At 67.6% G+C, this 57671-nt stretch carries 54 protein-coding genes and 1 tRNA gene (1 of these 55 running past the window's edge); 17 read left to right on the plus strand and 38 right to left on the minus strand.

The features are described 5' to 3' along the window. Window positions 1-131: 131 nt before the first annotated feature. From HF886_RS06360 to HF886_RS06370, 3 genes are all read right to left on the minus strand, one after another. Entirely contained in the window at window positions 132-914 is a 783-nt protein-coding gene (locus tag HF886_RS06360; RefSeq protein ID WP_169621092.1) for an FAD:protein FMN transferase, read from the minus strand. A gap of 72 nt (window positions 915-986) precedes the next feature. Continuing rightward, complete coding sequence (locus HF886_RS06365; protein ID WP_169651845.1) at window positions 987-2609, minus strand: acyl-CoA dehydrogenase family protein; 1623 nt, start codon at window positions 2607-2609, stop codon at window positions 987-989. Then, complete coding sequence (locus HF886_RS06370) at window positions 2606-3202, minus strand: TetR/AcrR family transcriptional regulator (RefSeq protein WP_169651846.1); 597 nt, start codon at window positions 3200-3202, stop codon at window positions 2606-2608. The genes HF886_RS06365 and HF886_RS06370 overlap by 4 nt, the downstream gene beginning before the upstream one ends. Window positions 3203-3276: 74 nt before the next feature. On the opposite strand from HF886_RS06370, the gene HF886_RS06375 reads away from it, so the two are divergent. After that, window positions 3277-4500 carry a hypothetical protein gene (locus HF886_RS06375; protein ID WP_169651847.1) on the plus strand — a complete coding sequence of 408 codons (1224 nt, stop codon included), beginning with the start codon at window positions 3277-3279 and terminating at the stop codon, window positions 4498-4500. Here HF886_RS06375 and HF886_RS06380 read toward each other — a convergent pair. Then, window positions 4491-5264, minus strand: coding sequence for a WYL domain-containing protein (locus tag HF886_RS06380; RefSeq protein WP_169651848.1), 774 nt, complete (start codon window positions 5262-5264; stop codon window positions 4491-4493). The two genes, HF886_RS06375 and HF886_RS06380, sit on opposite strands and share 10 nt — an antisense overlap. A 90-nt stretch (window positions 5265-5354) precedes the next feature. Here HF886_RS06380 and HF886_RS06385 point away from each other — a divergent pair, with 90 nt between their 5' ends. Together HF886_RS06385 and HF886_RS06390 are read left to right on the plus strand one after the other, a co-directional pair. After that, window positions 5355-6224 carry an NAD(P)H-binding protein gene (locus HF886_RS06385; RefSeq protein ID WP_169651849.1) on the plus strand — a complete coding sequence of 290 codons (870 nt, stop codon included), beginning with the start codon at window positions 5355-5357 and terminating at the stop codon, window positions 6222-6224. 54 nt (window positions 6225-6278) lie between these two features. Next, the gene (locus HF886_RS06390; protein WP_169651850.1) at window positions 6279-7814 is read left to right on the plus strand and encodes a carboxylesterase/lipase family protein; all 1536 of its coding nucleotides are present in this window, start codon (window positions 6279-6281) and stop codon (window positions 7812-7814) included. On the opposite strand, the gene HF886_RS06395 is transcribed toward HF886_RS06390, so the two are convergent. From HF886_RS06395 to HF886_RS06405, 3 genes are read right to left on the minus strand one after another with little or no spacing between them, the layout of a single operon-like run. After that, window positions 7798-8124 (minus strand): cupin domain-containing protein, encoded by a 327-nt coding sequence (locus HF886_RS06395; protein WP_169621098.1) that lies wholly within the window; start codon window positions 8122-8124, stop codon window positions 7798-7800. The two genes, HF886_RS06390 and HF886_RS06395, sit on opposite strands and share 17 nt — an antisense overlap. 34 nt (window positions 8125-8158) lie before the next feature. Beyond that, on the minus strand, window positions 8159-8647 hold the full coding sequence (locus HF886_RS06400) for a dihydrofolate reductase (protein WP_169621099.1): 489 nt from the start codon (window positions 8645-8647) through the stop codon (window positions 8159-8161). Next, on the minus strand, window positions 8647-9447 hold the full coding sequence (locus HF886_RS06405; RefSeq protein WP_169621100.1) for a thymidylate synthase: 801 nt from the start codon (window positions 9445-9447) through the stop codon (window positions 8647-8649). Before HF886_RS06405 ends, HF886_RS06400 begins: the two co-directional genes overlap by 1 nt. A gap of 81 nt (window positions 9448-9528) precedes the next feature. On the opposite strand from HF886_RS06405, the gene HF886_RS06410 reads away from it, so the two are divergent. Continuing rightward, window positions 9529-10395: an Fpg/Nei family DNA glycosylase gene (locus HF886_RS06410; protein WP_169621101.1), complete on the plus strand. Its 867-nt coding sequence runs from the start codon at window positions 9529-9531 to the stop codon at window positions 10393-10395. Here HF886_RS06410 and HF886_RS06415 read toward each other — a convergent pair. Continuing rightward, complete coding sequence (locus tag HF886_RS06415; protein ID WP_169621102.1) at window positions 10388-11002, minus strand: TetR/AcrR family transcriptional regulator; 615 nt, start codon at window positions 11000-11002, stop codon at window positions 10388-10390. The genes HF886_RS06410 and HF886_RS06415 overlap by 8 nt on opposite strands. 71 nt (window positions 11003-11073) lie before the next feature. Between HF886_RS06415 and HF886_RS06420 the strand changes: the two genes are divergently transcribed. From HF886_RS06420 to HF886_RS06430, 3 genes are read left to right on the plus strand one after another with little or no spacing between them, the layout of a single operon-like run. Further along, window positions 11074-11484 carry a RidA family protein gene (locus tag HF886_RS06420; RefSeq protein ID WP_169651851.1) on the plus strand — a complete coding sequence of 137 codons (411 nt, stop codon included), beginning with the start codon at window positions 11074-11076 and terminating at the stop codon, window positions 11482-11484. Between the two features lie 54 nt (window positions 11485-11538). Continuing rightward, window positions 11539-12201 carry an alpha/beta family hydrolase gene (locus HF886_RS06425; RefSeq protein ID WP_346765304.1) on the plus strand — a complete coding sequence of 221 codons (663 nt, stop codon included), beginning with the start codon at window positions 11539-11541 and terminating at the stop codon, window positions 12199-12201. Beyond that, window positions 12198-13853: a GAF domain-containing protein gene (locus HF886_RS06430; protein WP_169651852.1), complete on the plus strand. Its 1656-nt coding sequence runs from the start codon at window positions 12198-12200 to the stop codon at window positions 13851-13853. Before HF886_RS06425 ends, HF886_RS06430 begins: the two co-directional genes overlap by 4 nt. 15 nt (window positions 13854-13868) lie before the next feature. On the opposite strand, the gene HF886_RS06435 is transcribed toward HF886_RS06430, so the two are convergent. Then, window positions 13869-14516: a response regulator transcription factor gene (locus tag HF886_RS06435; protein ID WP_169621105.1), complete on the minus strand. Its 648-nt coding sequence runs from the start codon at window positions 14514-14516 to the stop codon at window positions 13869-13871. A 194-nt stretch (window positions 14517-14710) separates the two neighbouring features. On the opposite strand from HF886_RS06435, the gene HF886_RS06440 reads away from it, so the two are divergent. Further along, window positions 14711-15634, plus strand: a complete 924-nt coding sequence (locus HF886_RS06440) for a nitroreductase family protein (RefSeq protein ID WP_346765305.1) — start codon at window positions 14711-14713, stop codon at window positions 15632-15634. Window positions 15635-15712: 78 nt separating this feature from the next. Next, on the plus strand, window positions 15713-15976 hold the full coding sequence (locus HF886_RS06445) for a hypothetical protein (protein ID WP_169651854.1): 264 nt from the start codon (window positions 15713-15715) through the stop codon (window positions 15974-15976). Between the two features lie 37 nt (window positions 15977-16013). Here HF886_RS06445 and HF886_RS06450 read toward each other — a convergent pair whose 3' ends face one another. The 3 genes from HF886_RS06450 to HF886_RS21250 all read right to left on the minus strand — a co-directional run bounded on the left by HF886_RS06450 (window position 16014) and on the right by HF886_RS21250 (window position 18983). Further along, window positions 16014-16916 carry a universal stress protein gene (locus HF886_RS06450; protein ID WP_169621108.1) on the minus strand — a complete coding sequence of 301 codons (903 nt, stop codon included), beginning with the start codon at window positions 16914-16916 and terminating at the stop codon, window positions 16014-16016. A gap of 29 nt (window positions 16917-16945) precedes the next feature. After that, the gene (locus HF886_RS06455) at window positions 16946-17986 is read right to left on the minus strand and encodes an LLM class F420-dependent oxidoreductase (protein WP_169651855.1); all 1041 of its coding nucleotides are present in this window, start codon (window positions 17984-17986) and stop codon (window positions 16946-16948) included. A 70-nt stretch (window positions 17987-18056) separates the two neighbouring features. Continuing rightward, window positions 18057-18983 (minus strand): universal stress protein, encoded by a 927-nt coding sequence (locus HF886_RS21250; RefSeq protein WP_169651856.1) that lies wholly within the window; start codon window positions 18981-18983, stop codon window positions 18057-18059. Between the two features lie 145 nt (window positions 18984-19128). Here HF886_RS21250 and HF886_RS06465 point away from each other — a divergent pair, with 145 nt between their 5' ends. Both HF886_RS06465 and HF886_RS06470 read left to right on the plus strand, forming a co-directional pair. After that, window positions 19129-19587, plus strand: a complete 459-nt coding sequence (locus HF886_RS06465) for an Rrf2 family transcriptional regulator (RefSeq protein ID WP_169621111.1) — start codon at window positions 19129-19131, stop codon at window positions 19585-19587. Window positions 19588-19596: 9 nt separating this feature from the next. Continuing rightward, the gene (locus tag HF886_RS06470; RefSeq protein WP_169651857.1) at window positions 19597-20820 is read left to right on the plus strand and encodes a globin domain-containing protein; all 1224 of its coding nucleotides are present in this window, start codon (window positions 19597-19599) and stop codon (window positions 20818-20820) included. Between the two features lie 19 nt (window positions 20821-20839). Here HF886_RS06470 and mgtA read toward each other — a convergent pair whose 3' ends face one another. Continuing rightward, the gene (gene mgtA, locus HF886_RS06475) at window positions 20840-23548 is read right to left on the minus strand and encodes a magnesium-translocating P-type ATPase (RefSeq protein WP_206038596.1); all 2709 of its coding nucleotides are present in this window, start codon (window positions 23546-23548) and stop codon (window positions 20840-20842) included. A gap of 275 nt (window positions 23549-23823) precedes the next feature. Here mgtA and HF886_RS06480 point away from each other — a divergent pair, with 275 nt between their 5' ends. Together HF886_RS06480 and HF886_RS06485 are read left to right on the plus strand one after the other, a co-directional pair. Then, window positions 23824-24402 (plus strand): SLC13 family permease, encoded by a 579-nt coding sequence (locus HF886_RS06480; RefSeq protein WP_346765306.1) that lies wholly within the window; start codon window positions 23824-23826, stop codon window positions 24400-24402. A gap of 142 nt (window positions 24403-24544) precedes the next feature. Then, window positions 24545-26830 carry a M28 family peptidase gene (locus HF886_RS06485; protein ID WP_169651859.1) on the plus strand — a complete coding sequence of 762 codons (2286 nt, stop codon included), beginning with the start codon at window positions 24545-24547 and terminating at the stop codon, window positions 26828-26830. Window positions 26831-26854: 24 nt separating this feature from the next. On the opposite strand, the gene HF886_RS06490 is transcribed toward HF886_RS06485, so the two are convergent. Beyond that, complete coding sequence (locus tag HF886_RS06490) at window positions 26855-28363, minus strand: glutamate-cysteine ligase family protein (RefSeq protein ID WP_169651860.1); 1509 nt, start codon at window positions 28361-28363, stop codon at window positions 26855-26857. Window positions 28364-28438: 75 nt separating this feature from the next. After that, window positions 28439-29266, minus strand: a complete 828-nt coding sequence (locus tag HF886_RS06495; RefSeq protein WP_346765321.1) for a peptidoglycan DD-metalloendopeptidase family protein — start codon at window positions 29264-29266, stop codon at window positions 28439-28441. A gap of 247 nt (window positions 29267-29513) precedes the next feature. Here HF886_RS06495 and HF886_RS06500 point away from each other — a divergent pair. Then, a tRNA-Arg gene (locus HF886_RS06500) sits at window positions 29514-29586 on the plus strand. A 76-nt stretch (window positions 29587-29662) separates the two neighbouring features. Here HF886_RS06500 and HF886_RS06505 read toward each other — a convergent pair. From HF886_RS06505 to HF886_RS06515, 3 genes are all read right to left on the minus strand, one after another. Further along, on the minus strand, window positions 29663-30502 hold the full coding sequence (locus HF886_RS06505) for a mycofactocin-coupled SDR family oxidoreductase (RefSeq protein ID WP_169621116.1): 840 nt from the start codon (window positions 30500-30502) through the stop codon (window positions 29663-29665). An 81-nt stretch (window positions 30503-30583) separates the two neighbouring features. Further along, window positions 30584-31864, minus strand: coding sequence for a cytochrome P450 (locus HF886_RS06510; RefSeq protein WP_169651862.1), 1281 nt, complete (start codon window positions 31862-31864; stop codon window positions 30584-30586). Window positions 31865-31868: 4 nt separating this feature from the next. Further along, window positions 31869-32111 (minus strand): ferredoxin, encoded by a 243-nt coding sequence (locus tag HF886_RS06515; RefSeq protein WP_169651863.1) that lies wholly within the window; start codon window positions 32109-32111, stop codon window positions 31869-31871. Between the two features lie 141 nt (window positions 32112-32252). Here HF886_RS06515 and HF886_RS06520 point away from each other — a divergent pair, with 141 nt between their 5' ends. Continuing rightward, the gene (locus tag HF886_RS06520) at window positions 32253-32840 is read left to right on the plus strand and encodes a TetR family transcriptional regulator (RefSeq protein ID WP_169651864.1); all 588 of its coding nucleotides are present in this window, start codon (window positions 32253-32255) and stop codon (window positions 32838-32840) included. Between the two features lie 22 nt (window positions 32841-32862). Here the strand turns inward: HF886_RS06520 and HF886_RS06525 are convergent, their stop codons facing one another. The 9 genes from HF886_RS06525 to HF886_RS06565 form a co-directional block, all read right to left on the minus strand. After that, window positions 32863-33606: an MBL fold metallo-hydrolase gene (locus HF886_RS06525; protein WP_169621120.1), complete on the minus strand. Its 744-nt coding sequence runs from the start codon at window positions 33604-33606 to the stop codon at window positions 32863-32865. Window positions 33607-33647: 41 nt separating this feature from the next. Continuing rightward, window positions 33648-35417, minus strand: a complete 1770-nt coding sequence (locus tag HF886_RS06530; protein ID WP_169651865.1) for a thiamine pyrophosphate-requiring protein — start codon at window positions 35415-35417, stop codon at window positions 33648-33650. Between the two features lie 118 nt (window positions 35418-35535). Further along, entirely contained in the window at window positions 35536-35865 is a 330-nt protein-coding gene (locus tag HF886_RS06535) for a YnfA family protein (RefSeq protein WP_169621122.1), read from the minus strand. A gap of 66 nt (window positions 35866-35931) precedes the next feature. After that, on the minus strand, window positions 35932-36192 hold the full coding sequence (locus HF886_RS06540; protein WP_169621123.1) for a LuxR C-terminal-related transcriptional regulator: 261 nt from the start codon (window positions 36190-36192) through the stop codon (window positions 35932-35934). A 134-nt stretch (window positions 36193-36326) separates the two neighbouring features. Continuing rightward, window positions 36327-37394: a hypothetical protein gene (locus HF886_RS06545; protein WP_169621124.1), complete on the minus strand. Its 1068-nt coding sequence runs from the start codon at window positions 37392-37394 to the stop codon at window positions 36327-36329. Further along, window positions 37391-38596, minus strand: a complete 1206-nt coding sequence (locus HF886_RS06550) for an ATP-binding protein (protein ID WP_169651866.1) — start codon at window positions 38594-38596, stop codon at window positions 37391-37393. Before HF886_RS06550 ends, HF886_RS06545 begins: the two co-directional genes overlap by 4 nt. Further along, window positions 38577-39254: a LuxR C-terminal-related transcriptional regulator gene (locus tag HF886_RS06555; RefSeq protein WP_169651867.1), complete on the minus strand. Its 678-nt coding sequence runs from the start codon at window positions 39252-39254 to the stop codon at window positions 38577-38579. Before HF886_RS06555 ends, HF886_RS06550 begins: the two co-directional genes overlap by 20 nt. 45 nt (window positions 39255-39299) lie before the next feature. After that, a complete protein-coding gene (locus HF886_RS06560) occupies window positions 39300-41579 on the minus strand; it encodes an ATP-dependent DNA ligase (RefSeq protein ID WP_169651868.1) in 2280 nt (759 codons plus the stop codon). A 50-nt stretch (window positions 41580-41629) separates the two neighbouring features. Continuing rightward, window positions 41630-42985 carry a cytochrome P450 gene (locus HF886_RS06565; RefSeq protein ID WP_169651869.1) on the minus strand — a complete coding sequence of 452 codons (1356 nt, stop codon included), beginning with the start codon at window positions 42983-42985 and terminating at the stop codon, window positions 41630-41632. 92 nt (window positions 42986-43077) lie between these two features. On the opposite strand from HF886_RS06565, the gene HF886_RS06570 reads away from it, so the two are divergent. After that, a complete protein-coding gene (locus tag HF886_RS06570; protein WP_169651870.1) occupies window positions 43078-43698 on the plus strand; it encodes a TetR/AcrR family transcriptional regulator in 621 nt (206 codons plus the stop codon). Window positions 43699-43796: 98 nt separating this feature from the next. Continuing rightward, complete coding sequence (locus HF886_RS06575) at window positions 43797-45959, plus strand: molybdopterin-dependent oxidoreductase (RefSeq protein ID WP_169651871.1); 2163 nt, start codon at window positions 43797-43799, stop codon at window positions 45957-45959. A 110-nt stretch (window positions 45960-46069) separates the two neighbouring features. On the opposite strand, the gene HF886_RS06580 is transcribed toward HF886_RS06575, so the two are convergent. From HF886_RS06580 to HF886_RS06630, 11 genes are all read right to left on the minus strand, one after another. Further along, window positions 46070-46501: an SRPBCC family protein gene (locus HF886_RS06580; protein WP_169621130.1), complete on the minus strand. Its 432-nt coding sequence runs from the start codon at window positions 46499-46501 to the stop codon at window positions 46070-46072. A gap of 102 nt (window positions 46502-46603) precedes the next feature. Then, the gene (locus HF886_RS06585) at window positions 46604-48238 is read right to left on the minus strand and encodes a cation acetate symporter (protein ID WP_169621131.1); all 1635 of its coding nucleotides are present in this window, start codon (window positions 48236-48238) and stop codon (window positions 46604-46606) included. Continuing rightward, window positions 48235-48597, minus strand: a complete 363-nt coding sequence (locus tag HF886_RS06590) for a DUF485 domain-containing protein (RefSeq protein ID WP_169621132.1) — start codon at window positions 48595-48597, stop codon at window positions 48235-48237. The genes HF886_RS06585 and HF886_RS06590 overlap by 4 nt, the downstream gene beginning before the upstream one ends. Before the next feature lie 125 nt (window positions 48598-48722). Further along, complete coding sequence (locus HF886_RS06595; protein WP_169651872.1) at window positions 48723-50495, minus strand: cation acetate symporter; 1773 nt, start codon at window positions 50493-50495, stop codon at window positions 48723-48725. 6 nt (window positions 50496-50501) lie between these two features. Then, window positions 50502-50891: a hypothetical protein gene (locus HF886_RS06600; RefSeq protein ID WP_169621134.1), complete on the minus strand. Its 390-nt coding sequence runs from the start codon at window positions 50889-50891 to the stop codon at window positions 50502-50504. After that, window positions 50876-51661, minus strand: a complete 786-nt coding sequence (locus HF886_RS06605; RefSeq protein WP_169651873.1) for a LytTR family DNA-binding domain-containing protein — start codon at window positions 51659-51661, stop codon at window positions 50876-50878. Before HF886_RS06605 ends, HF886_RS06600 begins: the two co-directional genes overlap by 16 nt. Window positions 51662-51692: 31 nt before the next feature. Further along, window positions 51693-52916: a histidine kinase gene (locus HF886_RS06610; RefSeq protein WP_169621136.1), complete on the minus strand. Its 1224-nt coding sequence runs from the start codon at window positions 52914-52916 to the stop codon at window positions 51693-51695. Window positions 52917-53006: 90 nt separating this feature from the next. Further along, complete coding sequence (locus HF886_RS06615; protein WP_169621137.1) at window positions 53007-54662, minus strand: Na+/H+ antiporter; 1656 nt, start codon at window positions 54660-54662, stop codon at window positions 53007-53009. A gap of 53 nt (window positions 54663-54715) precedes the next feature. Next, a complete protein-coding gene (locus HF886_RS06620) occupies window positions 54716-54904 on the minus strand; it encodes an antitoxin (RefSeq protein ID WP_169621138.1) in 189 nt (62 codons plus the stop codon). An 87-nt stretch (window positions 54905-54991) separates the two neighbouring features. Beyond that, the gene (locus HF886_RS06625) at window positions 54992-55330 is read right to left on the minus strand and encodes an antitoxin (RefSeq protein WP_169651874.1); all 339 of its coding nucleotides are present in this window, start codon (window positions 55328-55330) and stop codon (window positions 54992-54994) included. Between the two features lie 41 nt (window positions 55331-55371). Next, a protein-coding gene (locus tag HF886_RS06630) for an HAD-IC family P-type ATPase (RefSeq protein WP_169621140.1) crosses the window boundary here: on the minus strand, window positions 55372-57671 show its 3' portion. Its footprint extends 184 nt past the window's final position; only the last 2300 of its 2484 coding nucleotides appear in the window; its start codon lies beyond the right edge, outside the window — the gene reads right to left on this strand; the stop codon is at window positions 55372-55374.

Here is a 57671-nt window from a genome sequence, read left to right on the forward strand (position 1 = left end):
GTCGGTGTTGGCGCCGGTGTTGGGGGGTGTGGGTGAGCCGGAGTCGGGTGATGCGTCTACGGACAACCTGATCCGCACGTACCGCCGAATGCGCGACTCGGACTGACATCTCTCCCCGACGCCCGAAACCGTTACGCAGCGCGAGAATCCGGCCACGCGGCCGTGGTGTGTACCCGCCCCCGGCGGTCGACGAGCCGCGCCGCAAGTTCGTACTGCTCGAGCCACGCGATCGCACCGACCTCGCAGTGCAGAGCCGTCTGCGCCGCGGCGTCGGCCCAGACCGCATCGGGCGCGACCACCGTGACGACGCGCCACCGGTCGTCGGCCCGGTCCCCTGCCCTACGCGAGGCGATCGCGGTGCCTGCGGGCAAGTCGATGTCGTTCCGGCCGGGCAACGCCACCTGCCATCCGCCGTCCGGGCGCGCGCCCGCGGTGGCCGCCGTGTCGCCGATACGCACCAGCACGCCGCAGTCGAGCCCCTCCGCGGCGAGTGCCGCCCCGTAGTCGGCGGTATCGGCGCGCGCCGTCTCCTCGAGGTCGAGACCCGCGCCCCACGGCGCGTGAACGGTGTCGCCCTCGATCCGGACGTCGAGGTAGCTGGGCACCGGGTGGACCGGGGGAATCGACTCGGTGTCGAGGCGGTTGTCGACCGGCGTGACGGCACCGTCGGTCATCCGGGCAGCCCGCAGGGCAGACTCGAGCAGCGTGGACAGGCGCGGGCTCACCCGCACGGGGACGCCTTGCCCGAGATTGACGGCGTGCAGTTCTGCATCACCGCGCCGGAGATCACACGCTGCCTCGGACACGTCGATCGTCGAGCGCACGATCTCCTCGGCCTGCCCCAGCGCACGGGGTTCGGTCACCGCGAGCACGACGTGCCGCCCGAACCCCCGCCACCGGCTCGTGTCGATCATGGCGGTCTCCCCTCGTGTGCGGGATTCACCGACCCTTTCCAGTATGCCCGGGGCTCTCCGCGGCAGCCCGTCTCAGATGCGGGTCAAGATCGCCTCGGTGTCCACCCCGATGGGCAACGTACCCATGGCGATCCCCCAGTCGTCGTCGAGCCTGCTCGCGCAGAACGCGTCGGCAACGGCGTGGTGGCCGTGCCGCACGAGCTGGGCGCCCTGCAGAACGAGCGCCATCAGTTCCACGATCCGCCGGGCGCGGTATTCGATGTTCTCCAGGTCTGCGAGTTCCTTGCCCACGCGGGTGATGGCGTGGTCCAACCGCGAATCCGCGCCCTGCGCACGCTGCACCTCGGTGAAGAAGGCCTCGACGGTGTCGGGTTGCTTGACCATGGCGCGCAGCGCATCGAGAGCAGCGACGTTCCCGGAACCCTCCCAGATCGACATCAGCGGTGCTTCGCGGTAGAGCCTCGGCATCCCGGACTCTTCGGCGTAGCCGTTGCCACCGAGGCATTCGAGCGCTTCCGCGGCGTGGGCGGGCGCCCGCTTGCACACCCAGTATTTGGTGACCGCCAGTGCGATCCGCCGCAGCGCCGCTTCCTGCGGGTCGCCCTGCGCGCGGTCGGTCGCGCCGGCGAGCCGCATCATCATGGTGGTCGACGCCTCGGACTCGACGACGAGATCGGCGAGAACGTTGCGCATGAGTGGTTGGTCGACGAGGAGCGCACCGAATGCCGCGCGGTGCCGTGCGTGGTGGACCGCGCGGAGTGTTGCCATCCGCATCCCCGTCGCGGACCCGATCACGCAGTCGAGCCGAGTCATGTTGACCATGTCGATGATCGTGGAGACACCGCGTCCCTCGGGTCCGACGATCCATCCCACGGCGCCCTCGTACTCGATCTCCGACGACGCGTTGGATTTGTTCCCCAGTTTGTCCTTCAGCCGCTGGATCCGGATGCGGTTGCGGGCGCCGTCGGGCAGGACGCGCGGCAGGAGGAAACACGTGGGCCCGGCGCCGGTGTTCGCGAGGGTCAGGAACACGTCGGACATCGCCGCGGACGTGAACCATTTGTGCCCGACGATCGTGTACGTGCCGTCGGCGTTCGGTGTCGCGGTGGTGGTGTTGGCGCGGACGTCGGAGCCGCCCTGCTTCTCGGTCATCGACATCCCGGCGATGAGACCGCGTTTGCTCGCCGGTGTCCGCAGACCGAAGTCGTAGTGCGGCGCCGCCAATAGCGGTTCGTATTCCGCCGCGAGTGCCGGATTGTGGCGGAGCGCCGGAATCGCCGCGTACGTCATCGAAATGGGGCACATGTGGCCGGCGTCGGCCTGACCCCACACGTAGAACTTGGCGGCCCGGGCCACGTGCGCTCCTGGGCGCGGGTCGCGCCACGGCGCACCGTGCAGTCCGTGTTCGACCGCGACCGTCATCAGGTCGTGCCAATGCGGGTGGAACTCGACCTCGTCGATGCGGTTGCCGTACCGGTCGTGGGTGCGCAGGACGGGCGGATATTCGTTGGCGAGCCTGCCCCACTCCTGTGCCCGGGCCCCTCCCGCGAGCGCCCCGAGTTCGTGTACCTCGTCCTCTGCCCAGCTTCCGCCTTCGCGGTGCAGTCCTTCGATCAATGCGCGATCGTCCGCAGCGCTGTAGGGCACGAGGTCGGGCGCCTGGTTGGACACGATGTGCGTCGCGGGAAATGTCATGAGGGCGCTCCTAACGCGCGAAGGGACAATGCCACGAGGGCAGGCACCGTGTCTGCCGACGCCGCACCGGCCCGCAAGGGTCCGGTGAGTACTTCCCCGACCGCTCCGACGAGAGCGGCGGCAGCGAGATCCGGGTCCTGGTCTGCGAATTCGCCGGTGGTGATGCCGTACCGGATCGCGCCGGCGAATGCGGCGGCGAACGCTCTGCGCAGCACCAGTCGCTCGGCGTCCACAGCCGCGTCGACGGGTTCCGCGAGCAGGGCGTAGGCCAGCACGGGATTGCGCAGCGCCCGGAACGCGAAGGTTTCCACGACGGCCGAGATCCGCCCGGCCGCCGATCCCGTCGCGGCCGCCGACACGACGGCCTCGACTTCTCGGCCGCACAGGTCCCGGAAGATCTGCACCATCAGATCCGACTTGTCGGCAAAATGCCGGTAGACGCTGCCGGTCGCGACTCCGGCGCGTTCGGCGACGGCCGCGATCGACATCTCCCGATATCCGCGTTCGGCGACGAGCGCCACCGCTGCGGCCGCAATCGCGTCGCGCTGGTCGTCGAGACGTTGTTGGACCGCGGGAGTCCGCCGGTACGGCATACCAAGAATTGAACCCCGGTTCAAACCTTTGGTCAACAGGCTTTCCGCCCGCGGTCCGGGCTACGGTCTAACGCATGAGTCGATTGAGCGTGGTGGACGAAATGTTCCTGCACCGACACCGCGGTTCCGGGCTTCCGTCGGTGATGCAGGGACTGTGGCGCACCGACGACACCGTGCACGCTCCCCTCCTCATCTCCCTGCACGACGCGTTGTCGCAAGGCCCCCTCGGCCGCCGGGTTGTTCGGCCCCGCATACCCGGCGCCCGCCCCCGATTCGTCGCGAGCACGCACTCGTACCCGCTGCGCTACCCCGCGGAGAAAGTGGCGGACGACGCGATCCTCGAATGGGCCGATGCCCAGACCGAAGTCGACCTCGATCCCGAACACGGACCCGGGTGGTCACTGGTCGCAGCACATCTCGCCGGCGGCGGCACTCTCGTCTCCCTCGTCTGCTCCCACGTACTGACCGACGCGCGGGGACTGATCGATGCTGTGGCCGAGGCTCTCGCCGGTCACGCCGAGCCACCCGACGAGTCCCACACCTCCGACGTCCGCGACGCGCTGCATGTCGTCCGTACGGTCGCGCGCGGTCTCCGGGGCGTGCGCCGTTCCGGTCCGCGTGAAAAACCGCCGGTCCCGCTGTCGGTGCGGTTGCGTCCCCGTACCGCCCTGATCGACGTGCCGAGCGACGAGTGGGACGCCGCTGCCGGCATCGGAGAGGGCACCGCGAATTCGCTGATGCTGGCGATCGCGACCGGGATCGCCCGCCGCGCAGGCATCCCCTTCCCCCTGAAGATCTCCATTCCGGTGGACGATCGCGGTTCCGGCACCACGTCCAACGGGGTATCGATGACAGGTATCACCGTCGACGCGGACGACACGGTGGCGACGATCAGGGCCAAGTCCACGCACGCGTACCGGCAGCCTCGCGAGGGCGCGCCGCACGGTATCCCCGCAGAGATCGTGCAACTCGTACCCGACCGTGTCGCGACCCGCCTCGCCAGAGGCGCCGGCGAGCGAGACATGCTGTGCTCCAATATCGGTCGCGTCCCGGCCGTGCTCGATGCGTTCGGTCCGCACCGCACCGCCGGGGTGGCGATGCGCGCCATGCATCCCGGCCTCGGCACGAGGGACGCCACGACCTCGACACGCCTGTCGACCTACCTGTGCAGCCGGGACGATCGATACACGCTCGCGCTCGTCGCCCTCGACGAAGATCGATTCCCCGACACCCGGACGCTGCGCGCGTTCATCGACGCAGAACTCGCCGAGAGAGGTCTGCACGCCACCTACTGGTGACCCGGGTCCCGGTGGCCCGCGTCCTGGTGCCTCGAGTCCCGGCCTCTCCCGAAGTCGGTGTCGAACCAGCGGCCGAGCGACTCGCCGGGCAGGTCGCGCCGACGATACGTGCCGGGGATACGTTCCACGGAGCCGATCCGGTCCATGCGGTAGGTGCGCCACTCGTCTCTGTCGAGATCGAACCCGACGAGATACCAGTGGCCGGCCCGATATACATGGCGATACGGATCCACCGTCCGGACGGACGCTGCATCGTTGCGGTCGCGGTAGCCGAAGCGGACCCGTCCGGACTCCGCGACCGCATCGGCCAGCGCCCCGACCACCTGCACGCTGACGCCGTGCGCGTCGTCGAGCACCTCGGTGGCGAGGTCCATCGCGTGGGCACGTTGCCGCAGCGCCGGCGAGAGTACGTTCTCGAGTTTCGCCAGTGCACTGTCCGCATCGTCCGCCCTGTCCGCGCCGCCCGCACTCTCCGCGCTCGCGAGGCGAGGCGCGATCAGCCGCACTCCGGCGACCAGGATCGCGACCTCGTCGGCGGTGAAGAGCAGCGGCGGGACGGACCGGCCTGCCCTGAGCCGGTACGCACTCGACGGGCCGGGCCGGCTGTCCACCCGATACCCCAGACGGCGCAGCCGCTCGACATCGCGGCGGACCGTACGTGTGCTGACCCCCAGGCGCGCGGCGAGCACGGCTGCCGTCCACTCCCCTCCCCGCTGGAGAACCGACAGGAGTTCAAGCGCGCGTGTCGTCGGGTCGCTCGTCATGAAATCCATGGTGACCGAAATGGCGGACAGGATCGGGCCGTATCTCTCGATACGGTGACGCCGGAGCACTCGACGAGAGGAGATCCATACATGCGTATCGCCGTCACTACTCCCACCGGACACGTCGGCCGCCATCTCGTTCCCATCCTGGTCCGTGCCGGGGTGCGCCCCTTGGTCCTGGCGCGCCGTCCCGAGAAGCTGCCTGCTCGGCTGCGTGCGGAGGTCGACACCGTCGCAGTCGACCAGTTCGATTCGGATGCGGTCGTCGAGGCAACCGCCGGGGTCGACACGATCTACTGGGTGGACCCGCCACCTTCCGGCGACGACCCTCTCGCCGAGTACCGCCGCGCAGCCACGAGTATCGCCCGGGCGGTCACGAAAAACGGCATCGGGCGGGTGGTCTTCCAGAGCAGCGTCGGGGCCGAGAAGCGCTGCGGCGCAGGCGAAATCGACGGCCTGGCCGCCACTGAACTCGCACTGGACGACACGGATGCCGACGTCACGCACCTGCGGTGCGGGTACTTCTTCAGCAACCTGGAGTACCAACTCGACATGATCGCCTCCGGCACCGTGCAGGTGATCGTGCCGGTCGACCATCCGATGCCGTGGGTCGCGCCCCGCGACATCGCCGAGGTCGCGGCCACACGACTGCTCTCGACCGAGTGGAGCGGCCGTCACGTGCAGGCCGTCCACGGGCCGTCCGATCTCACGTGGACACAGGTCGCGGAGATCGTCTCCGCTGCGACGGACCTGCCGCTGCGCGCCGAACAGATCGCCGACGACGAGATGCGCCGGGGGTTACAGGCCGCCGGCCTGTCCGACGCGCAGGTCGACGCGATGACGGGCATGTCCACCGGCCTCCGCGACGGATTCGTTCCGGAACAATCACGCTCGATACGGTCCACGACGCCGACGACCCTGGCGGCGTGGGCGTACGACGTGCTGCGCCCGCAACTGTGACGCCCCTGCGCGGGACTCGCCGATCGTGGTGACTCGTCCCGTACAGTGCCAAGAATGACGTCCGAGACCCTCGTCACATATGCGGACGGCGCTGTTCGCGGTGTCCGAACCGGCGACCTGCTCACGTGGCGCGGCATTCCCTACGCGGCACCACCCGTGGGCGCGCTGCGCCTGCGCGCTCCCCAGCCCATCGAACCCTGGACGGGCGAGCGGGACGCCACGCAGTTCGGCAATGCGGCATCCCAGCACCCGCGAGGAGTCGCCACGGGACGCCGCGGCGTCCGGGTGCGCCCCGCCGAGGACTGTCTCACGCTCAACGTCCTTGCGCCCGCGGGCCGGGTGCACAGTCCGCGGCCGGTGATGGTGTTCATCCACGGCGGCGCATTCACTCTCGGCACCACTGCCCTCTCCCTGTACGGGGGTGAGTCGCTCGTACGGCGCGGCGATGTGGTGTACGTGTCGGTCAACTACCGGCTCGGCGCGCTCGGATATCTCGATTTCCGCGAGTTCTCCGACGGCACCACACAATTCGACTCCAATCTGGGTCTCCGGGACCAGGTCGCGGCCCTCGAGTGGGTGCAGCGCAATATCGCTGCTTTCGGCGGCGATCCGGGCAACGTGACGATCTTCGGTGAATCGGCCGGGGGTACCTCGGTCACGACGCTGCTCGCGACGCCCGCGGCGCGCGGGCTGTTCTCCGGGGCGATCGCGCAGAGTCCCGCCCCGAACCTGGTGAACACCGCCGACAACTCCGCCCGGTGGAGTCGCGTGTTCCTCGAACTGCTCGGCGCCGACTCGGAATCGGCTGTCGCTGCACTCACCGGCGGTTCTCCCGCGGACCTGGGACGCGCGGGTGCGCGTCTGGGCGCCCACACTCTGAGGGACACTCCCGGCCTCCACCCGTTCGGGCCGGTTGTCGACGGCGATGTCGTCCCGATCGCTCCGCTCGATGCGTTCGAGACCGGAGCGGCTCATCCGGTCCCCCTCGTCATCGGCACCAACGACCGGGAAGGCGCTCTGTTCCCGAAGTTCCTCGACGGCCTGCCTACCAGTCCCGACCGCATCGACCGCATGTTCGCTGCGACCGACCCGGACGCGAAGAGCCGGGTGACCGCGGCGTACCCCGGATATCCGGACGAGAAGGCCGCCATCGATCTCGGCGGCGACTTCACGTTCTGGTATCCCGCACTCCAGATCGCACAAGCGCACGCACGCTTCGCACCGACATACATGTACCGGTTCGACTACGCGCCGCGTCTCCTCAAGTGGACCGGGTTCGACGCGACGCACGCGGTCGATCTGCTGGCAGTGTTCGATCAGGCCGACGAGCCGATCGGCCGGATCCTCACCACCGCGGGCGGACGGCGCGGGCTGCGCACCGTCGCGGCATCGGTACAGCGGCAGTGGACACATTTCGCGAGGCACGGCGAACCACTGCCTTCGTGGCCCGCTTATGACGAAATAGACCGCGCGACCATGATTTTCGATGTTCCCCAGCGAGTGGAGGACGATCCGCGCCGAGAGCGGCGGATCGCGTGGGAGGGCTATCGCGGCTACACGAGCGACGCGCCCGCTACTTCACGACCGTGAGAAGAAACGCGACGTCCTCGATGGCCCGGACGCTGTGCCGCGCCGGTGGAATGACGATCAGATCCCCCGCCGACCCTTTCCACAGGTCGTCGCCGGCGACCAGCTGGAGTTGCCCCTGAAGGATCTGCAGGGTCGCCTCGCCGGGGCTGTCGTGCTCACCGAGTTCGTGCCCGGCCAGCAGCGCCACCATGGTCTGCCGCAGATGCTTGGCGTGCCCGCCGAAAACCGTCTGCGAACTACGGCCACTGCTCGACGTCGCCGCCAGTTTCAGCTGCTGCCGGGCCAGCGCGGTCAGGGAGAGCTTGTCCATGTAGCGCAGTATGGCGTACTCACCGACACGACACTCAGCTTCGCGAATACCGGACCCAGCGAAACCTGATCCCCTTCGCCGACGACCGCCACTCTCCGGTCTCGGTCGCCGACCATTCGGGCCCGATCTCCGGAGCCGTCGCGTCCCCGTCGATGTCGAGGTCCACCTCGGTGACCAGCAGACGGGTCGCTCGCGGCATCGCCTGCGCGTAGATCTGGCCGCCACCTATGACCACGACATCGCCGTCGCCCGCGAGCCGGAACGCCTCGTCGAGACCGGATGCGGCGTGAGCACCGTCGGCCGACCATTCCGGGTCGCGGGTGACGACCACGTTGCGGCGGCCCGGGAGCGGCCGGAACTTCGGCGGCAGCGAATCCCACGTGAGACGCCCCATGACCACCGGCTTGCCCATCGTGGCGTCCTTGAAGAACGCCAGGTCTTCCGGGATGTGCCAGGGAATCGTGTTGTCGCGCCCGATGACGCCGTTGCGGGCCTGTGCCCAGATCAGGCTGATCTCACCCATCAGACGGCCACGGGCGCCTTGATCGCCGGATGGTGCCGGTAGCCGACGATCTTCACGTCGTCGAAGGTGTAGTCGAAGAGCGAGTCCCGGCGCTGCAACTGCAAGGTCGGGTACGGGTACGGCGCGCGCGTGAGCTGCTCGGTGACCTGCTCGATGTGATTGGAGTAGATGTGGCAGTCGCCGCCGGTCCAGATGAACTCGCCGGGCTCGAGCCCGACCTGCTGCGCCACCATGTGGGTGAGCAGCGCGTAGCTGGCGATGTTGAACGGCACCCCGAGGAAGAGGTCGGCGCTGCGCTGGTACAGCTGGCAGCTGAGCTTGCCGTCGGCGACGTAGAACTGGAAGAACGCGTGGCACGGCATCAGCGCCATCTTGTCCAGGTCGGCGACGTTCCACGCGGAGACGATCATCCGGCGCGAGTCGGGATTGCTGCGCAGCGTCTCGAGCACCTGCGAGATCTGGTCGATGTGCCGTCCGTCGGGAGTCGGCCACGAACGCCACTGGACCCCGTAGACGGGACCGAGATCGCCGTCCGGCTGCGCCCACTCGTCCCAGATCGTCACGCCGTGGTCGCGGAGCCACTGGACGTTCGAGTCGCCGCGCAGGAACCACAGCAACTCGTAGACGATGGACTTCAGATGCACCTTCTTGGTGGTGACGAGCGGAAAGCCCTCGGAGAGATCGAAGCGCATCTGGTGACCGAACAGGCTCCGCGTGCCCGTCCCGGTACGGTCGTTCTTCTCGGCACCGGTCTCGAGGACGAGTCGCAAGAGATCTTCGTAGGGGGTCGGCACAGTCACGAGGGCAGTCTACGGCGTCGTCCCGACACCGGTTCGTCCGCCGAGCCCCGGTGATCGCGCCCGAGTCGTAGCCTGGGAGCCATGCCCGAGCTGCCCGAGGTGGAAGCACTCGCCGTATTCCTGCGTGAGCATGCTGTCGGATCCGTGGTGGGGCGGATCGACGTGGCCGCGTTGAGCGTGCTGCAGACGGCAGATCCGCCGATCACCGCATTGCAGGGGCGGGACATCACGGGCGCCGCCCGGTACGGCAAGTTCCTCGCCATCGAGTGTTCGGACCTGCAGATGGTCACACACCTCTCCCGCGCGGGGTGGCTGCGGTGGCTCGACGAACCGTCGCAGTCTCCGCCGAAGCTGGGGAAGGGACCGCTGGCTCTGCGGGTCCACCTGTTCGCGCCCGACGCGACGACGCCGGCGTTCGATCTCACGGAAGCGGGCACCAAGAAGCGGCTCGCGGTCTGGGTCGTCGACGACCCGAAGAAGATCCCCGGTGTCGCGCGCCTCGGACCGGACGCCCTCGAGCTCACCGCCGACGAGTTCGCCGCACTGGTCGCCGGGAGTACCTCCCGGCTGAAGACGTTCCTCACCGATCAGTCCGTGCTCGCAGGAATCGGGAATGCCTACTCGGACGAGATCCTCCACGTGGCGCGACTGTCACCGTTCGCCACGGCCGGACGGCTCGACGACGCCTCGGTCTCGGCACTGTACGGCGCGATGCGCTCCGTGCTCGAGGACGCCGTCGCGCGATCCGTCGGGCAGGACGCAGCCCGGCTCAAGGGCGAGAAGCGCTCCGGCATGCGGGTGCACGCCCGCACCGGTCAACCGTGCCCGGTGTGCGGAGACACCGTCCGCGAAGTCTCCTACGCGGAACGTTCCTTCCAGTACTGCCCGACGTGCCAGACGGGCGGGAAGGTGCTCGCCGACCGCCGGCTGTCCAGGCTGCTCAAGTAGCCGTAGGCCGACTCCAGCCGTGTGCCACCGACGCGCGGCACCGCGTGATGTCGTCGCCTGCTCCGACGAACAGCGCCGTGAGCATCGGTACACAGTGTTCGAGCGTGTCCTCGGGCAACGGCCCGTTCGCGACGAGCGACACCAACCCGTGGCCGATCGCCCAACTCTGGATCGCCAGGTCCAGGGGCTCGATTCCGGTGAAGCGGCCTTCGCCCTCGGCCCGGCGCACCGCCCGCACCAGATACTCGAGGGTGGCATCGGCAGCCGAGAGGTCTTCGAGGTCGACGCTCGCGTCGAACATCACCCGGTACAGGTCCGGCTGCTCGAGTGCGTTCCCGAGATACGCCGCGACGAGTGCGGTCAGGTCCCGGACCGGATCGTCCGTGAGCGCCACGGTCGCAAACCTGGCTTCCAGCCTGGTGAAGCCCTCCTGCCGGAGGGCCATCCACAACCCGTCCATGCCGCCGAAGTAGGTGTAGACGGCCATCGTGGAGACGCCGGTGCCCGCCACGAGTGCACGCAGAGTGATCGGTTCACGGGTACGGAGCATGTGGGCCGCCCGTTCGAGAAGCAGTGCGCGCACCGCCGGATCTTTGGACCTCACCATGCCTGAACAATACATAACATTGTGTTGCTATATTAAGCGCCTGCCAGTCCGACCAACCCAGAGGAGTACCGGTGCCCGTCACTTTGATGAACCCCGAAGCGTTGCCCGAGGTCGATCTCTACCGCCAGGTGTCGGTCGCGACCGGCTCGAAGCTCGTGTTCACGGCCGGCCAGGTCTCGGTCGATGCGCAGGGCAACCTGGTAGGCGCCGGCGATATCGCGGCCCAGACCGAGCAGTGCTATCTCAACGTCGCCGCCGCCCTGGCCGAGGCCGGCGCGACATTCGACGACGTCGCGAAACTGACGGTCTACGTCGTCGACTGGTCGCCCGACAAGATGGAACCGTTCGTCGAGGGCGTGGCCCGCGCCGCCGCGCGCCTCGGGATCGACAAGCCGCTCCCGCCCTTCACCGGCATCGGAGTGGCCGCCCTCGCGGGCGAGGGACTTCTTCTCGAAGTCGAGGCCACCGCAGTCGTCGACTGACGCCCGGGCCGCATCTCCGAGGGCCGCCTCGGAGCATGCGGTTACCGTATCCGTGTGACGCCCGCACCCGAAGACGCCGAACACGTGGACACCGAGGCCCTGTCCGGCTATCTGCACTCCCCTTCGGGCTCCCCGCGCGGCGTCGTCGCGCTCACACACGGAGCCGGAGGCAATTGCAACGCGAAGATCCTCCAGCTCATGTGCGCCCGCTTCGCCGCGCACGGTTTCGTGGCGCTGCGGTACGACCTGCCGTTCCGCCGGCGCCGCCCCAAGGGACCGCCGCAGCCGTCGCGTGCCGGCGAGGACCGCGAGGGTATCGCCGCGGTCGCAGCCGCCACCAGGGAATACTCCGACGGGCCGCTGATCCTCGGCGGCGTGTCGTACGGCGGGCGCCAGGTGACCATGCTCGCCGCCGAACGACCCGGGATCGCGGACGGACTGTTGCTCATGTCGTACCCGCTGCACCCGCCGGGAAAGCCCGACAAGCCGCGTACCGAACATCTGCCCGCCCTCACCGCGCCGTCGGTGTTCGTGCACGGGGACCGGGACCCCTTCGGCACGCTCGACGAACTGCGGGACGCCCTCGCGCTCGTCCCGGCTCCGACGACGCTGGTCCCGGTAGAGGGCGCCGCACACGACCTGGGTCGCACGAAAGCAGACCCGTCCGAGATCGCGGTCCGCGCGGTCCTGGCACTTGTGGACGGCGAGGCTCGATGAGCGAGCTCACCGACGGTGTCATCGACACGCTGCTGTCCGAAATGCGCGAGCGCCTGGACGAGACGGTCACCCCCGCGACGCTCCGTGGACTGCTCGAGGCCGTGCTCGTCGTAGGGTCCGGCCTCGAACTCGATTCGATGCTGCAGCGCATCGTCTCGGCAGCGACGTCGCTGCTCGGCGCCCGGTACGGCGCTCTCGGTGTGCGTGCCTCGGACGGCGGACTCTCGGAATTCGTCTACGTGGGCATCGACCCCACGCAGCGGGAGGTCATGGGACACCTCCCCGAGGGTCGCGGCCTTCTCGGTCTGCTCGTCAACGACCCCCGGCCGGTGCGTCTCGCCGACCTGTCCCAGCACCCCGGCTCGATCGGCTTCCCTGCCAACCATCCCCCGATGGGGAGTTTCCTCGGGACTCCGATCATGGTGCGCGGCAAGGTGTTCGGCAGCATCTATCTCACCGAGAAAATCGGCGCACCCGAGTTCACGGAGGAAGACGAGATCCTCCTGAAGGTCCTGGCGACCTCGGCCGGCATGGCCGTCGAGAACGCATGGCTGTTCGAGGGTTCCCTCACCCGTGAGCGGTGGCTCACCGCAATGGCATCGATCAACGCCCGGTTGCTCGTCGGCGGCTCGGTGGACGACACCCTCTCGCTGCTCGTCGGCCAGGTTCGGGAACTCGCCGTGTGTTCCGAGGTGTACGTCGTCCTGGCCGACGGCGTACAGGGCTCGGTCCGGGCGGCGGCCCCCGCGGAGCCCTCCTTGACTTCGACGCGCGTCGACCTCACCGGGTCACCGATCATGCGCGCCCTCAGAACCCGGAAGCCGGTACATAGCCGGACGACATGGCTTCTCCCGTCGGCGGATTCGAGCGGACCGGGGCACGCGGTGGTACTCCCACTCTCCGCCACCTCCGCGATCACCGGTGCGCTCGTCGCGACACGGGCAGCGGGGAGCGAACCGTGGGGTGACGAAGACGTCCTCCGCCTCGAATCGATGGCGAACCTCGCGGCCGTCGCGCTCGAGTTCGCAGAGCAGCAACGCAAACAGCGACTGCTCGATGTGCTCGCCGACCGCGACCGAATCGCACAGGACTTGCACGACAACGTGATTCAGCGGTTGTTCGCGACCGGGATGAGCTTGCAGAGCACCATGGCCTCGGGCGTCGGCAACGACCGGATGGCGGAGGTGGTGCAGCACGCGGTCGAACAACTCGACCGGACCGTCCGCGAGATCCGCACGACCATCTTCGACCTGCACACCACCGGCGCCGCAGCGTCGACGAGCCTGCGGCGGCGACTGCTCGACGTGGTCGGGGATCTGAGCGTCCACTCGGCCGTGTCGCCGAACATCCAGTTCCGGGGCCCGATCGACACCCTCGTGCCCGCCCGCATCCATCCACAAGCGGAAGCGGTGTTGCGGGAAGGGCTGAGCAACGCACTCCGGCACTCCCAGTCCGAGAACATCTCGGTCTCGGTCTCGGCCCTCGAGGACTTCCGGATCGAGATCGTCGACGACGGAACCGGGTTGCCCGCCACCGTGCGGCGCAGCGGTCTGATCAACCTGGAACGCCGCGCCGAGCAGTGCGGCGGGTCGTTCCGCGTCGAATCCAACGAGAGCAGGGGCACGCGGCTGGTCTGGTGCGCCCCGCTCTGACTCCGCCGGACCCCGTCAGGTGTTGTCGTGCCCGCGTTCCTTGCGGAGTTCGGTGGCGAGCACAGCGGCCTGGGTGCGTCGCTGCATTCCGAGCTTCGACAGCAGCCGCGAGACGTAGTTCTTGACGGTCTTCTCTGCGAGGAACAGCCGCTCGGCGATCTCCCGGTTGGTCATGCCCTCACCGATCAGCTCGAAGACCGCGCGCTCCTGCTCGGACAGTTCGGCGAGCGGGTCTGCGTTGCGCGATGCCCGGATACGTTCCATCAGCGCCGCGGTCGCACGGCTGTCGAGCAGCGAACCGCCCTCTCCCACCGTGCGGATCGCGGAGACCAGGTCGGTGCCGAGGATCTGCTTGAGCACGAATCCGGACGCGCCCGCCATGATGGCGTCGAAGAGCGCTTCGTCGTCGGCGTACGACGTGAGCATCAGCGCCCGGAGTTCGGGCATGCGGTTGCGCAGTTCACGGCACAATTCCACCCCGTTCCCGTCGGGCAGTCGCACGTCGAGCACCACGACGTCGGCGTCGCTGCCGGGTACCCGGGCGAGCGCCTCCCCCACCGATGCGGCCTCTCCGACCACGGTGAAGTCGGCGACGCTGCTCAGCAGGTCGACCAGGCCGCGTCTGACGATCTCGTGGTCGTCGACGAGGAATACGCGGGGCATGTCACGCACCTTTCGTTGGGCATCGGTCCCCATTGTCCCAGCCGTCACCCTCGTGACCCGGCTCCGGGCCGTTCGACGGCAGGTCCGGGACCTTCGCCCCACGCGCGACAGGTGTCTCGTGAGCAACGCTACCTATGCGGGCGTGTGTGCCTACACCGCGTCCGGAAACGGTGACCCTGAGCGAGGAGGCGACCGTGTCAGTCGATTTCGAAACCTGGAACGCCGGGGGCACGGACATCATCGCACGGGCCGTGGTCGCGGCCCCGAGCGTTCACGACACCCAGCCGTGGAACCTGTACCTCCCCGGACAGTCGGCCGAACTCGAGGAACGCACCGAATTCGCCGAGCCCGGCGGTGATCCGCTCCGCCCCGACCGGACGATCTCGTGCGGCACAGCCGTCGCGAACCTGGAACTGGCCGTGCGCGTGCTGGGGTACCGGACCCGGACCGCTCTGTTCCCCGATCCCGAGCGCTCTGCGCTGGTCGCACGGGTCGACGCGGTCGAGGCGGCCGCACCGTCGAACTGGGACCTCCGGCTCTACGCCGCAATATCCCACCGGCGCAGCCACCGCGAATCCTTCGCCGGCGTCCCGGTGCCCGCCGAGACCATCGCCGAGGTGATCTCCGCGGCCGCCGAAGTGCCCGGAATCCACGTCATGCTGCTCGCCCCCGACGAGGCGAGCGCCCTGGCCGGCACCCTCACCTATGCGGCCGAAGCCAAGCGCCGTCACCAGCACTACCAGCGCGAAATGTTCTCGTGGACCTCGCACTGGCAACCCGACGGAAACGCCGAGGTGGTCACGACCTGGAACACCGGTCTCGACGAGCGAGGTGCCGCGGGCGCAGCACTGGTCACCACGGGCGTCCCCGACCCGTCCGCACTCTCCGATTCCATCGCGCGAGAAACCGTTCTGCTGTTCGTGCCCGACTCCTCCGAACCGGAAGACCTGGTGCGTGTGGGAATGGCGGCCCAGCGGGCGTGGCTCGCAGCGGTCGACGCACGACTGTCGGCGTCGGTACTCACGCATCCGCTGCGCATCGGGGACTCGGCGTCCCGGCTCGCCGAACTACTCGATCTGCCGGCGCCACCCCAGCTCATCATGCGGATCGGCTTTTGACGTGTGCGACAGGCGATTACAGTGCTATTCGTTAGACCGTGATTCCTTCCGGCACCACGACGCAGACAGGAGGAGACAGTGAGCGCACCCACGGACGACCCGGTTCAGGCCCCCACGACGGAACTTTTCCACGCGGCGCTGGACATGGCACAGGCAGCGAAGGCGGGCAACGTCTCCGGCTGGCTCGCCTCCCGGTACAGCTGTGGCAAGTTCGACGACGTCGCGTTCCTCATGTCTCAGATGCTCGGCGTCCTCATCGAGAACTGCGCCATCGCCCGCGGCGTCCATCCCGCCGACGCCTGGAACGAACTACGCGAGCAGGGCGTCGACGAATTCGGCTGACACCCTGCTCGCGTCATCGCTGTTCTGCGCCGCGCGCTCAGTCCTCGACTTCGGACCGGACGACCATGACCGGGCAGTCCGCGGTCTGGATCAGCGCGTTGCTCGTGGAACCGAGCAGCAGCCCCTTGAAGCCGCCCCGGCCACGAGTTCCCACCACGAGCAACTGTGCCTGTTCGGCGTACTCGCTGAGCACACGCACCGGCCGGTCGCGTGCGACCACCCGCTCCACCACGACGTCCGGATAGCGTTCCCGATATCCCGCGAGCCGTTCCGCCAGGACGATTTCCTCACCGGTCTGGATGCGACTCCAGTGCGGGTCTTCGGGCACCGCGCCGAGCGACGGCTGCACACTCACATCGCTCCACACGTTGACGGCCACGAGGGTCGCGCCACGTGAGGAAGCTTCGACGAACGCCGCCTCGACGGCGGCCCGGCACGACTCCGATCCGTCGACGCCCACCACGACGGGACCTTCGGCCGGCGGGGCGCCGTCGAGGGTGCGGCCGCGGACCACGACCACCGGGGCCACGGCATGGGACGCCACCGCGGTGGACACCGAACCTGCGAGCAGCCCCTTGACCTCCCCGAGCCCGCGGGAGCCCACCACGAGGCGATCGGCCTTCGCCGACACCGCGACCAGGGTGGACGCCACCTTGCCCTCGAGTTGCTCGGTGGTGACCTCGACCCGTCCGGAGTCGTCGACGATCTGCCGGGCCATCATGGCGGCGCTGTCGAGCCGATCGCGCGCCGTCGCCTTCATCTCCTCGTGGAAGCTCTGCGCGAGGTACGGCTCCGAGTAGTAGAACGCGGGAATGTGGACGACGGTGACGATGTGCAACGGCAGCGCTCGCGCCGCAGCGGATCGTGCCGCCCAGATCACCGCATTGGTGGATGCCTCGGATCCGTCGACGGCGACGACGATCGGGTTGGGTTCGCTCATCGGTGGCGGGAACCTTTCTCGGGGTTGTGTCAGCCGCAGATGTGCCGCAGCTGTTCGATCAATCGCACGCGACCGGCAGTGTCGGGCGCGAACGGTGTGACGTTGAGGGTCGTGACGCCCGACTCGGCGAATGCGGCCACCCGTTCGCGCACGAAGCCCTCCGAGCCGATCAGCGACACTGCGCGGATCAGTTCGACGGGTACCGCGGCCGCGGCTTCTTCCTTCTTGCCGGCCAGGTACAGGTCCTGGATGTTTTCGGCTTCCTTCTCGTACCCGTAGCGGACCGCGAGGTCGTTGTAGAAATTCTTGCCCTTGGCGCCCATGCCGCCGACATAGAGAGCGACCATCGGCCGGACCCAGTCGAGCATGTGCTCCACGTCGTCGCCGATGGCGAGCGGAACCTGGGCGTAGATCTGCAGATCTCCGAGGGCCGGGTCGCGCTTGGCCTTGCCCTTGGCGATGGAGTCTCCCCACACGCCGGCGGCTTTCTCCGGGAAGTAGAAGAGCGGCTGCCAGCCCTCTGCGATCTCCGCCGTCATCTCGACGTTCTTGGGTCCGAGCGATGCGATGATGATCGGAATCCGTTCGCGCACAGGCTCGTTGATGAGCTTGAGCGGCTTACCGAGACCGGTGCCCTGATCCGCGGGCAGCGGAATCTGGTAGTACTTGCCCTGGTGCTCGACCTTCTCGCGGCGCCACACCTGGCGGCAGATGTCGACGATCTCGCGGGTGCGGCCGAGCGGCGCGTTGTAGGGGACGCCGTGGAACCCCTCCATCACCTGCGGACCCGACGCGCCGATCCCGAGCACGAAGCGGCCGTCGGAGACGTAGTCGAGGCCCGCCGCCGTCATCGCCGTGAGCGTGGGGGTACGGGTGAACAACTGCAGGATGCCGGACGCAAGTTCCACACGGCTGGTCTTGGCCGCCAGGTAACCGATCTGGCTCACCGCATCGAACGAATAGGCCTCGGGTACGAACACGATGTCGAGCCCGGCCTGTTCGAGGTCAGCGACCTCGGCGGCGGTCTCGGCGAATCCACCGCTGTAGTTCAGTCCCATTCCGATGCGCATGCGCCACCCTCACTCCTGCCGCGCACCCGCGCGGACGTGGTCGTCGATAGTGCAACGCACACTACCGGCGTCACGATGCTCCGGGTCGCACGACCATCACGGGGCAGGCCGCCTCCCGCAGGAGCGTGTTGCTCGTCGAGCCCATCAGGAGGCCGGCGAATCCTCCACGACCACGGCTGCCGACCACCACGAGCTGGGCCTTCTCGCTCCATGCCGTCAGGTGAACGCGCGGACCGTCGACGTAGATCTTGCGGTGCACCGTGACGTCCGGGAATCGGTCGCCGAACCCGGCGAGGCATTCGGACACGAGGGCGTGCTCGCTCTCCTCGAACGCCACCGGATCGAACCAGTGCGGCGACGCTGCGACCTCGCCCGGCCGCATGTCGCTCCAGGCGTGCACCGCGACCAGATCGACCCGGCGCCACGACGCCTCCTCGAAAGCCGCTTCGACGGCCACTTCGCTCAGTGCGCTGCCGTCGAGCCCGACCACGACCGGCCGGTTGTCCGGAACGGGTGGTGCGGCGCCGCGTGCGACGACGACCGGACATGCCGCGTGACCGACGACCGCGACGGGCGTCGATCCCAGGAGCAACTCACCGAGCCGGGTACTGCCGGTCGCGCCGAGCACCACCATCGCAGACCGGCGCGACAGCTCTACCAGCCATTTCGCGCTACCCGTCAGTGCGATCTCGGTCGTGACCCGGACGTCGGGCTCGGTGGCACGAGCGATCTCCTCGGCGTCCGACAGCAGAGCGGTGGCGTCCTCCTCGGCCCATTCGAACACCTGGGAGGGCCGGAAGAACGGAAGCTCCGCCGAGGGCGTCGGCGTGAGCAACGACGCCGGGGCGAAATCGACTGCGTGGACGAGATGGAGCGTGAGGCCGCGCCCCGCCGCAGTCGCCGCCGCCCATCGAACAGCGCGTTCGGACGGAGGGGAACCGTCGACACCCACCGTCACCCGACGGCGGTCGTGGGGTTCTGCGCTCGGAGTCGTCACAAATCGAGGGTAGCCGCAATCGCAGGTCACCGTCGGGGACTTTGGTCCCACCGATTCGAGAAATTAGTCAGGACAACGGATTCCAGCGGCGATGCACATCACAATTTAATTGTCATTTCGGATACCTGTTTATATCGTCCTGGGCATGCAACTCACTCGGTTCACCGATCTCGGACTGCGAGTTGTCACGCATCTGGCCGCCGCCCCGGCGGCAGACCTGCCGAACACCGCTACGGTCGCCGAACAACTCGGACTGTCGTACGCACACACCGTCAAGGTCGTTGCGCGACTCGGGGAGCTCGGCGTCGTCATCACCCGGCGCGGGCGCGGAGGTGGTCTGGCCATCACCGAACTCGGCCGAACCGCCACGATCGGGTGGCTCACGCGCCAGCTCGAGGGTGAAGGCGAGGTCGTGGACTGCGACGGACCGAAACCATGTCCCCTCCGCGGCAATTGCACTCTTCGCGTTGCCCTGCGCACAGCTCGGGAAGCCTTCTACTCCGCGCTCGACACACTCACCGTCGCAGATCTGGCGACCCGCGGGAACACTGCCGAACTGCCTTTTCCCGTGCCCCCGCGAATCTCGCCTCCCACCCACCCATGAGGAGAACCCATGCCGCTCTCGCCCGGATCCGAAGACGTGATCGCAGCGACGCTGCCCGCAGTCGGTGCGGCCATCGGCGACATCACGCCGTTGTTCTACCGGAAGATGTTCGACGCTCACCCCGAACTCGAACGGGATCTGTTCAACCGCGGCAACCAGAAGCAAGGTGAGCAGCAGAAGGCGCTCGCCGGTTCCATCGCGGCGTTCGCGACCCTTCAGCTCGATCCGGACCCGGCGCGCGTCGAGTCGATCCTCTCCCGTATCGCGCACAAGCACGCATCGCTGGGTATCAAGCCCGACGAGTACTGGATCGTCCACAAGCACCTGTTCGAGGCCATCGTGGAAGTTCTCGGCGAGGCCGTCACTCCCGAGGTCGCGGCGGCGTGGGACGAGGTGTACTGGCTGATGGCGAACACCCTGATCGCCCTCGAAGCCGACCTCTATGCCGCCGCAGGCGTCGAGACGGGCGACGTGTGGCGCACCGTGCGTGTCGTCGGCAGGACGCACCAGTCCGCCGACACCGTGTCCTTCACACTGGCATCGAAGGACGGCTCGGTTCTGCCCACTTTCCGCCCGGGACAGTACCTTTCGGTCGGCGTTCGGCTTCCCGACGGCGCGCGCCAGATCCGCCAGTACAGCTTGTCCAACGCTCCGTCGAAGGGCGACTGGCGCATCACGGTCAAGCGCGTCCTCCCGGCCACCGGCGCCGACGGGACAACCCATCCCGCAGGTGAGGTCTCGAACTTCCTGTTCGACAACGTCTTCGAAGGTGACGACCTCGATGTCACGACTCCGTTCGGTGATCTGGTGCTCCCTGAGGACGACAAGCCGATCTTTCTCGCCTCGGCCGGGATCGGGTGCACACCGATGATCGGCATGCTCGACCACCTGGCGGAATCCGGCGACGCACGGCGCATTTCGATCCTCCACGCGGACCGCTCTCCCGCGAGCCACGCGCACCGGCGCGAACTCGAAACACTGGTGGAGCGGATCCCGTCGGCCGACGTGTACCGGTGGTACGAGGACCTCGGCGCACGGCAACCGCTGGAGACCATGCGCGTCGGCCGGGCCGACATTTCCGATCTCCCACTCGATCCGACCACGCGGGCATTCCTGTGCGGCCCGTTGCCGTTCATGCTCTCGCTGCGTGAGGCGCTCATCGCCCGGAACGTGCCGGCCGAGAACATCCGTTACGAGGTGTTCGGTCCGGACAGCTGGAGCCCCGCGTCCTGACGACAGGAGTCGTCGTCGCTCATCCTCCACCCTTGCTCGCCGCATGGCCCGACGCGGAATTCGCCACGCGCGCAACGACCACCGGAAGCCTCGCGCCGGTGCCGAAGTGCGCTGCGCGCCGATGCAGTCGACGCCGTCGTCCGCGTCGCGGTGAGGGTGGAGGATGGTGCAGCGGCTCGGCGTAGAACAACCGTTTGGCGAACTCGATCAGAACCAGGTATCCGACGATCAGCACGACGAGCATGGCGAAGAACCCGAGCGGCAGGCTCGTGAAACCGAGGTCGTCGGCGAACGGGGAGTAGGTCACGCCGATACCCACGGCGAGGACCACCGCGACCGTCACGATCAGGGTGCGGCTCGGCCGGCTGCGGATGAAAGGCGTACGGCGCGTGCGGATCGCGAAGACGATCAGAATCTGGGTGGCCAGCGACTCGACGAACCATCCCGTACGGAACAGTTCCGGTCCGGCATGGAACACCCCGAGCATGAGCCCGAACGTCACGAAGTCGAACAATGAACTCAGCGGGCCGAAGAACAGCATGAACCGGCGGATGAACCCGATGTCCCAATGCGACGGCGCACGCAGTTCCTCCGGGTCGACCCGGTCGCCCGGGAGCGCCAGCTGACTCGAGTCGTAGAGCAGGTTGTTGAGCAGGATCTGGCTGGGCAACATCGGCAGGAAGGTGAGCACAGCCGATGCGGCAGCGGCACTGAACATGTTGCCGAAATTGCTCGACGTGCTCATCAAGACGTATTTGATGGTGTTGGCGAAGGTCCGACGGCCCTCGGTGACGCCGTCGGCGAGCACACCGAGATCCTTTTCCAGAAGAACCACGTCCGCGGCGTCTTTCGCCACATCCGTGCCCGAATCGACGGAGATTCCGACGTCGGCGGCATGGAGCGCGAGCGCGTCGTTGACACCGTCCCCGAGAAACCCGACCGCGCGCCCATGCCCGCGTAGCGCCCGCACCAACCGCGCCTTCTGTTCCGGGGACACCCGTGCGAACACAGTTGCACGCTGGGCGATTTCAGCGAACTGATCGTCGTCGAGACGTCCGAGTTCGGCGCCTGTCACGCTGCCAGCCGAGCCGAGACCCAACTCGGCGCAGACCCGCTCCGCCACCTGGGCGTTGTCGCCGGTCGCGACCTTGACGGTGATGCCCAGTCGAGCAAGCCGGTCCAGCGAGTGTCGTGCCGACTCCTTCGGCTCGTCCGAGAACACGAGGAATCCCGTCAAGTGGAGGTCGTGCTCGTCGTCGGCTCCGACCCGGGTCCGCGACCCGTCGAGATTCTTCGTCGCCACCGCGACGACGCGGCGCCCCTCGTCGAACAGCTGTGCCAGCCGCTCGCGCGCGTCGGCACTCACCTCCACACACCGCGCCAGCACCGATTCGGGTGCGCCCTTGACCACCAGAAATGTCGCGTCGCCGTCCGGACCAGCGGTCAGCGCAGAGGCCATGCGACGACTGTGGTCGAACGGTACGCCGTCGATACGCCGGTACCGGTCGGCCTGCCCGCCGACCTCCCCCGCCGACTCCCACAGTGCCGTGTCCATCGCGTTGGCCGCGATCCGCTGCCCGGGACCGGCGGTTTCCGTCTCGGTCGCGAGCAATCCGTGCAGCACTGTGTGTTCGGCGCTGTTGCCGTCGAGAGGTACGGCTTCGACGAATGCGATCCGCCCGGTGGTGAGGGTGCCGGTCTTGTCCGTGATCAGGAAGTCCACATCGCCGAGGTCTTCGATGCACACGAGTCGCTTGACCAGCACCTTCTGCGCTGCCAAACGGCGGGATCCGGACGCCAGAGCGGTGCTGACCACTGCGGGAAGCAACTGGGGCGTGATACCCACCGCGATCGCGAGCGCGAACAGCAGCGACTCGATGAGCGGGCGGTCGAGCAGCAGATTGATCAGGACGATCAGCGATGTCAGAACCAGTGCGACCTGCAGCAGCAGCACCGAAAAGCTTCGCAGTCCGCGCTGGAAGTCCGTTTCCGGTTCCCTGTCACCGAGTCCGCGAGCGATGCGCCCGAATTCCGCGTTCACTCCTGTCGAGACCACCACGCCCGTGCCGGTCCCCCCGTGGACGATCGTGCCCATGAAAGCGCAATCCGTCAGGTCCGCCGTCGCCGCACCCTCCGGGACGGCATCGGTGGTCTTGACAGCGGGTTCGGATTCTCCGGTGAGCACGCTCTCGTCGCATTCGAGATCGACGACGTCCAGCAGTCGGATGTCGGCCGGCACGACGTCCCCGAGCACCAGGCGCACCACGTCGCCGGGTACGAGTTCGGTGACATCGACCCGCGCGGCCGCGCCGTCCCGCAGAACGACGGTCGTGTGCCGCACGTTCGAGTGCAGCGCAGCGGTCGCACGTTCGGCCCGGTACTCGTTGACGAATCCGAGGCCGACACTGGCGACGAGAATGATCCCGATGACGACGGCGTCGCTCCGATTCCCGAGAAAGAACGACGCGATTGCGGTGACGGCCAGCAGGAGCAGCAGTGCGCTCCGCAACTGTCGCGCGAGGACTGCCCACACCCGCACCCCGTAACTCCGGACGGCGTTCGGTCCGACACTCTCGAGTCGCTCCGCGGCCTCCGTGGCGCTCAGCCCGGACGACGAGGATCCGAGGCGTGACAGCACCTCGGCGACCGGGCTCGCGGCGGCGTCGCCGATCGCCAGGCCGGGAGAACCCGCCTTGTGCTGTGTCCGCTGCGCACCTCCGGCGATCATGTCGCCGGACGGATCGTCCCGGCGTCTGCCACCGTCTCGCCCTCGCAGGCGCATTCGGCCGCAATCGCTGTCGTCTTGTTCGGTGAGGTCGGCATTGATCTCGCTCGTCTCGAAGGCGTGACGTCAAGCGGGGTTCTTCCGCGTCGAGCGGGGTATTTCCGCGTCACCCGTGTGGTTTCGGCGGACAGGCGCACCCGTGATCATCGCAGCGTCCGCGCGGGAATGCTGTCGAATGCTCGTTCTCCGGTCCCCCCGTCAGGAGAGATGATGGCGCGGTGATCGTCGTCGTGGTTGCGCTGATCGTGCTGGTGCTCGTCGCCGCCGTCGTGCGACCGCACGGATTGCCCGAGGTGGCGGTGGCCGGACCCGCTGCGATTCTGTTGACCGTGATCGGGGCGTTGACGCCCGAACAGGCGCTCGATCAGGTGCGGGCACTCCTTCCGACGGTCGGTTTCCTCGCCGCGATCCTGGTTCTGGCGCACGCGACGGACGCTCACGGAGTGTTCCGGTGGATGGCCTCGATGCTGCGGCACAGCGCACGGGGAAGTCCCGTCCGGTTGCTCGTGTGGGTCTTCGCCGCATGTGCCACCACGACCGCGGTACTGAGCGTCGATGCGACGGTAGTTCTGCTCACTCCCGCTGTGCTCGCCGCTGCCTCTCCATGGGCATTTCACGTCGTCCGGCGAGTTATGCGTCTGCGCATCCGGCAAACTCCGCCTCGACCCTCATGCCCGTCGATGCTGCTCGGGGTGAATCTCGGGCCGAACCTCACCTACACCGGCTCGCCGGCGACGATGCTGTGGCGGTGGGTCGTCACCCGCCGCCGACGCGGCACCGCCGGTAGCCGTCCCTGAATCCTTTGCCCCACACAGCACCAACCCTCCAGCCAGGAGACGTGAGATCGGTCGTGTGGTCGGGAGTGTCCGGCGCGGCCGCACGGACCAAAGACCGCTGTCCGGCGCACAATGTGCCGTTTGCCCGGCTACGCTCGCGCCCATGGATACGGGCGTCGACCGAGCACCGAGCCTGCCCCGAGGCGGGAGCCTGCTCGCACTGCTGAGCATCCTGCTCATCGGCTTCGCCGTAGCAGTGTTCCCGTCTTTTCCCGAACCGCTCGATGCCGGTGCTCCGCCCGAGGTCTTCAGCGCCGGACGCGCCGCCACCCATATCGACGCGATCGCCACGACGCCCCGTGTTCCGGGCACGCCCGAGCACACCGCAGCGCGCGACTACCTCGTCGCCACCCTCCAGGAACTCGGATGGCGCACCACGGTTCAGTCCGGCGTCGGATGGACGACGAACGACGATCCACCCGAACAACGCGGCGCCCGGGTCGGGAACATCATCGCGATGGTCCCCGGTTCCGATCCCACCGGAACCGTAGTGCTCGCCGCTCATTACGACACGGTGGTCGGATCACCCGGCGCGGGCGACGACGGGATCGGGGTGAGCACCGCACTGGAAACGGCACGGGCCCTCGGTGTCGGTCCCGCGCCGCGCAACGACATCATGGTGCTGCTCACCGACGGTGAGGAGAACGGACTGCTCGGCTCCCAGGTGTTCACCCGGTCGCGTTCACCCGCACTCGGCCCGACGGTCGTCCTCAACCACGAGGCCCGCGGCAATGCGGGAATCCCGATGACTTTCCGGATGACCTTCCCCAACGGCGCTCTGCTCGACGCACTCACCCGATCGCCGTGGGCGGAGGCGGACTCCCTCACCCAGCTGGCATTCGAGGCGCTCCCCAACGACACCGATTTCAGCAACTTCGCCGACACCGGTTTCTCCGGATTCGACACGGCGATCGCGTCGGGTTCCGCGTACTACCACAGCCCGCTCGACACGACGGACCGACTGAGCCAGGAGTCGCTTCAGCAGATGGGCGAGACCTCCCTGGCCACGGCCCGGGCCCTCGCGGACACGGACCTGCTGACGCTCGACGACGCGGGACACGAAGTCGTCTCGCTCGTGCCCTGGGGGCTGATCCACTATCCCCGGTGGGTGGAAATTGCCGGCGCGGTGCTCCTCGCCGTCGGGGCCGCCGTTCTGGTAGTCGTACGGATCCGCCGCCGCGAAGCGACGATTCGTCAGATCCTCGCCACCGGCGCTGCCGCGCCCGTCGCAGGGATCGCGTCGGCGGGGATCGCCTGGCTCCCGTGGTGGCTCGCTCAGCAGGTGGCGCCCGGCATGGCATCACCTGTTACCGAGGAACCGTACCGTCCCGGACCGTTCCAGCTCGCGGCTGTCGTTGCCGCACTGTGTGTTCTCATTCTCGTCATTGCTGCGCTCCGGCGACGGGTGCCCGGTCCCGCCGTCACCTGCGGGATCTTCGTTGCCATCGCTGTCCTAGCCTTGGCGGGCACGCCCTTTCCCGGGGTCGCATCGGCGCTGGTGCTGCCCGTCCTGCCCACAGTGATCGCCGTGCTCGTCACACTGGCTCTGCCCGCCGAGGCGCTCTGGTGGCGTCTTGCCGTGCTGACGGTCGGCGCGCTCCCCGGAGCGGTGCTGGGCGCCGGTGCGGTTCTCGTGTCGTTCGACGCGGGGTTGGTTGCCGGTGCCTCCGCTGCCGGCGCGTTCGTTCTCATCACGTTCGCGGCGACCGCACCGCTCTGGGAACCGGTCCTGCGGCCGACGAAGGTCTGGTTGTCCGCGGTCACCGCGGTGGTCCTCGTCCTGGTGTGCACCGCGACAGCCGGCTTCGTCAACCGGGACGGGGCGACGGATCAGCGTCAGGAATTCCTCTGGTACGCCCTCGACACCGACAACGGCACAGCGACCTGGGCATCCCCGGACGCACCTCGCTCCGAGTGGAGCGAGGGCTTGCTCTCCGCGTCCGCTTCGCCGCTCCCGGACCTGTTCCCGTGGCGTGGCGACCAATCGCTGTCGCAGGGTCCGGCGCCGGTGTCCGATCTGGCACCGCCCGACGTCGAAGTTCTCGAGGACACGAGTTCGGGTGGGGCGCGAGAACTCCGTCTGCGCCTGTCGTCGCCCAGAGGGGCTCACGCCGTGGGTCTGTGGGTCGACAGCACGACGGCAACGGTGCACGGTGCGACCGTCGACGGTCAGCGAGCCGAGCCGTCCTCCGACTTCGGATTCATGTTCTGGGCGCCGGGCCCGAACGGCACCGAGGTCACACTCACGCTGAGTGTGCTCAGCGATCGGCTCGGTGTCCGGGTGAGCGATCTTTCGGGCGACCTGTCGGTGGTGCCCGGCTACGAGCCGCCGACCGATCGGGTGGTGACGCAACCCGATGTCGTGGTCACCCGCACGCTCGAGATCTGAGCGCCGGACGTTCTGCCTACCGGATCAATCCCACTGGTGAACGGGGTTGCCCTCGAGCATGTTCCCCACGTACTCACCCATCATCCCTCGGAGCGCGGTACGCCGGTCTTCGCCCGACGCTTCCCGCTTGGCGACGTGCTCGCGCTGCCACGCCGCGCCGGTCCTCCGGTTGCCGCACCGGCCCTCGATGATCCCGAGGTACCGATCGCGGGCTTTCGACGAGAGGCCGAACGCCTCGAGCCCCTTGTCGGCCAAGGGCAGCAGACACCGCAGGACGAGTTCGTCGGCACCCACCCAGCCGATCTTCGGCCAGTACAGTCTGGCGTCGAGACCGAACTTCGCGCCGAGGACCAGGTTCTTCTCGGCCGCATCGAAACTCATCTGGCGCCACAGGGGTTCGTCGGCGTCGACGAGCGCGCGGAGGGCGCCGTAGTAGAACGCCGCGTTCGCCATCGTGTCGAGCACCGTCGGCCCGGCGGGCAGCACACGGTTTTCGACGCGCAGGTGCGCATGCCCGTCGCTGATGTCGTACACCGGACGGTTCCAGCGATAGATCGTGCCGTTGTGCATCTGGAGTTCCCGCAGTTCGGGAATCCGGCCGGCATCGAGTTCGGCCATCGGATCCGAATCGCTCACCTCGGGCAGCAGCGCCGTGAAATAGCGGGAGTTCTCCTCGAACAGGTCGAGGGGAGATTCGATCCAGCGCTCACCGAACCACACTCGAGGCCGCACGCCCTGGTTCTTCAACTCGAACGGGCGAGTGTCGGTGGCCTGTGCGAACAACGGGATCCGGCTCTCGTGCCACAGCGACTTGCCTGCGAAGAACGGTGAGTTGGCACCGAGGGCAACCTGGACGCCGGCGAGACACTGCGCCGCATTCCAGTGCGGTGCGAAGTCCTCGGGTGCGACCCGCAGGTGCAACTGCAACGACGTGCACGCGGCTTCGGGGACGACCGAATTCATGTCCTCGCGAAGAGATTCCACTTCGTCGGTCCCCGGAAGCGGTACGCCGTCCAGGTCCAGTTCGAGGTCTTCTCCGCGGGCCGCGAAAATCTGCTCGTTGAGAGCCTCGTAGCGCGGATTGGCGGTGATGCGGTCCCGTCCGAGGTGGTCGAGTTCGAGAGTGGGGAGCATCCCGATCATCACGAGTTGGGCATTGTGCCGGTGCATCCGGTCGGCGGCGCGCCGCAACGAAGACCGGAGAGACTCTTCGAGCTCGAGGGTCGCGTCACCGGTCAGCGGACCCGGCTCGACGTTCATCTCGACGTTGAACTGGCCGAGTTCGGTCTGGAAGACGGCGTGATCGTCGATCGCCTGCAGCACCTCGATGTTCGACATCGCGGGAGCCATGTCGTCCTGGACGAGGTTGAACTCGATCTCCATGCCGAGCTGCGGTTCCGGCGACGAATGCACGTCGACGAACATGTCCTCGCGCAGCATCCGCTCGAGCGCGCCGATGCAGTCGCGCACCTTACGGCGAAATGCCCGCCGGTCGGCGCCGGTGAACGAACGTGCCGAAATCTCGGTGCCCATGGAACCCCCGGTCGCGCCGACGTCTGTCTCGGAACAAGCCTAACGCTCGGACGGCCGCCCGCAGGGATCAGGCGATCAGACGGCGCGGAAGTTGTCCCAGTCCGCGACGACACCGCGGTTGTTGAGCCACGCGTTGGGGTCGACCTTCGTGCCGTCCTGATCCCAGACCTCGAAGTGGAGGTGCGGACCGGTGGACCAGCCGAGGTTGCCGACGGTCGCGATCTGCTGTCCGGCGGCGACACGCTCACCGGGAGAAACCTGGTAGGTGTCGACGTGACCGTAGACGGCGGTGGTGCCGTCGTCGTTGAGCACGCGCACCCACTGTCCGTATCCGGAGGCCGCACCGGCGTCGAGCACGGTGCCGTCGGATGCGGAGGAGATCGGGGTGCCGATCGGCGCGGCGACGTCGATGCCGCCGTGGTGCGCGCCCCAGCGAGCACCGAAATCGGAGGTGAGCGTGCCGGACACAGGCTGCACGGTGCTCGGCTTGATCGGGTTCAGACTGTCCAGCCAGTTGTTTCCACCGGCGAACTGGTCGACGAGCTGCGTGATCTCGGCCGGAAGCTGCGGGGCGTCCTGCGCGGCTTGCGTGGTGACACCGGGGATCGCCGGAACCTCGACACCCGCGGGCAGCAGGCCCTCGGGCAGAGCGAACGGGAGCGTTCCGGTCGTGGGCGCTTCGGTGTGGGCCGGCGCTTCGTGACCGGGATGCGCGGCGGCGGTACCGGCGGTGAACTGGGCGCCGACTGCGAAGAAGGCACCGGTAGCTGCGGCCACGGTCGCGGCCTTCACCGGCGCGGACGTACCGGTGGGCTCCACGCGGTGACGGCCCTTATTGGACGGGGAAAAGGAAAAATCGATATCGAAAGCATTTTCTTCGCGTGCGAGCTGGTGCCGTCCCACAGTCATTTTCCCGTTCGTCGTCCCGATTTCGAGCTGGGCCTCCGGTGGCCCGTCGTTCCTGGCGACCCAAGGTAACAAAACGATATAGGGATGCGCCAGCGTGATCATCTCTTAATCTCAGGGTGCGGGACAACGGCCGATTCGACCCCCACCGGACCGACGCCGAGAGCCGTTCGCTTCGCCCCCGGCACCTGCCGCCCGCTACACTCACAGCGCGCCATGATCCGGTCCGCCGCCTCACGCGCGCGCCCTCGTAGCTCAGGGGATAGAGCACCGCTCTCCTAAAGCGGGTGTCGCAGGTTCGAATCCTGCCGGGGGCACAGAAGAACGATCCGTCGCCCGGTACCGGCTTTCGCGAAGCTCGGACGGGCGACGGATCGCTTCGTACGGTCTTGCCTACTTGAGTGTGCTGCCGGCGTCGACTGTGAGAGTCAGGCCCGTGACATACCGGGATTCGTCCGACGCCAGGAAGAGCACAGCGTTGCTGATGTCTTCGGGTTCCACCCAGCCGATCGGCAGCACGTGCATGAACTGTGCCGCCACCTTCAGGTCGTCCGGTCCCGGATTCTCGAGGTCGGGGCGGAACATCTTCATGGCGCCCTCGTTCATGAACATCGGGGTGTTCACATTGGTGGGGTGCACCGTGTTGACGCGGATGAAGTGTTCACCCAGCTCGACTGCGAACGAGCGCATCAAACCGACGACACCGTGCTTGGCCGCGATGTACGGGCCCGTATTCGGATAGGCCTTGAGCCCGCCCACCGAACTCGTCAGGATGATCGAACCACCCTGCCCGCCCTCGATGATGTGGGGTACGGCTGCCTTCACCGTCTTCCAGACTCCCGACAGGTTGATGTCCTGCATTTCCTGCCAGTCGAACTCGTCGGTCTGGTGAAGCGGGGTTCCGCCCGTTCCGATCCCGGCGTTGGCGACGATGATGTCGAGCCGCCCCAGTTGTGCGACCCCGTCGTCGACGGCGGCCTTGACCGCGTCGAAATCGCGGACGTCGGCTTGCACCGTCACGATCCGCCGGTTCAGGCCCTTGACCGCCTCGACGGTCTCGGCCATGTCCTCCGGAGTGGCCGGTTCGATCAGTGCGTTGTCCCTGATGGGGCCGCAGATGTCCAGGGCGATGATGTCCGCGCCCTCTTGCGCCAATCGCACCGCGTGACTACGTCCCTGACCGCGCGCGGCACCGGTGACGAACGCGACCTTGCCTTCAACTCTTCCCGCCATGAACTCCCTCTCTCATTGCGCCCCGGGTGATGACCCGGCGCGGTAACCGTGGGACTGCTTCAGTCGAATTGTGTTCGGGTATCAGGGATTTCTGGTGTACTCGATGTTCAGCTCGACAAGTCCGCGGAGCAGGAAGGTGGGCTCGTAGAGGAACTTCCGGTCGTCTTCCGGGCCGTGTGCGCTGTCGCTGATGCGGATGTCGCTCATGCGGTCGAGCAACTTGTTGAGCGTGACGTGGCCTTCGATGCGGGCAAGCGGCGCGCCTGCGCACGTGTGCAGGCCCCGCCCGAATGCGATGTGATCGTGCGCGTTCTTGCGATCGAGCCGGAATTCGTTCGGGTTCTCGAACTTTCGCGGATCACGGTTGGCCGCTGCAAGGCTCAGCATGACCACGGTCCCCGCGCGGACCTCGACGTCGCCGATGGTGGTGTTCTTCTTCACCAGGCGGAAGTCGACCTTGGTCGGACTGTCGAATCGCAGCGACTCTTCCATGAAGGGTTTTACGAGGCTGCGATCCTCGCGCAAGATCTTCTGGTATTCCGGTCGTTCGCAGAGCACCCGCAGCGCCGAACTGAGTAGCTTCGTCACCGTTTCCTGGCCGGCGGCGAACAGGAAGGTCGCCGGCCGGACGAGCTCGAGCAGTTCCGGCGTGGTCCCGTCCGGATACGTTGCCGCTGCCAGACCACTGAGAATGTCCCCGCGGGGTTCACGTCGCCGCTCGGCGAGGTAACCGGAGAAGCGGTCGTCGAGGTACTCGAGCGGATTGACCGCGACCGTTCTGTGGTCGAGTGCCCCCACCGGGATACCGGATCGCTCGGCGGCACCGAGTGCGAAACGGAACTCCTCGCGGTCCTCCTCCGGAACTCCCAGAAGATCTGTGATCGCCAGAGTGGCAAACGGTTTGGCGTACTGTCCGAGGAACTCGCAGTGCTCGTCATCGAAGAATTCGTCGAGCACCTGGTCCGCGAGCGACCACAGGTACTCCTCGTTTTCCTTCAGCCGCTTCGGTGTGAGGAGCCGGCCCAGCAACGAGCGTGCACGCGTGTGGTCGGGAGGATCCATCACGACCATGTGTTCCGAGATCGGAAAGAGGTGACGGTGCGCCGCGATCTGGTCCGTGATGTCGTCGCCCTCGGGTTCGAACGGCAACGGCGGAAACGGCCCGCCGATGGCGTTGACCGCGGAGAGCGCCTCGGAGTTCTTGAAGCCCTCGACAACCTCCGGATATCCGGTGACCACCATGACGCCGTAGTTCGGTTCGCGGAACACGGGATTCCGGCTTCGGAGGTGGTCGAAATAGTCGAAGGGGCTTTGCGCCAGGTCGCCGTCGGAGAAGTAGTCGGCTGAGGCGAGATCGGTCATCGGTTCACTGACCTTTCGGTGAACGAGTGGAGGTGGTGGAGGAGTCCTCGCGGATACCGATGGCCTGGCGCGGGCATGCACTCACGGCCGAGTGCGCCTTGGGCCACAAAGCTTCCGGTGGTGTCTCGTTGCACGTCGCGATGTCGTCGTCGGCGAGTTCGAAAATCTCGGGGGCGATCTCGACACACAACGCGTGGGCCTCGCACATATCGCGATCGATGTGCAGGCGCTTCGGTGGTCCCGTCATCGGGCGCTCCAAAGGGTGAAGTCGGGCCCGGACGGCGAGAGCACGCATTCGGCGTGAATGCCGTCCGATGTACGGTGAGTAACGGTGTTACCGGCGTCACGGTAACTCTGTTATCCGAGGACGGCAAGGGAATTGGTAGAAATGGAGAACACCATTTTGCGCGACGGCGAGGACCGACTTCTCGACAGCGTCGTAGAACTGCTCGACGAGGGAGGATTCGAGGCGGTCCAGCTACGCGAGGTGGCCCGCCGCGCACGCATATCGCTGTCGACCGTCTACAAGCACTACGCCACCCGCGACGTCCTCATTCTCGCCGCGATCGAGCGCTGGATGGAGAGCAACCACTCGGCCCTCGTTCCGCAGACCCGGCACGCGGACGAGCCGTTGCACCCGGCCATGATGAGAGTCCTGCGCGCGATCTTCGAGCCGTGGGAGAAGCACCCGCACATGCTTCTCGCCTACTTCCAGGTGAGAGCCGCACCTGGCGGCGAAGGACTGCACATGCGGGGCTTCGATCCGGTCGTCCCTGTAGGCATGGCGGTCCTGTCCGACGTCGACCCCGGCTTCGTCGCCGAACTGAGGTCCATCCTGTCGAGCGTTGTCTACGGTCTGGTCGGACGCTGCCGCGACGGCGACATCGCCATCCACGACATCATGCCCACCATCGACCGGACGGTCTTCTGGCTCACCACCGGGTACGAAGCGACGCTCAGGGGCAGCGAGTCGTGAGCGCGGCGCGGTCTCTCGAACGTCAGGACGGGCCGGCCAGTAGTGCTTGCTCGACCGCCGAGTCCACCCCGTCGAACCAGGGTTCACCGTGGCCCGGCAGAACGGTGCCGGCAGCGGTCTCCGCGAGAGCCGACAGCGACGCCAGAGCCTGAGCGCTGTCGGTCGTCGCGGCGCCCGCGACCACGTGCGGTCCTGTTTTACAGGTGTACGGGTCGAGGGTGACGAGCGCATCGCCCGAGATCACGGTATTCCGGTCCGGGAGGTGGAGGGCACAATGCCCGAATGTATGACCGGGCGTGAAGACCGCTCGAGGCCCACCGGGAACATCGAGCCGAGCGCCGGTCTCGAACGGGGTCGTATCCGGGAGGCCCCGGACCCCCAACGCCCCCGCTGCCGTCATCCGGCCGAGGACCAGGAGTGATTTCGGGTAGCGGAAGGGATAGAGCAGGCGCGGACGCTCCGGCTTGTACCGGTACGGATGCGCGGCGAGATACTGCTCCCGCCGATGTGCCCACACCGGAACCCGCCACGCGCGGTGCGCACGACGCGCCGAACCGACGTGGTCGAAGTGCGCATGCGTCAGCACGATCGCACGCACGTCCTGCGGCGAGCGTCCGATCTCCCGCAGGGCGGATTCGATGTGGCGGAAGGTCGCGGGAAAACCCGTGTCCACCAAGGTGACACCGTCGTCGTCCTCGACCAGATACACGTTGACGTGAGCGTGCTCGATCCTGTGCACGCCGTCGGCCACATTACGTTCGAACATGGGTCCTCCTCGGTCGGACGGGTGTCGTACACGTGCGGGCGTCAGTCCTCGGGATTCTCCTGCGCCCGTTGTCCACGCAGTTGCCGCGCGGCGTCGCCGGCACCCTCCTGATCGAGCGCGCCGAACATCTTGTCCACCTTGGCACCCGGAGCCCGCGGCGGCAGCAACGGTGTCGCGGGATCGGTCACCGCCTGGATCACCACGGGACGATCGGCGGCGAGCGCCGCGCGCCACGCGTCGTCGATGTCCTCGGGCCGCTCGATGCGAATGCCTTCGAGGCCGAGCAGCCGGGCATAGTCGGCATACGGAAACACCGGTACGTCCTGTGAGGCCGGGATGCGGGCGTCTCCCTCCATTTCTCTTTGCTCCCACGACACCTCGGCAAGGTCTCCGTTGTCGAGCACGAGGACGACGAACCTCGGGTCGGCCCAGTTGCGCCAGTGGTGGGCCACCGTCACGAGTTCGGAGTTGCCGCTCATCTGCATTGCACCGTCGCCCGCGAGCGCGATCACGGGTCGATCCGGCCGGGCGAGCTTGGCAGCGAGCCCGTAGGGAAGCGCGGACCCCATCGACGCCAGTGTGCTGGACAGGTGCGCCGGCACGCCCCGGGGCAGCCGCAGCATCCGCGCATACCAGTACACGACCGAACCGACGTCGACAGCGACCTGAGCGTCCGACGGCAGGTGGTCGGACAGCGCGGCGACAACCGCCTGCGGATTGAGCCGCTCCGGCTTCTCGGCGCAGCGCGCCGCCGCGATCTGCCGCCAGTCCTGCACCATGTTCGCGACTTCGTCGCGCCACGGGCGCCGGCTCTGCTCGAGTCGCGGAAGCAATGCCCGCAACGTCTCGGTCGCGTCACCGGGAAGCGCCACCTCGATGGGGTACTTCGCACCGAGATTCCTGGACTCGATATCGATTTGCACGGCCCGGGCCTGCCCGGGCGCGGGGTAGAACTCGGTCCACGGGTCGTTGCTGCCCACGATGAGCAGGGTGTCGCACCCCGCCATCAGGTCGGCGGATGCGGTGGTACCGAGGTGACCCATCACCCCGCAGGCCCACGGCTCGGTCTCGTCCACCACCGGCTTACCGAGCAGCGACGTGGTGACGCCGGCACCGAGTCGCTCTGCCACCTCCGCAATCTCGGCCGCGGCACCGTAAGCGCCCTGACCGACGAGCAACGCCACTTTCTCACCGGCGTTGAGTACGTCCGCGGCCCTGTCGAGATCGGTCTCGGCGGGAATCACGCGTGGCGAAGCGAAGGCGGCGGTGCTGGGAACGAACCCGTGCGCGTGTTCGCGTTCCGGTTCGTCCGCCTGCTGGATGTCGTGCGGCACGATGACACAGGTGGGGCTGGAGGTGGCTCGGGCGGTGCGGAACGCATTGTCGAGCGCGGGCCCGAGCTGCTCGGGACTGTCGATGCTCTGCACGTACTGGGCGCAGACGTCCTTGAACAAGGTGGGCAGTTCCACCTCCTGCTGGTAGCCGCTCCCCTGTGCGGAGGTGACCACCTGGCCGACGATCGCGACCACCGGTTTGCTGTCGAGCTTCGCGTCGTAGAGGCCGGTGAGGAGATGGATTGCGCCGGGACCCTGGGTCGCGAGGCACACCCCCACCTCACCGGTGTATTTGGCGTGGCCGGTGGCCATGAACGCCGCCATCTCCTCATGGCGTGCCGTGACCAACTCGATGTGGTCGGATGCGCGATCGAGCGCGGCGAGGACGGGGTCGATCCCGTCCCCGGCGTACCCGAAGACCCGGCGCACTCCCCAGTCCTTCAGCCGATCAACGATTCCGTCGGCCACATTGGGCATACGCGTCTCCTGTTCTGCGGTCGGGCGAGCGGATCGCGGTTCGGGTTCCCGGTGCAACAGCACCGAAACCTCACCACCCGTCCTGTACGAGAAGCCGAGAAGGCGGAGGCGCGCGGGATTACCGCGGGCTGTACATGATCATCGCAACGCCCACCAGACAGACGAGCGCGCCGGACACATCCCACCGGTCCGGCCGGAATCCGTCCACGACCATGCCCCAGGCCAGGGAACCGGCGACGAACACACCGCCGTACGCCGCGAGAATGCGTCCGAAGTTCGCGTCCGGTTGCAGGGTCGCCACGAATCCGTATGCACCCAGTGCGATCACACCCGCGCCGACCCAGACCCATCCCCGGTGCTCACGCACTCCTTGCCACACGAGCCAGGCGCCGCCGATTTCGAACAGCGCGGCGACAGCGAAGAGCAGCAGGGACTTCAGGATCGTCACGGCGACACCCTAATGCTCGCCGGTACCCGGCGAGTCTCCGCCGTGACCGGAATCAGGGTGCGTCGGTCACAGTTCGTCGATGGAGACCACGCCGTCCTGCAGCGCGCGGGCCAGGAGCGAGGTCTTCGTGGGCGCGGCGCGGCCCACGCGTGCGTACTTCTCGCGAATGCGCACGATGTGAGTGCTCACGGTGGCCGCAGTGACGTACAGGCGCGAGGCGGCCTCGGACTTGGATTCACACACCAGCCACTCGCGAAGGATCTCGATTTCACGGGCCGTCAGTGCCGGCTTCCGGTAGGTCGGGGTCTTGTCGAGCATGCTGGTCATGGCGTATCCCTCTGTAGGCAACGATCGACCGAGCACGATCCCCCGACGAATCCTTCTCGGTCGGGAGAACGCTACAGCGAGATACCGGTCGCCCCCAGCCCCATGTTCTCCTGCCCATGAAACGAGGGGCATCGTCAGTTCCGCGTAGTCGATGGTCCTCCGGTGGACACCAGGGCGCCGAGGGACACCGAGCGGCCCTCACGGTCGAGTTCGATCCGGCGTACCTCGGCGTCGCCTCGCAGCAGCACGGTCACCAGCGCAGTACGTCCCGGCGGAAGAACCCGCACGGTCGCCGATCCGGTCCATACGGTGTCCAGGCAATCCGCCACCGCACGATGCACCCGATGACGCACCGACGCGGGCGTGTCGTCCATTCCCTTGTCGTCGAGCATGACCACTTCCACTCCCCGCAGGCGCGCCGCCTGCGCGGCTTCCACGACCGCGGGATCCTGCAGCGCGGGCGCCCGCAGCATGTCCCGCAGGCGTGCTTCGAGGAGCGCGCACTTCGTTCGGTCCTCGTCCCTGAGTGCCTCTCCGGACGCGAGGAGAGCGAGCATCGGCCGGGCCAGAGCATCGAGCCGGTCGAGTTGCGCGTCGCGTTCCTCGAGAAGGGCGGCGGTGGCGGATTCCCGTGCGACCCGGCGCGTGGACTGCTCTCGAAGGACGTAGATGGAGCGCGCCAGCGGCCGGATCGTGTACGCGAACACCGTGCCCATGAGCACCGGTCCGGCATTGATGACAGACACGCCCAGGGCGTAGGCCGCTCCCGGTCCTTCCGTCGCTCCCCACACCGCCGCGGTGAGGAGCATCAGAATCAACCCGATCCACGCGAGGAGCGTGCGCCCTCGCACACACATGAACACCAGGATCGCTGCGGACATCCCGAAGGTCCACAGGTGCACGGGCTGCTCCGTGGGGCCCGGCGGGACCACCGAGAAGAGAGCACCGCACGACACCGCTCCGGTACACATGAGTGCCAGCGCCGGGCGCAGCGGCAACGGGTCCCCTTCGACCCTCACGAGCACGAAAGCCGCCGCCACGCACACCAGCACCGCAACGGCCATCGGCCAGACGGACTCGACACGGTCGACGTTGTACGCGGCGAGCACGACGCAGGTCACCGCATACAGTCCCGCGAGCGCGCGCGCAGCCGTGCTGTGCATGTGCAGAAGGTCCGAGACGGTCGCATTCGCACCGGTCACGTCGTCTCCTCCCGCCACGACAGGGACACCATGGTTCCGGCCCCGGGCACCGTCCGCACGTCCGCGGTTCCACCGGGAAGCTGGTTCATCCGCGCACGGATACTGACACTGACCCCGAGGCGGTTCTGCGCCACGACGTCCGGGTCGAAACCGCAGCCGTCGTCGACGACACGGACGTCCAGACTGCCCGGCCCGGCGTCGATCACCACCGACCGCGTCGCGTCCGGTCCGGCGTGCCGCACGCTGTTGCGGACGGCTTCCCCGAGCGCCGCAGCGATGACGCGGACCGGTTGCGCCGGAAACAGCGCCTTCTCGTCGCCGGGCGAGATGCACGAGGAGACAGCGACTTCCTCGTCCGCTTCGACGGCAGCGGTGCGCAGTCGGGACACGGCCACGTGCGCGGCCATCATCTCGTCGTCGTCGCCACGGCGTCGGAGATTGTCGAGTTCGGCCAGCGCTCGTGCCGCCTGGGGAACGACGGATTCGTCGGGTGCACGACGGGCCGCCGCGAGCAGCGTCGACATCACCCGATCGTGGACGAGTGCAGCGAACCGTTCACGTTCACGGTTCCGGGCCTCCAGCGCGGCGGTGGCTGCTACTTCGGCGTGGGTCGCGGCAACAGTCTCGTCGAGCGTGCGCCCGGTGCCGAGACCCACCACGGCCGCCGCGAGAAAGACGGTGCAGAAAACGAGTCCGAACGCGACGTCGGGGAGAAGGTTCTGTACGAACGGAGCATCTCGGACGGTGTGATCGGCGCCCTGTGCGAGCAGGATCGCACACACCATGTGCAGGAACGCCCAGGGCGGCCGCCAGGCCACCGCGGCCGCGAACGAGGCGAGTCCGGGGAAAGAACTGAACCACAGGGTGTGGTCCTGCGGGACAACCGATCCGTTCCAGGCGGGGAACCACAGAGCCAGCGCCACAAGGTAGAGGATCGCGTTCGCCGCCGCGAACTGCTTCATGCGGTGAGCACCGCTCCACGACGCGGAGAAACCGAACGCTGCGCTCGACCCGAAGATCAACGTCCCGGCCACCGGAGTCCACCACGCGGCGGTCAGATCCGCCTGCCCGATCACCTCGCCGAAGACCAGCAAGAGATAGCAGACGTATCCGATTGCGATGAACCGCGCGAACATTCGCACGAGGCGATCGGCGGCCGCGGTCCCAGCGCCGGAGATCCGGTCAGCCACGACGACGGGCATCGTGGCGCTCCGGAATCGGCAGCCACCCGTCCTCGATCGCACGCTTGTACAGGTCGGTCTTGGTGGGAGCGGGCCGGCCGGCTTCGGCATACTTCGCCCGAATCCGTTGCAGATAGTCGTTGACGGTTTGCGGGGCGAGCCCGGTCAACCGCGCGACACGATCCAGCTTCTCCCCCGATGCGTACAGTTCGAGCACCTCGAGCTGCCGGGGACTGAGGCCGACATCGCCGAGTTCGGGATCACCGTCGATCGCAGCGGCCCACTCGGTGCTCGCGATCTGCCCACCATTCGCTGCGACCCGGATCGCCGCGACCACCACCGCGGCGGGTTCCGACTTGCGGACCACGCCGAGAACTCCCGCGCGCGCCGCGGACCGCAACAGAAAAGGGTTCTCGGCACCGGTGAAGATGAGGGTTTCGAGTCCTACCGCCCGCAACTGTTCGACATTGTCCTTCGGCGACGACCCGTCGGCCAGCCGCAGGTCCAGCACGGCGAGATCGAGGTCGGTGTGTTGTGCGAGCAGTGCGGCCACTGTCGGAGCCGCACAGACGAGATCGAGATCCGGCTGGTCGGCGAGCATCGCCGCCAGTCCCAGAGCCACCGACTCGTGGTCTTCGACAAGCCCGATCCGGCGGACGGGAGCAGAACTTTCGGCCATGACAGCCCTCCCGATTGCCTGATGTCGTATGCAGAACGAACGGTATCAGCCCGCGTCGGTTCCTTCTCTGCGCACGGACGCCGGGTCGAGATCGTCGCGCAGCCCCTGCCAACTCGTGTGCCGCAGTCGGCCACCGCCCGTCCACCCCTGAAACCGCACTTCACCCACCAGTTCGGGACGTAGCCAGACCGCGTCTCGACTCTCCGCCCGCGGCACCTCGTCGGAGAACGGGCTCGTCTTCCGCACCAGCCTCCGCATCGCGGTCGTCAATTCGGTGAGGGTGTGCTCGTCGAATCCGGTGCCGACCTTTCCCACGTACACGAGACGGTCGTCGTCGTACACCCCGAGCAGCAAAGATCCGAAAGTCGCGGAGCGATTGCCTTTTCCCGGCTGGTAGCCGCCGACGAGAACCGATCGGGTGAGCCAGTTCTTCTCCTTGATCCAGGCGCTCCCCCGCTTTCCCGGCAGATACACCGAGTCGCGACGCTTGGCGATCACACCTTCCCAGCGCGCGTCCCGGCTGCGACGGAGTGCCTCTGCCCCGTCACCGGGCAACTGGTCGGGGACGAGCAGCCCGTCGGTCGCGGCGGCGAGCGCGCCGAGCACCCGGCGCCGGTCGTCGTACGTCTTGCGCAGCAGTGACACCCCGTCCAGGTAGAGCACGTCGAAAACCCGGTACTCCGCTTTCACCCCTTGCTGCAGGCGCGAAAAGCTGGTGACGCCTTGGGGATCGACGGCCACGATCTCACCGTCGAGCACCGCGTCGTGGCCTTCGAGGATCGTCGCCAACTCGGCGAGCGGAGGGTATTCCCCCGTGATGTCGCGTCCCGATCTGCTGTGAAGGCGCAATGTGCCGTCGCAGACCTCGGCAATCGCACGATAACCGTCCCACTTGCCTTCGAAGGCCCAGTGTTCGGCGTCCAAGCCGGCTACCTCGCCGGGAGTCGCGAGCATCGGAGCGATGTCGCGCGGAAACGCGGACGCGCGGGCACCCGACGACTGTTCCTTCATACGGTGTGCCAGCCACTGGTCCTTCTCGGTACGGATCAGTGCGTACCGTCCGTCTATCCGGGTTCCGTGCAGGTGGACGATCACCTCGTCGTCGCGCCACTTCTCGGTCTCGTAGGTGCCGGTGTCCCAGATGGTCATGGTCCCGCCGCCGTATTCGCCCTTCGGGATCGTGCCGTGGAAGGTGAGGTATTCGATCGGGTGGTCCTCGGTGTGGACGGCGAGATGATTGCGACCAGGACTGTCGGGCAGGTTCTTCGGGACGGCCCAGGATGCGAGGACCCCGTCGCGCTCGAGCCTCAGATCGAAGTGCAGTCGCCGGGCATGGTGTTCCTGGATGACGAACCGGTCGCCGGAACCGTCCCCCGCAATACCGCGCGGCACGGGTTCGGGAGTGCGCGACGCGTCGCGTTTGCTCCGGTACGCCTCGAGCGCGTCGGAGGAACCCCGGGTATCGAGTGGCGGATCGAGGCCTTCGAGCAGGTCGCCGTATTCGCCGAGGCGGTCGAGCACCTCGTCGAACCGCAGGTGCCGCAGGTCCGGGTCGTCGAGTTCGTCCCACGCGCGCGGCGCCGCGACCCACGGCTCCTCGCGTCCACGCAGCGAATACGGTGCGACGGTGGTCTTCGCCCCGTTGTTCTGGCTCCAGTCGACGAACACCTTTCCGGGCCGCACCGACTTCGACATCGTGGCGGTCACCAGGTCGGGGTACGCGGACGCGAGGTTGGTCGCGACCTGCTTGGCGACGGTCGAGGCCCCGGAGGTGCTCAGTATCCGATCGAGCGGGACATACAGGTGAATCCCCTTGCTGCCGCTCGTGACCGGATACGCCGTCCAGCCCAGTTCCGCCACGGTGTCGCGGACGTACCGGGCCACGACCGCGCATTCGGGTAGGCCCGCTCCGGGCCCCGGGTCGAGGTCGAACACGATCCGGGTGGCGGGACCGGCGTGGTCGTCGTCGAAGCGCCATTGCGGAACGTGCAGTTCGAGCGCGGCCTGTTGCCCGAGCCAGACGAGGCTCGCAGCCGAATCGAAGAGCGGGTACGTGACCCGGCGTTGCTTGTGGTGCAGCGTGCGGCGGTCGATCCATACCGGGGCGTGCTCGGCGAGGTTCTTCTCGAAGAACGCCGGTTCGTCGACGCCGTTGGGCCAGCGTTTCCGGGTACCGGCCCGGCCCACCACGTGTGGAAGCATCGCGTCGGCGACGGCCTCGTAGTAGGCGATGACGTCGCCCTTCGTCGTGCCGGTCCGCGGATACAGCACTTTGTCGGTATTGGTGAGCGTGATGCGGTGCCCGTCGACCGTGCGTGTCGGCATCACCTCATAATGCCGTGCCCGTGCCCGGATCGGCCGGATTGCGGACGAGTTCAGTCCCGTACGCGCAGATCCACAGGCTGGCCGTCGGAGGGGAACGGCAGGGACGTGAAATTCAGTGGCGCGACGTAGCCGGGGTCGACATCCCAGTCGAAGCGCAGCAGCAGGTGATGCATGATCGCTTTGATCTCGGCGCCGGCGAAGTGCATTCCCAGGCATTTGTGCACACCTCCGCCGAAGGGCTCCCAGGCGTACCGATGCACCTTGTCTTCGCGCCGGTGCTCCGCAAAGCGTTCGGGGTCGAATCGTTCGGGGTCCGGCCAGTACTGCGGCATGTGGTGAGTGAAGTGCGGCGCCACTGCGGCGTACGTTCCCGCGGGCACGAAATGCCCCTGCACCTCGGTGTCGCGCACCGCCCGGCGCGCCATGACCGGCACGGGGGCAACGATACGGAGGCACTCCTTCATGACCAGATCGAGACCGACCAGACCGTCGAGGTCCCCGTAACCGGGTGTCGATGTGCCCAGTGCGAGCGACTCCGCCCGGCACCTCTCCCGCCACTGCGGATGCTGACCGAGGTACTGCATCATCGTGGAGAGGGTGATCGTGGACGTGTCGTGCGCGGCCATGAGCAGGAAGATCATGTGGTCGACGACCTCGTCGTCGCTGAAGCGTTGTCCTGCTTCGGATTCGATGTGGCAGAGCACGGAGAACAGGTCGTCGGTCTCGTGGGTGCGGCGCGCCGGGAGGTACCGGCGGAAGAACTCTTCGAGGAGACGGCGGCCGTCGAGTCCCCGCTTCCACCGCGTGCCGGGGACGGGATAGCGGATCACCGAGGTCGCCGCTTGGACGCAGTCGACGAAAGCCTTCTTGATTGCGTCGATCTCACGCTCGGTACTGCCTTCCGCCCCGCCCATGAAGATGTCCGTGGCGAGATCGAGCGTGAGTGTCTTGAGTTCGGTGTAGGCACGGAACCCGTCGGTGGGCACCCACGTGTCGAGTGCGGCAGCGATGGCCGGGTGGAGGGCGTCGACCGTCTTCTCGAGGCGTGAGCGAGTGAACGCCTGCTGCATGATCCGGCGGTGCCGCAGGTGTTCGTCCGAGTCGAGCAGCATGAGGCCGCCGTGGAAGAAGGGGCCGATCAGCGCCGACCACCCGTCGCTGTTCACAAAGGCCCGATCCTTGTTCTGGAGCACTTCCTGGCACGCGTCGGGACCGAGGACGGCAACCCAGCGCCGGCCGATCATCGTGAACCACGAGACCTCGCCGTAGGTGTCCCACCGCTTCTGCATCATCGTCAGCGGATCGCGGATGTACTCGAGCGCGTGGCCGACGAGGGGCGGACCCGCGTGGCCCGGGATCGGCTGCAACTGCGAGTCGGCGGGTGGAGCGGCCAGGATCTTCGTCACGATGAACCCTCATTCCCGAATTGATCTGACAGGACGCTCTGTCAGATGTTTGTAGTGTGTGTCACACCGATCCCGTCTGTCAAGATCGGGGTATGACATCCCCTACGCCCCGCCGGTATGCGGGCCTGACCGGCGAGCAGCGCGCGGCATCACGGCGCGAGAGCCTGCTCGAGGCAGGGCTGGAGGTGTTTGCGGCCGCCGGGCAGAGCGGCGCCACCATGACCGCCATCTGCGCGCAGGCCAAACTGACCGAGCGCTACTTCTACGAAAGCTTCACCAGCAGAGACGAATTGCTACAGGCGGTGCTGGACCGGATCGCCGACGAGATCCGCGACGCCGGCCTGAGTGCACTGCGGACGAGCACCGGAACGCTCGAGCAGCGCGTGCGCAACGCGATCACGGCGTTCGTCACCATCCTCACCGACGATCCGCGCAAGGGACGGGTCGCGATGATCCAGTCCGCAGCGTTCGAGCCTCTGCGCTCGCATCGACGCGCGGCACTGCGCGGGTTCGCCCAGATGGTCGCGGACGAAGCGACGCTGATGTACGGGGACCGCGCGTGGCCCCCGCACCAGGGCGAGATCAACGGACTGCTGTTCGTCGGCGGCCTGGCCGAACTGGTGACCGCGTGGCTGAACGACGAAATCGCGATTACTCCCGAAGAAATCGTCGACGCGGCGACTCACCAGTTCACGTCCACGGCCCATCGCTGACATAGCCCGGCTCCTGGGGTTGTTGCCCTCCGCCGCGATCGTTCACAAGCGACTCGCGACAGTGCTACGTTGCGCACACGACCGCGGAGGGAGCCGCCGTGTCCACACGTACTGTCGCTCGCCAATGCACCCTGTGCGAAGCGCACTGCGGAATCCTCGTCACCGTCGACGACGACAGGGTCACCCGCATCGAGGGGGATCCCGACGACGTGCTCTCACACGGGTACATCTGCCCGAAGGCCACCGCCCTCGCAGATCTGCACTACGACCCGGACCGGCTGCGTCGCCCGATACGGCGGGTCGGCGACAGCTTCGAAGAGATCGGCTGGGACGAGGCGTTCGCCCTCGCAGGAAACCGGTTGCGCACCATCCAGCGACGGCACGGCCGCGACGCGATCGCGATGTACCTGGGCAACCCCGCGGCACACAGCTCCTCTGTCCTCTACGGGATCGCCCTGCGTATCGCCCTCCTCACCAGGAAGTTCTACTCGGCGTCCTCGATCGATCAATTCCCGCAGGAGTTCGCAGCGTGGAAGATGTTCGGCTCGAACGTATTGATGCCGATCGCAGACGTCGATCGCACCGACCGCCTCCTGATCCTGGGGGCCAACCCCGCGGTGTCCAACGGCTCGGTCACCACCATGCCCGACGCCCGCGGACACATCGCCGCGATCCGTCGCCGCGGCGGCTCGGTGGTCGTCGTCGACCCGCGGCGCACCGAGACCGCGCGGCTCGCGGACGAACACGTCGCGGTATCTCCGGGCGGCGATCCGTACCTGCTGCTCGGAATGCTGCACACGATCTTCGCCGACGGTATCCGCCAGGCCCCCGGCACCGTGCCCCTGGCCGGCACGGAGGAATTGGCCCAGCTGGTCGCGGCCTGCACACCCGACAAGATGGCGCCGCACGCCGGGGTGGACGCGGACACGATCCGACGACTCGCCCGCGACCAGGCTTCGGCACGGTCCGCGGTCGCATACGCCCGCATCGGTGTCTGCCATCAGGTCACCGGCACCCTCACCCACTGGCTGGTGAACACCCTCAACGCCGTGACCGGAAATCTCGACCGGCCGGGCGGCCAGATGTTTTCCTCACCTCCGATCGACGCGGCGCGTCTTCTGCGGCGACTCGGTTCCGGATACGGCATGTGGAGCAACCGCACCGGCGAGCACAAGTCGTTCCGCACGGAACTGCCGGTGGTGGGCTTGGCGGACGAGATTCTCGGTGACGCACAGGATTCCGCCGGTCCGGTACGCGCTCTGGTCACCTACGCCGGAAACCCGGTGCTGTCCACCCCGCACGGCGGCCGTCTCGACGAGGCCCTCGACAGCCTCGACTTCTTCGTCGCGGTCGACATGTACCTCACCGAGACATCCAGGCACGCCGACCTGATCCTTCCGCCGGTATCCCACCTCGAACGGGACGAGTTCGATTTCCTGTTCCCGGTCTTCTCCGTCCGGAACAACGCACGGTTCAGCGCACGGGTGTTCGAACCTGCGGCCGACGCGCTCGAGGACTGGCAGATCATGTCGCGCCTGACCCTCGAGGTACTTCCGCTTCCCTTCCGCAGCTGGTCGGCTCGTCCTTTCCGCGCGCTGCTCGGCCGACTCAGCCCACTACGGCTGAGCGCGTTCGGCGTCCTGGCCGGACCGCACGGAGTCCTGCGTCGCGGGCGTCGAGGATTGACACTCGGGCGGATCCGGCGCGCCCGCGGCGGAATCGACCTCGGGCCGCTGCAACCACGGCTCCGGTCCCTGGTGGCTACGCGGGATCGCCGCGTGCACGTGGCGCCGCCGGAGTTCGTCGAGGAGACACGTCGCCTGCTCACCGACGCCGAGAACGACTCCCGGGAAGAGGAATTCGATCTCCGGCTGATCGGGCGACGCCACCTGCGATCGAACAACTCGTGGTTGCACAACGTTCCGACCATGGTGAAGGGCCGAGACCGGTGCACGGTCCTGATGCATCCCGACGACGCGGCGTCCCGGTCGCTCGTGCACGGTCAGCCGGTGACAGTGCGCTCCCGAATCGGGAGCATCGTGGTGCCCGTCGAGGTCAGCGACGAAATCCGGGCCGGCACGGTCGCCATCCCGCACGGGTGGGGTCACGCTGAGAAGGGTGTCGGCTGGTTCACCGCCGCCGCGCATCCCGGCGCCAACGTCAACCTGCTGCACGACCCGGCGGTCACCGATACGTTCACCGGCAATGCCGCGGTGAATGCGACGATGGTGAGCGTCGCCGCGACGGCTGGTACGTCGTGACGGCTGGTACGTCGTGACGGCGACGAGGCAGCACCACGGCGGGAGCGCCGAAAGAAGGCAGGTGCGGCGCAAAAAAATGCGGCGCAGAAGAATGGCGGGAGCGTGCCCGGTCAGCCGTAGAGTCGCGCGAACGTGTCGAGCGACGCCTGCAGGTCGCCCTGAAGCGCGCGAGCGACTCCCGACCCTATAGGTCCGAACAGCGGCGCTCCCCCGAGGTCGATCTTCATCGTCAGACGAGAGCCTTCGCCGGCGGCGGTGACGGCGAGCCGCATCGAGAACTTCGTCCCGGCCTTGCCCGTCCCGCGGAGCACCACGTGGTGCGGTGCGTCGAGTTCCACGACCGTCCACGTGACGCGGTTGCGCAGGCCCTTGACCGAGACCACCGACTGCAGGGTCGTGCCCGCGGTGAGGGTGTCCGGGAGTTCGCTGCGCCAGCCGTCGTGGATGGTCAGCCACTCGTCGAAGCTCTGCAGCCGGGATGCCTTCTCCCACGCACGGTGCGGGTCCATGGGGAGTTCGGTCGACACCTCGAGTTTTGCCATGAGCGGCAGCCTAGACGACCGGCACTGTGGCGGGCCGTACGCGACCGAAGGCCCGCCCCTTTCGGGGCGGGCCTTCGGATCGTCAGGGCGTGTCGGGCAGAGTCAGTGGGAGACAACCTTCTCCACGCCGACGCCGGTCAGCGAGCGAACTTCCATCTCTGCCTGCTTGTAGGGATCTTCCGGCTTGCCGCGGCCCAGGTACGTGCCGACGATGCCGAGCAGGAAGGCGAGCGGGATGGACACGATGCCGGGGTTCGACAGCGGGAACCAGGAGAAGTCGGCGTCGGGGAACATCGCGGACGGGCTGCCGGACACAGCGGGCGAGAACACGATCAGCACGAGGCAGCTGATCAGACCGCCGTAGATGCTGAACAGCGCACCCGTGGTGTTGAACTTCTTCCAGAACAGCGAGTACAGCAGCGTCGGCAGGTTCGCCGAAGCGGCAACCGCGAAGGCGAGTGCGACCAGGAAGGCGATGTTCTGTCCCATCGCGAGGATGCCGAGAACGATCGAGACCAGGCCGATCACGACAACGGTGATCCGCGAGACGCGCACCTGCTCGTCCTCGGTGGCGTTGCCGCGCTTGATGACACTGGCGTAGATGTCGTGGGCGAACGACGCCGACGCGGTGATGGCCAGGCCCGCGACCACGGCGAGGATCGTGGCGAACGCGACCGCCGAGATCACGGCGAGGAACACCGTGCCACCGAGTTCGAACGCGAGCAGCGGGGCCGCGGCGTTCTCCTTGCCCGGTGCGTTGAGGATGACGTCCGGACCGACCAGGGCGGCAGCACCGTAACCGAGAACCAGCGTGAACAGGTAGAAGCCACCGATGAGCGCGATGGCCCACGTCACGGAGCGACGAGCTTCCTTCGCGGTGGGCACCGTGTAGAAGCGCATCAGCACGTGCGGCAGGCCGGCGGTACCGAGCACCAGAGCGAGGCCGAGCGAGATGAAGTCGATCCGCGACATGTCGCTGATGCCGTACTTCGCACCCGGGGCCAGGACGTCGCGCTGGGCGACAGCCTCGCTCGCGGAACCCGACACCATGGCCTGTGCGTCGGCGAGGAGCTGAGAGAAGTTGCCCCGCACCGCGACCAGCACGAGCACGAACATCACACCTGCACCGGCGATGAGGAGCACCGCCTTGACCATCTGCACGTAGGTCGTGCCCTTCATGCCGCCGATCAGCACGTACACGATCATGAGCACACCGACGACGGCGACGACGACCGCCTGCCCCGTCTTGCCTTCGATGTCGAGCAGGAGCGCAACCAGACCACCTGCACCGGCCATCTGGGCCAGCAGGTAGAACAGCGACACCGCAAGGGTGGACAGCGCCGCGGCCATGCGCACGGGCCGTTGATTGAGCCGGAAGCTCAGCACGTCGGCCATCGTGAAACGGCCGGTGTTGCGCAGGAGTTCGGCGACGAGCAGCAACGCGACGAGCCACGCGACCAGGAAGCCGATCGAGTAGAGGAAGCCGTCGTAGCCGTACACGGCGATGGCACCCGCGATACCCAGGAAGGACGCTGCCGACAGGTAGTCGCCTGCGATGGCGAACCCGTTCTGCGGGCCGGAGAACTGCCCGCCACCGGTGTAGAAGTCGGACGCCGTCTTCGTGGTCCGGCTGGCACGGATGACCAGGCCCATGGTGACGACGACGAACGCGAGGAAGATCGCGATATTGAGGAGCGGGTTACCGATGTCGGTGGTGCCCTGTGCGAGAACGCTCACTGCTGCGGTCCTTCCAGCTCGGTACGGATCGCAGCGGCACGGCCGTCGAGCTGACGACCGGCAAACTTCACGTACACCCCGGTGATGATGAAGGTGGTCAGGAACTGGGCGAGTCCCAGCAGGAGACCGATGTTGACGTTGCCGATGACCTTGGTGGCCATGAAGTCGGTCGCGTAGGTCGCGAGCAGAACGTACAAGGCGTACCAGGCCAGGAAGAACGCCGTCACGGGAAACACGAACCGGCGCAGGCGACTGCGCAGCTCCTGGAACTCAGGGCTTTCCTGCATGTCGACGAACTCTTGCGGCGTCGGAACGCGCCGCTGGGGTACGTCGCTCTCGCTGGGAGGTGCTGTGGTCACTGCCGACTCCTTGGTCGTACGTGTGAGGTGTAGTGCTCACACACGTTAATGAGACGGCGATCACACAAATAGAGGGGTGTGCCGACCGCACGCCGAACTGCTGAGCGATGCGACGAACGGTCGGCTCACTGCGACGAACGGCGGTCGTCGAACGCTCCGAGCTCCCGATCCCGGCCCATGCCCAGTCGCTCGGGCACGTGCATCCGCGAGAACGTGCGGCCCACATCGGCCGGAATCCGCGTCCGCGTAGCAAGACTCACGGTGATCATGGTCAGGAATGCGAGCGGCACGCTCGCCGCGGCCGGGTATTCCGACAGCACCGCCGGCCATCCCTCCGCGGTCGCCGGATCGAACCGCACCACGATCGACATCAGGGCGGCACCACCCGCGACGGCGCCGCCCACCACCATGCCCGCGGCAGCACCGATTGCCGTCAACCCGCGCCACCAGATCCCCAGTACGAGCAGCGGACACAGCGTGGAGGCGGCGATCGCGAAGACCTGCCCCACCGACCGCGACAGGTCCAGGGACGTCACCGACAACGCGAGCACGAGCGGCACGACACCCGCGAGCACCGCCGCGAGCCGGAAGTCACGGACCCGCCCGCGCAACACGTCGGTGGACAGCACCCCCGCCACGCTCACCAGCAGGCCCGACGACGTGGACAGGAACGCCGCGATCGCACCCGAGGCCACGAGCGCCGCGACCAGTTGCCCGCCCCACCCGGACAGCACCGACCCGGGCAGCAGCAGTACCGCGGCGTCGGAGCGGCCGGTGATGAGCAGTTGCGGGACGTACAGCCGGGCGAAGACCCCGAGAACGGTGGGGAACAGATAGAACAGCCCGAGGAGCCCGATCACCGCCAGCGAGGTCATGCGGGCGGCACGTCCGTCGGGGTTGGTGTAGAAGCGGACGAGTACGTGCGGCAACCCCATGGTGCCCAGGAACGTCGCGAGCATCAGTGAGTACACCTGGAACAACGGGTGCGCGCCGCCCGCACCGATCCCGGCGCCGGGTGCGGCCCAGGTGTCGTTGTCCGACGGAGCGCCCGCCACCACGGGGACCGGCGACCCCGCCTCGAGCACCAGCTGGGTTCCGGCCCCGAATTCGTGTTCTCCCGGTGCAAGCTCGATCACGCCGGAGACGGGCACACCGTCCACGTCGCCCCGGGCCGTCACCTCCAGCGGGTCGGCGACCTGCACGATGACGTCGACGGTGATGTCGACGGTGGTGGTTTCGGTGACTGTCGGGGGAACAGGACCGTCCACCGCGCGATCATCACCGACGAAATGCAGGATCAGGACGAGGGCGGGAATGGCGACCGCGGTGAGCTTGAGCCAATACTGGAACGCCTGCACGAACGTGATCGACCGCATCCCGCCACCGACCACGTTCGCGACGACGATGATGCCGACGACTGCGACCCCCACCCAGTCCGGGACGCCGAGAAGAATATTCAGCGTGAGTCCCGCGCCCTGGAACTGCGGCACGAGATAGAGCACGCAGATGGTCGCGACCACCATCATCGACAGGGTGCGCAGCCATCGTTCGCCGAGACGGAACTCCGCGAAATCCGGCACCGTGTAGGCACCGGATCGCCTCAGCGGTGCCGCGACGAACAACAACAGCCCGAGATACCCGGCGGTGAACCCGACCGGATACCAGAGGGCGTCTGCCCCGAACTTCGCGACCAGCCCGGCGACGCCGAGGAAGGACGCGGCGGACAGGTACTCCCCGGAAATGGCGGCGGCGTTCCACCGCGGCCCGACGCTGCGGGACGCGACGAGGAAATCGGAGGTCGTGCGGGCCATACGGACGCCGTAGACACCGATCGCGACGGTGGCGACAGCCGCCGCGACGAGGCCGACGACGGTCGCGACGGGAATCGACTCGGTCATGGCGCGTCAGTCGTCGGTCAGGTCTGTGAAGTCCTGCTCGTTTCGTTCGGCGAGGCGCACATAGACCCACGCGATCCCGAGCAGGACCGGATAACCGACGATGCCGAGCAGAATCCACGGGAGCCGGACGCCCATCAGCGTCACCTCCGACAGTCGCGGCACGAAGTGCAACAGCACGGGAATTGCCCCGAGCAGGCACACCGTTGCCAGGGCGACCCGGATGGCGAGGCCGAGTTGGGCGCGCACCAGGCCGCGCACCATCGCATCGCCGACCTCGGTCTGTTGCTGCACCTCGACCCGCGTGCGGACGATGCGCGCGCCCCGCCGCTGCGCGAGAACCACACGCTGCCGCGGCGGGGGTGACCCGCCTGCCTGGGTGCTCACCGCGACGTCCACGTCTGCATCGGGCCGCGGATGAGGCGGTCCTTGAGTTCACGGGTGTGGCGACGACTGACCGGCAACTCGACCGGTGGCGCGTCACCGTTCCCCTTCACACACACCACGAGGCCGGAGCCGACGCTGCGAATACCGGTGACCAGGGGCAGCGCGACGAGGAAGGACCGATGCACGCGCAGGAAGCCCGCGTCGGCCCATCGGCTCTCGAGGGTCGAGATCGGGATGCGCACGAGATGCGAACCGGTCGCGGTGTGCAACCGGGCATAGTCACCGTCGGCCTCCACCCACTGCACCGACGACCGGGGAACGAGAGTGGTGACCCCACCCAGTTCGACGGGGATCACTTCGTCGCCCGACTGTGGTTCCGGCGCCCGCCCCGCCCCGGACCGGCGCCGCTCGACGATCCGTTGCACCGCCTGAGCGAGGCGCTCCTCCCGAAGGGGCTTGAGCACATAGTCCACGGCACCGAGGTCGAACGCCGACACCGCGCGGTCGTCGTGTGCGGTCACGAACACCACAGCCGGTGGGGTCGCGAAGTTGCGAAGGATGCCGGCGATCTCCAGACCGTCCAGTCCGGGCATGTTGATATCGAGGAACACCGCATCGACCCCACCGTCGCGCAACAACCGCAGCGCCGTCGTCGCGTCGCTCGCGGTATGGACCCGGGCGATCTCGTCCTGAGCGCGCAACAGGTACGCAAGCTCGTCGAGAGCGGGCGGTTCGTCGTCGACGGCCAGTACGGTGAGTGTCTTCTCTGCTTTGTCGTTCACGGCGGACCTATCGTGCCACGTCGGGCACCCGTCAAGGCCGGATACCCGCACGGAACTTGGGTACCCGCATGCTCACTTTCGTACCGGCCCCCGGGGCGGTCTCCACCACCAGCCCGTAGTCGTTGCCGAAAGCGGCCCGGAGCCGGTCGTCGACGTTGGCGAGCCCGACGTGCGCGGACTCCTTGACCCCGCTGCCGTGCTCACTCTCGGCGATCGAGTCCAGCGTTCCGGAACGCAGCAGTTCCGGGTCCATTCCCACCCCGTCGTCCTCCACACTGATGACGCAGTCGGTGCCCTCGTCGGCTGCGGTGATCGTGATGGTGCCGGTGCGGGTGGATGTCCCGGCGATACCGTGCCGGACCGCGTTCTCGACGAGTGGCTGCAACGCGAGGAACGGAAGCGTCACGTTGAGAACCTCGGGTGCGACCTGCAACCGCACCTCGAGCGCATTGCCGAAACGGGCTCGCTCGAGCGTGAGATAGCGATCGATGTTCCGCAGTTCGTCGGCGAGCAGCGTGTACTCCCCCGTCGCGCGGAACGAGTAACGCGTGAAATCTGCGAAATCGAGCAGCAGTTCTCGTGCCCGGTCCGGGTCGGTGCGCACGAACGACGCGACGGTGTTGAGCGCGTTGTAGATGAAATGCGGGCTGATCTGCGCGCGTAAGGCCCGCAGCTCGGCCCGGTCGAGCCGGGCCCTGGAAGCGTCGAGTTCGGCCAGTTCGAGCTGGCTGCACGCATACCGCGCCACCTCCGTGATCGCGCCGAGCAATGCGGGACCGGGAGTCGTCGTCGTCACCACGCCCAGCACACCTGCCACTCCCACGCCTTCGATCACGAGGGGCTGGGCGATCAGTGCGCGCGCGGCGAGGTCCCGGGGGCCCGGAGCCAGGTCACGGTGTCCGACCAGTACCCGCCGCTCCTCCGCGACGGCGCGCGCGGCGGCGTCGTGCATGCGGTCCGCGAGGCTCTCGAACGGGCCGTCCCACGCGAGCAGCGTCCCGTCCGCGTCCACGAGGGCGACGGCCTGCGCTTCCGCGAGCAGCATCCGCAGGTGCACGGCCGCTTCCGTCGCGGACGAGGCGTCGAGCCCCCGTCGCAGGGGACGCGCGGCGAGGGACGCCGTGTGCAGCGTGGAATGCACGGCCCGTTCGGCGGGGGTGGTGACGACCCGGCGGGTCCGCGCCCACACCACGGCCAGTACGGCGACGACCAGAATCGTGACGGCCGCGAACGCGAGCAGAACGGTTCCGGTCACGTTTCGGCGATCCTCGGCGCTACGGCCACGGGGTCGGGCGGTTCGATCATGGTCATACGCTACGACGAGCACCGGCGACGGGCGGGTCGATCACGGCGGGGGCGTCCCGTTTCCCGTTCTGCCGCGACGTTCGACCCGTTCCTCCGCGGCGGCTTCCTCGATGTCCAGACTCTCGAGTTCGGCCCGCAGACTCTCGTCGTCCAACGTGCCGTCGTCTCGTGCCGCGATGAGCGCGGTGCGCTGGGCGCGGAGCACGGCGCGTCGGAACTCGTCGAACAGTGCGCCGGCGTCGACACCGGCCTCGGTGTCGTCCTCGGACTCGACCTGTCGCGCGTCGACGCGGGCCTTGACGGATCGTCGCACGCGTTCGAGGATCCGGCGCACCGCGTCCGGGTCGAACCCGCCCGGCGGATCCTTCTCCAAGCTTGCGATCTCTTCTTTCGCCGCGTTCGCCGTGATGGTGCGGGCCAGTTCGCGTTGCTCGGTGGCGCGAAGGCGTTCGTACGGATCGACGACGTCGAGCCGCCGGATCAGCATCGGCATGGTGGCGCCCTGAATGAGCAGCGTGCCCACCGCCACGACCAGCGCGGCCAGGTGGATGAGCTCCCGTCCCGGGAACGGCTCCCCAGACCCGAGGACCGCCGGCACACCGCCGGCTGCGGCAAGGGTGACGACGCCGCGCATCCCCGCCCACGACACCACGATGTGCTCGCGGTACGTCAGCGGGTCGCGGCCGAGGCGGGTGAACCCGGCCGTGCGCACCGCCCGGCGGCGACCCCAGTTCAGAAAGCCCCAGATCGGGCGGACGAGTATGACCACCGCCAGCACCGCAACGGAATAGAGCAACACCGGCACCACGTCGAGGCCGGTGTCGGCCACTTCGTCCAGGACGAATTTCAGTTGCAGGCCCATGTAAGCGAAGACGAACATTTCGAGCAGGATGTCGACGCTCTCCCACACGAAGCGTTCCTGTAACCGCGTGGTGACCGCGGTGTCGGTGGCCCGGTGCCCGATGTACAGGCCCGCCGCGACCACTGCGAGTACCCCGGACGCGTGGATCTCCTCGGCGACGAGATAAGCCGCGAACGGAAGGACCAGCCCGAGAGCAGTTTCCAGCGGCGAGTCGAACATGCGGCCGCGGACCCAGTGCACCACTGCCGCGAGGACCAGACCCACCGCGACGCCGCCGACGACTCCGTATGCGAAGAACAGCACCGGTGAATCGGCGAACACCGGGGTCCCCGCAACCATGGCGATCGCCACCGCGAACAGCGTCAGTGCGGTCGCATCGTTGACGAGTCCTTCACCGGTGAGGATGGAGATGACGCGTTTGGGCAGTCCGAGTTTCTGCCCCACCGCGACCGCGCTGACCGCGTCGGTGGGCGCAACCACCGCCCCCAGGACCAGCGCGGCACCGAACGTGAGGTCCGGAACCAGCCAGTTCGCGAAGAATGCCACCGCGAACGCCGTCGCCAGCACCGTGACGATCCCGAGTCTGAGGATCGGTGCGAGATAACGCCGGAACGTGGGAACGGAGAACTTCAGCGCCGCCGAGTACAGCAACGGGGGCAGCACGACCCCGAGCAGTACGTCCGGTTCCAGCTCGAGCCGCGGCAGGCCGGGCAGGAACGACGCGATCGCGCCGATGATGACGAGAACCAGTGGGCCCTGCAGGTTTCCCCTGTTCGCCAGTCCTGTGACGGCGATGGCCGCGATGACGACGAGCAGAATCATGGTCCCGTTCACGGGACCGATTCTCCCCCTATGCCGCCCGTGGGGCACACCCTCCGGTCACGTCGTCACTTGGTGCCGAGGGCCTTCTTCACTGCACTCTGCGCGGAATCGACCTGCCCGGCGAACTTGCCGCCGGTCTTGCTGTCCGCGACGTCACCGACCTTGTCGATGGCGCTGTTCACCTTGTCGGGATTCTCGGCCGCGAACTGCTTGCCCTTGTCCACGATGCCCTTGACGCTGTCCATGAATCCCATGCGGGAACCCCTTTGTTCGATGATCGAGCGAACAAAGCGTGACACAGCGAGAGCCGGGGTGATGAACCGGTCACCGCCCCGGCCGGGTCAGGGTGCGGTGCCCGGCGGGGTAGCCGGGCCCGGACCGCCCCCCGGGCGAGGATCGGGCTGTGGACCGGCGGGCGGTGACCCGGGCCGCGGATCCGATGCCGAAGCGTCTGTGGCGGGGTTTTCGGCAGCCGGGTTTCCGGCAGCGGGGTTTTCGCTGCCGAGGTGCTTGCGCGCCGCGTCCTGCGCCTTGCCGATGTGCTGCGAGTATTTTCCGCGGGTCTTGGAGTCGGCGATGTGGCCTGCCTTCTCGATGTACCCGTCGACCTTGTCGGAGTTCTGTGCGGCGTAACCCTTGCCCTTGCCGAGCAGTCCCTTGACGGTGTCCATGAGTCCCATGGCGTGTCCTTCCGTTGGAACTACGACCAGCGTCCCACAGGTCAGGGTGCTCCGGGCAGGTCCTCCCGAGATGCGAACAGACGCCGGCGCTCACCGTGGATGCGACCCGTCACCCACCAGCAGGCCTCGACGAGAAGCACACCGATCGCACCGCAGGTGAACGCGATGGTGGAGTACGCGACGTTCGACGGGTCGAGCGCGAAGAACTCCCGGCAGAACGGCACCGAGAACAGCACGACGTAGCCGAGCACGGCTCCCGCGATCAGTGCGATCTTCCACCATTGGTACGGCCGTGCCACCACGGCCAGCACCCACAGGGCGATCATGATCAGGGTGATGAGCGCGGACGTCCCGGCCTGCACCTTCTGTGCCTCGGTCTGGTCCGGTCCCGCGTAGACGAGGAGGTAGCAGACGAAGGTCGCGACACCGACGATCACGCCCGACGGGATGGCCAGGCGCATCACCCGCGACACGAAACCCGGTCGTGCCCGCTCGTTGTTGGGAGCGAGCGACAGCAGGAACGCCGGGATACCGATGGTGAACCACGCGGCGATCGTCACGTGCCGCGGCAGGAACGGGTACGGCAGCGGATCGAAGTCGAAGATCGGGGCCAGCACCCCCGACGCACCGATGAAGAATGCGAGCAGCACCGAGTACACCGTTTTGGTGAGGAACAGATTCGAGACGCGTTCGATGTTGCCGATGACGCGGCGGCCCTCACCGACGACGTAGGGCAACGTCGCGAACTTGTTGTCGAGCAAGACGATCTGCGCGACGGACCGCGCTGCGGGGCTGCCCGAGCCCATGGCGACTCCGATGTCCGCGTCCTTGAGCGCGAGGACGTCGTTGACCCCGTCTCCGGTCATCGCGACGGTGTGGCCGCGCGACTGCAGCGCACCGACCATGGCGCGTTTCTGGTCGGGACGTACGCGCCCGAAGGTCGTCGATGCTTCGGCGATGTCGGCGAGTTGCTCGCGATCGTCGGGCAGTGTGCGCGCGTCGATCGGGCTGTCGCCGTGCGGCAGGCCGAGTGACGACGCGACCGCTCCCACAGACACGGCGTTGTCGCCGGAGATGACCTTGACGTCGACGTGCTGTTCCGCGAAGTACTCGAGCGTGGCCTTCGCATCGGTCCGCACCCGCTGCTCGAGCACGACCAGGGCGACGGGCGCGACGGTTCCGGGTGCGAGTGCGTCGTCGACGGGCCGGTCGCTGCGGGCCAGCAGCAGCACGCGCAGCCCCTGAGCTCCGAGTTCTTCCGCGCGCCGCGCCGTCGGTGTTCCCGAATCGAGGAGCACGTCGCACGCGCCGAGCAGCCAGTTGCCGTGTGCCCCGTACGACTGGCCGCTCCACTTCTTCGCCGAGGAGAACGGTGCGATCGCCGTGGGCTTGCCCCAATCGGGGCCGTCGGGAAACGCCTCGGCGATCGCGAGCACGCTCGCGTTCGGGCGGGGGTCGTCGCAGGCCAGGGCAGCCAGCGCGGTCCGGGCAGCGTCGAGGTCGGTTCCGCCGGGGCTCTCGACGAGTTCGACGTCGGCGAGCCGCATGCCGTTCTCGGTGAGAGTTCCGGTCTTGTCCGCACACACGATGTCGACCCGTGCCAGTCCCTCGATCGCGGGAAGCTCCTGCACGAGGCACTGGCGGCGGCCCAGCCGGACGACGCCGACCGCGAACGCGATGGAGGTCATGAGGACCAGGCCTTCGGGCACCATCGGCACCAGCGCCGCGACCATGCCGCTCAGCGAGGGTCCGAGGGCTTCACCGCTCGAGAACAGCTGGTTGAAGATGATGAGCAGGCCCGCGGGAATCATCAGGTAGGTGATGAGCTTGAGGATCTTGTTGATGCCCGCGTTCAGCTCCGAGTGGACCAGCGTGAACTTGCTGGCCTCCTCCGCGAGCCGCGCCGCGTACGCGTCCCGTCCGACCTTCGTCGCCCGGTAGGCGCCGGTCCCCGAGGACACGAAGCTGCCCGACATCACCGATGTCCCCGGGTCCTTGTGCACGGCGTCGGATTCACCGGTGAGCAAGGACTCGTCGAGTTCGAGCCCGGCCGACTCCACGACGGTGCCGTCGACGACGAGCTGATCGCCGGGACCGAGTTCGATGATGTCGTCGAGCACGACCTCGCGCGGGGGCAGCTCGCCGCTGCTGCCGTTGCGGCGCACTACCGGCCTGGTCTGGCTGACGATCGCGAGTTTGTCCAGGGTCCGCTTGGCGCGGACTTCCTGGATGATGCCGATGGAACTGTTCGCCACGATGAGCAGGCCGAACATGCCGTCGACGATCGAGCCGGTCGCGAGCACGATCAGCAGCAGGACGCCCAGAATCGCGTTGATCCGCG

Origin of the sequence: Rhodococcus sp. 105337 (assembly GCF_012844225.1) — a bacterium.
GTDB lineage: Bacteria > Actinomycetota > Actinomycetes > Mycobacteriales > Mycobacteriaceae > Rhodococcus.

Excerpts from the sequence above, each read along its gene's own strand:
- HF886_RS06515 (WP_169651863.1), bottom strand. The coding sequence starts at position 32,111 with ATGACGGGACCACCGAAGCGCCTGCACATCGATCGCGATATGTGCGAG.
- HF886_RS06555 (WP_169651867.1), bottom strand. The coding sequence starts at position 39,254 with ATGGCCGAAAGTTCTGCTCCCGTCCGCCGGATCGGGCTTGTCGAAGAC.
- HF886_RS06530 (WP_169651865.1), bottom strand. The coding sequence starts at position 35,417 with ATGCCCAATGTGGCCGACGGAATCGTTGATCGGCTGAAGGACTGGGGA.
- HF886_RS06360 (WP_169621092.1), bottom strand. The coding sequence starts at position 914 with ATGATCGACACGAGCCGGTGGCGGGGGTTCGGGCGGCACGTCGTGCTC.
- HF886_RS06380 (WP_169651848.1), bottom strand. The coding sequence starts at position 5,264 with ATGACGAGCGACCCGACGACACGCGCGCTTGAACTCCTGTCGGTTCTC.
- HF886_RS06465 (WP_169621111.1), top strand. The coding sequence starts at position 19,129 with ATGCAACTCACTCGGTTCACCGATCTCGGACTGCGAGTTGTCACGCAT.
- HF886_RS06490 (WP_169651860.1), bottom strand. The coding sequence starts at position 28,363 with ATGGGCACCGAGATTTCGGCACGTTCGTTCACCGGCGCCGACCGGCGG.
- HF886_RS06620 (WP_169621138.1), bottom strand. The coding sequence starts at position 54,904 with ATGGGATTCATGGACAGCGTCAAGGGCATCGTGGACAAGGGCAAGCAG.
- HF886_RS06595 (WP_169651872.1), bottom strand. The coding sequence starts at position 50,495 with ATGACCGAGTCGATTCCCGTCGCGACCGTCGTCGGCCTCGTCGCGGCG.
- HF886_RS06370 (WP_169651846.1), bottom strand. The coding sequence starts at position 3,202 with ATGCCGTACCGGCGGACTCCCGCGGTCCAACAACGTCTCGACGACCAG.
- HF886_RS06540 (WP_169621123.1), bottom strand. The coding sequence starts at position 36,192 with ATGACCAGCATGCTCGACAAGACCCCGACCTACCGGAAGCCGGCACTG.
- HF886_RS06525 (WP_169621120.1), bottom strand. The coding sequence starts at position 33,606 with ATGTTCGAACGTAATGTGGCCGACGGCGTGCACAGGATCGAGCACGCT.
- HF886_RS06415 (WP_169621102.1), bottom strand. The coding sequence starts at position 11,002 with ATGGTGAGGTCCAAAGATCCGGCGGTGCGCGCACTGCTTCTCGAACGG.
- mgtA (WP_206038596.1), bottom strand. The coding sequence starts at position 23,548 with ATGATCGCCGGAGGTGCGCAGCGGACACAGCACAAGGCGGGTTCTCCC.
- HF886_RS06365 (WP_169651845.1), bottom strand. The coding sequence starts at position 2,609 with ATGACATTTCCCGCGACGCACATCGTGTCCAACCAGGCGCCCGACCTC.
- HF886_RS06550 (WP_169651866.1), bottom strand. The coding sequence starts at position 38,596 with ATGCCCGTCGTCGTGGCTGACCGGATCTCCGGCGCTGGGACCGCGGCC.
- HF886_RS06450 (WP_169621108.1), bottom strand. The coding sequence starts at position 16,916 with ATGAGCGAACCCAACCCGATCGTCGTCGCCGTCGACGGATCCGAGGCA.
- HF886_RS06570 (WP_169651870.1), top strand. The coding sequence starts at position 43,078 with ATGACATCCCCTACGCCCCGCCGGTATGCGGGCCTGACCGGCGAGCAG.
- HF886_RS06430 (WP_169651852.1), top strand. The coding sequence starts at position 12,198 with ATGAGCGAGCTCACCGACGGTGTCATCGACACGCTGCTGTCCGAAATG.
- HF886_RS06510 (WP_169651862.1), bottom strand. The coding sequence starts at position 31,864 with ATGACCGATCTCGCCTCAGCCGACTACTTCTCCGACGGCGACCTGGCG.
- HF886_RS06470 (WP_169651857.1), top strand. The coding sequence starts at position 19,597 with ATGCCGCTCTCGCCCGGATCCGAAGACGTGATCGCAGCGACGCTGCCC.
- HF886_RS06390 (WP_169651850.1), top strand. The coding sequence starts at position 6,279 with ATGACGTCCGAGACCCTCGTCACATATGCGGACGGCGCTGTTCGCGGT.
- HF886_RS06580 (WP_169621130.1), bottom strand. The coding sequence starts at position 46,501 with ATGGCAAAACTCGAGGTGTCGACCGAACTCCCCATGGACCCGCACCGT.
- HF886_RS06435 (WP_169621105.1), bottom strand. The coding sequence starts at position 14,516 with ATGCCCCGCGTATTCCTCGTCGACGACCACGAGATCGTCAGACGCGGC.
- HF886_RS06560 (WP_169651868.1), bottom strand. The coding sequence starts at position 41,579 with ATGCCGACACGCACGGTCGACGGGCACCGCATCACGCTCACCAATACC.
- HF886_RS06395 (WP_169621098.1), bottom strand. The coding sequence starts at position 8,124 with ATGGACAAGCTCTCCCTGACCGCGCTGGCCCGGCAGCAGCTGAAACTG.
- HF886_RS06385 (WP_169651849.1), top strand. The coding sequence starts at position 5,355 with ATGCGTATCGCCGTCACTACTCCCACCGGACACGTCGGCCGCCATCTC.
- HF886_RS06485 (WP_169651859.1), top strand. The coding sequence starts at position 24,545 with ATGGATACGGGCGTCGACCGAGCACCGAGCCTGCCCCGAGGCGGGAGC.
- HF886_RS06520 (WP_169651864.1), top strand. The coding sequence starts at position 32,253 with ATGGAGAACACCATTTTGCGCGACGGCGAGGACCGACTTCTCGACAGC.
- HF886_RS06625 (WP_169651874.1), bottom strand. The coding sequence starts at position 55,330 with ATGGGACTCATGGACACCGTCAAGGGACTGCTCGGCAAGGGCAAGGGT.
- HF886_RS06410 (WP_169621101.1), top strand. The coding sequence starts at position 9,529 with ATGCCCGAGCTGCCCGAGGTGGAAGCACTCGCCGTATTCCTGCGTGAG.
- HF886_RS06375 (WP_169651847.1), top strand. The coding sequence starts at position 3,277 with ATGAGTCGATTGAGCGTGGTGGACGAAATGTTCCTGCACCGACACCGC.
- HF886_RS06455 (WP_169651855.1), bottom strand. The coding sequence starts at position 17,986 with ATGCGCATCGGAATGGGACTGAACTACAGCGGTGGATTCGCCGAGACC.
- HF886_RS06505 (WP_169621116.1), bottom strand. The coding sequence starts at position 30,502 with ATGGCGGGAAGAGTTGAAGGCAAGGTCGCGTTCGTCACCGGTGCCGCG.
- HF886_RS06400 (WP_169621099.1), bottom strand. The coding sequence starts at position 8,647 with ATGGGTGAGATCAGCCTGATCTGGGCACAGGCCCGCAACGGCGTCATC.